Source organism: Streptodolium elevatio (assembly GCF_053592165.1).
Genome location: NZ_JBSFVE010000011.1, coordinates 242938 through 298804, shown reverse-complemented (window position 1 = coordinate 298804; position 55867 = coordinate 242938). Strand labels below are relative to the sequence as shown.

54 protein-coding genes and 1 riboswitch are annotated in these 55867 nt (G+C 72.6%); of the genes, 20 read left to right on the top strand and 34 right to left on the bottom strand.

The features are described 5' to 3' along the window. Nucleotides 1–187: 187 nt before the first annotated feature. Nucleotides 188–1099: a tyrosine-protein phosphatase gene (locus tag ACWD12_RS21920; protein WP_450100924.1), complete on the top strand. Its 912-nt coding sequence runs from the start codon at nt 188–190 to the stop codon at nt 1097–1099. A gap of 175 nt (nt 1100–1274) precedes the next feature. On the opposite strand, the gene ACWD12_RS21915 is transcribed toward ACWD12_RS21920, so the two are convergent. Then, the gene (locus tag ACWD12_RS21915) at nt 1275–1832 is read right to left on the bottom strand and encodes a DUF5709 domain-containing protein (protein ID WP_450100923.1); all 558 of its coding nucleotides are present in this window, start codon (nt 1830–1832) and stop codon (nt 1275–1277) included. A 94-nt stretch (nt 1833–1926) separates the two neighbouring features. Further along, nucleotides 1927–2400, bottom strand: a complete 474-nt coding sequence (locus ACWD12_RS21910; RefSeq protein ID WP_450100922.1) for a MarR family winged helix-turn-helix transcriptional regulator — start codon at nt 2398–2400, stop codon at nt 1927–1929. 162 nt (nt 2401–2562) lie between these two features. Between ACWD12_RS21910 and ACWD12_RS21905 the strand changes: the two genes are divergently transcribed. Further along, nucleotides 2563–3891: an MFS transporter gene (locus ACWD12_RS21905; RefSeq protein ID WP_450100921.1), complete on the top strand. Its 1329-nt coding sequence runs from the start codon at nt 2563–2565 to the stop codon at nt 3889–3891. Here ACWD12_RS21905 and ACWD12_RS21900 read toward each other — a convergent pair. Then, nucleotides 3835–5004, bottom strand: a complete 1170-nt coding sequence (locus ACWD12_RS21900; protein ID WP_450100920.1) for an alkaline phosphatase PhoX — start codon at nt 5002–5004, stop codon at nt 3835–3837. The two genes, ACWD12_RS21905 and ACWD12_RS21900, sit on opposite strands and share 57 nt — an antisense overlap. 226 nt (nt 5005–5230) lie before the next feature. On the opposite strand from ACWD12_RS21900, the gene ACWD12_RS21895 reads away from it, so the two are divergent. Next, a complete protein-coding gene (locus ACWD12_RS21895; protein ID WP_450100919.1) occupies nt 5231–6049 on the top strand; it encodes a hypothetical protein in 819 nt (272 codons plus the stop codon). A gap of 3 nt (nt 6050–6052) precedes the next feature. On the opposite strand, the gene ACWD12_RS21890 is transcribed toward ACWD12_RS21895, so the two are convergent. The 3 genes from ACWD12_RS21890 to ACWD12_RS21880 form a co-directional block, all read right to left on the bottom strand. Next, entirely contained in the window at nt 6053–6553 is a 501-nt protein-coding gene (locus ACWD12_RS21890; RefSeq protein WP_450100918.1) for a hypothetical protein, read from the bottom strand. 49 nt (nt 6554–6602) lie between these two features. After that, nucleotides 6603–7373 (bottom strand): SDR family NAD(P)-dependent oxidoreductase, encoded by a 771-nt coding sequence (locus ACWD12_RS21885; RefSeq protein WP_450100917.1) that lies wholly within the window; start codon nt 7371–7373, stop codon nt 6603–6605. 193 nt (nt 7374–7566) lie between these two features. Then, nucleotides 7567–8475, bottom strand: a complete 909-nt coding sequence (locus ACWD12_RS21880; RefSeq protein ID WP_450100916.1) for an intradiol ring-cleavage dioxygenase — start codon at nt 8473–8475, stop codon at nt 7567–7569. Nucleotides 8476–8888: 413 nt separating this feature from the next. On the opposite strand from ACWD12_RS21880, the gene ACWD12_RS21875 reads away from it, so the two are divergent. Together ACWD12_RS21875 and ACWD12_RS21870 are read left to right on the top strand one after the other, a co-directional pair. Beyond that, nucleotides 8889–9542, top strand: coding sequence for a response regulator transcription factor (locus tag ACWD12_RS21875; protein WP_450100939.1), 654 nt, complete (start codon nt 8889–8891; stop codon nt 9540–9542). 9 nt (nt 9543–9551) lie between these two features. Next, entirely contained in the window at nt 9552–10745 is a 1194-nt protein-coding gene (locus ACWD12_RS21870; protein WP_450100915.1) for a sensor histidine kinase, read from the top strand. 26 nt (nt 10746–10771) lie between these two features. Here the strand turns inward: ACWD12_RS21870 and ACWD12_RS21865 are convergent, their stop codons facing one another. Beyond that, nucleotides 10772–11737 (bottom strand): alpha/beta hydrolase, encoded by a 966-nt coding sequence (locus tag ACWD12_RS21865; RefSeq protein WP_450100914.1) that lies wholly within the window; start codon nt 11735–11737, stop codon nt 10772–10774. 117 nt (nt 11738–11854) lie between these two features. Continuing rightward, the gene (locus ACWD12_RS21860) at nt 11855–12328 is read right to left on the bottom strand and encodes a hypothetical protein (protein WP_450100913.1); all 474 of its coding nucleotides are present in this window, start codon (nt 12326–12328) and stop codon (nt 11855–11857) included. Nucleotides 12329–12667: 339 nt separating this feature from the next. Between ACWD12_RS21860 and ACWD12_RS21855 the strand changes: the two genes are divergently transcribed. Then, a complete protein-coding gene (locus ACWD12_RS21855) occupies nt 12668–13600 on the top strand; it encodes a sigma-70 family RNA polymerase sigma factor (RefSeq protein WP_358353798.1) in 933 nt (310 codons plus the stop codon). Next, nucleotides 13597–14067, top strand: coding sequence for an ATP-binding protein (locus ACWD12_RS21850; protein ID WP_450100912.1), 471 nt, complete (start codon nt 13597–13599; stop codon nt 14065–14067). The genes ACWD12_RS21855 and ACWD12_RS21850 overlap by 4 nt, the downstream gene beginning before the upstream one ends. Before the next feature lie 287 nt (nt 14068–14354). Here ACWD12_RS21850 and ACWD12_RS21845 read toward each other — a convergent pair whose 3' ends face one another. From ACWD12_RS21845 to ACWD12_RS21830, 4 genes are all read right to left on the bottom strand, one after another. After that, a complete protein-coding gene (locus ACWD12_RS21845; protein ID WP_450100911.1) occupies nt 14355–14909 on the bottom strand; it encodes a hypothetical protein in 555 nt (184 codons plus the stop codon). Nucleotides 14910–15284: 375 nt separating this feature from the next. Continuing rightward, nucleotides 15285–16346: a small ribosomal subunit Rsm22 family protein gene (locus ACWD12_RS21840; RefSeq protein ID WP_450100910.1), complete on the bottom strand. Its 1062-nt coding sequence runs from the start codon at nt 16344–16346 to the stop codon at nt 15285–15287. A 242-nt stretch (nt 16347–16588) separates the two neighbouring features. Further along, on the bottom strand, nt 16589–16756 hold the full coding sequence (locus ACWD12_RS21835; RefSeq protein ID WP_358353789.1) for a hypothetical protein: 168 nt from the start codon (nt 16754–16756) through the stop codon (nt 16589–16591). Nucleotides 16757–16871: 115 nt separating this feature from the next. After that, nucleotides 16872–17972: a calcium:proton antiporter gene (locus ACWD12_RS21830; RefSeq protein WP_450100909.1), complete on the bottom strand. Its 1101-nt coding sequence runs from the start codon at nt 17970–17972 to the stop codon at nt 16872–16874. A 162-nt stretch (nt 17973–18134) separates the two neighbouring features. Here ACWD12_RS21830 and ACWD12_RS21825 point away from each other — a divergent pair, with 162 nt between their 5' ends. Together ACWD12_RS21825 and ACWD12_RS21820 are read left to right on the top strand one after the other, a co-directional pair. Then, a complete protein-coding gene (locus ACWD12_RS21825) occupies nt 18135–18950 on the top strand; it encodes a carbohydrate ABC transporter permease (protein WP_450100908.1) in 816 nt (271 codons plus the stop codon). Between the two features lie 114 nt (nt 18951–19064). Then, nucleotides 19065–19466: a tyrosine-protein phosphatase gene (locus ACWD12_RS21820; protein WP_450100938.1), complete on the top strand. Its 402-nt coding sequence runs from the start codon at nt 19065–19067 to the stop codon at nt 19464–19466. A gap of 48 nt (nt 19467–19514) precedes the next feature. Here ACWD12_RS21820 and ACWD12_RS21815 read toward each other — a convergent pair whose 3' ends face one another. From ACWD12_RS21815 to ACWD12_RS21805, 3 genes are all read right to left on the bottom strand, one after another. Beyond that, on the bottom strand, nt 19515–20774 hold the full coding sequence (locus tag ACWD12_RS21815; protein WP_450100907.1) for a cytochrome P450: 1260 nt from the start codon (nt 20772–20774) through the stop codon (nt 19515–19517). Continuing rightward, on the bottom strand, nt 20771–21124 hold the full coding sequence (locus ACWD12_RS21810; protein WP_450100906.1) for a phosphopantetheine-binding protein: 354 nt from the start codon (nt 21122–21124) through the stop codon (nt 20771–20773). The genes ACWD12_RS21815 and ACWD12_RS21810 overlap by 4 nt, the downstream gene beginning before the upstream one ends. A gap of 295 nt (nt 21125–21419) precedes the next feature. Then, a complete protein-coding gene (locus ACWD12_RS21805) occupies nt 21420–22865 on the bottom strand; it encodes an amidohydrolase family protein (protein ID WP_450100905.1) in 1446 nt (481 codons plus the stop codon). A 258-nt stretch (nt 22866–23123) separates the two neighbouring features. On the opposite strand from ACWD12_RS21805, the gene ACWD12_RS21800 reads away from it, so the two are divergent. The 4 genes from ACWD12_RS21800 (at nt 23124) to ACWD12_RS21785 (ending at nt 28086) form a co-directional block, all read left to right on the top strand. Continuing rightward, a complete protein-coding gene (locus tag ACWD12_RS21800; protein WP_450100904.1) occupies nt 23124–24731 on the top strand; it encodes an ABC transporter substrate-binding protein in 1608 nt (535 codons plus the stop codon). A gap of 151 nt (nt 24732–24882) precedes the next feature. After that, on the top strand, nt 24883–25182 hold the full coding sequence (locus ACWD12_RS21795; RefSeq protein ID WP_450100903.1) for a DUF1876 domain-containing protein: 300 nt from the start codon (nt 24883–24885) through the stop codon (nt 25180–25182). 234 nt (nt 25183–25416) lie between these two features. Then, complete coding sequence (locus tag ACWD12_RS21790; protein WP_450100902.1) at nt 25417–26829, top strand: family 2B encapsulin nanocompartment shell protein; 1413 nt, start codon at nt 25417–25419, stop codon at nt 26827–26829. A 186-nt stretch (nt 26830–27015) separates the two neighbouring features. Next, nucleotides 27016–28086 (top strand): endo alpha-1,4 polygalactosaminidase, encoded by a 1071-nt coding sequence (locus ACWD12_RS21785; protein WP_450100901.1) that lies wholly within the window; start codon nt 27016–27018, stop codon nt 28084–28086. Between the two features lie 6 nt (nt 28087–28092). Here the strand turns inward: ACWD12_RS21785 and ACWD12_RS21780 are convergent, their stop codons facing one another. The 3 genes from ACWD12_RS21780 to ACWD12_RS21770 form a co-directional block, all read right to left on the bottom strand. Beyond that, the gene (locus tag ACWD12_RS21780) at nt 28093–29010 is read right to left on the bottom strand and encodes an SDR family oxidoreductase (protein WP_450100900.1); all 918 of its coding nucleotides are present in this window, start codon (nt 29008–29010) and stop codon (nt 28093–28095) included. A 71-nt stretch (nt 29011–29081) separates the two neighbouring features. Beyond that, nucleotides 29082–29912, bottom strand: a complete 831-nt coding sequence (locus tag ACWD12_RS21775) for an SDR family NAD(P)-dependent oxidoreductase (protein WP_450100899.1) — start codon at nt 29910–29912, stop codon at nt 29082–29084. Between the two features lie 90 nt (nt 29913–30002). Beyond that, nucleotides 30003–30962 carry an LLM class flavin-dependent oxidoreductase gene (locus ACWD12_RS21770; RefSeq protein ID WP_450100898.1) on the bottom strand — a complete coding sequence of 320 codons (960 nt, stop codon included), beginning with the start codon at nt 30960–30962 and terminating at the stop codon, nt 30003–30005. 196 nt (nt 30963–31158) lie between these two features. On the opposite strand from ACWD12_RS21770, the gene ACWD12_RS21765 reads away from it, so the two are divergent. Next, nucleotides 31159–31638 carry an NUDIX hydrolase gene (locus ACWD12_RS21765; RefSeq protein WP_358353757.1) on the top strand — a complete coding sequence of 160 codons (480 nt, stop codon included), beginning with the start codon at nt 31159–31161 and terminating at the stop codon, nt 31636–31638. A gap of 269 nt (nt 31639–31907) precedes the next feature. On the opposite strand, the gene ACWD12_RS21760 is transcribed toward ACWD12_RS21765, so the two are convergent. The 3 genes from ACWD12_RS21760 to ACWD12_RS21750 all read right to left on the bottom strand — a co-directional run bounded on the left by ACWD12_RS21760 (nt 31908) and on the right by ACWD12_RS21750 (nt 35514). Next, complete coding sequence (locus ACWD12_RS21760) at nt 31908–33251, bottom strand: nitric oxide synthase oxygenase (protein ID WP_450100897.1); 1344 nt, start codon at nt 33249–33251, stop codon at nt 31908–31910. A gap of 47 nt (nt 33252–33298) precedes the next feature. Further along, nucleotides 33299–34459 (bottom strand): globin domain-containing protein, encoded by a 1161-nt coding sequence (locus tag ACWD12_RS21755; RefSeq protein ID WP_358353754.1) that lies wholly within the window; start codon nt 34457–34459, stop codon nt 33299–33301. A gap of 227 nt (nt 34460–34686) precedes the next feature. Then, a complete protein-coding gene (locus ACWD12_RS21750) occupies nt 34687–35514 on the bottom strand; it encodes a siderophore-interacting protein (protein WP_450100896.1) in 828 nt (275 codons plus the stop codon). A 196-nt stretch (nt 35515–35710) separates the two neighbouring features. Between ACWD12_RS21750 and recQ the strand changes: the two genes are divergently transcribed. After that, nucleotides 35711–37639 (top strand): DNA helicase RecQ, encoded by a 1929-nt coding sequence (gene recQ, locus ACWD12_RS21745; RefSeq protein ID WP_450100895.1) that lies wholly within the window; start codon nt 35711–35713, stop codon nt 37637–37639. Between the two features lie 56 nt (nt 37640–37695). On the opposite strand, the gene ACWD12_RS21740 is transcribed toward recQ, so the two are convergent. Continuing rightward, nucleotides 37696–38250 (bottom strand): TetR/AcrR family transcriptional regulator, encoded by a 555-nt coding sequence (locus ACWD12_RS21740; protein WP_450100894.1) that lies wholly within the window; start codon nt 38248–38250, stop codon nt 37696–37698. Beyond that, on the bottom strand, nt 38243–38656 hold the full coding sequence (locus ACWD12_RS21735) for a hypothetical protein (RefSeq protein WP_450100893.1): 414 nt from the start codon (nt 38654–38656) through the stop codon (nt 38243–38245). Before ACWD12_RS21735 ends, ACWD12_RS21740 begins: the two co-directional genes overlap by 8 nt. A 188-nt stretch (nt 38657–38844) precedes the next feature. Between ACWD12_RS21735 and yidD the strand changes: the two genes are divergently transcribed. Both yidD and ACWD12_RS21725 read left to right on the top strand, forming a co-directional pair. Continuing rightward, complete coding sequence (yidD, locus tag ACWD12_RS21730; protein WP_450100892.1) at nt 38845–39375, top strand: membrane protein insertion efficiency factor YidD; 531 nt, start codon at nt 38845–38847, stop codon at nt 39373–39375. A gap of 492 nt (nt 39376–39867) precedes the next feature. Beyond that, entirely contained in the window at nt 39868–41316 is a 1449-nt protein-coding gene (locus tag ACWD12_RS21725; RefSeq protein ID WP_450100891.1) for a dihydrolipoyl dehydrogenase family protein, read from the top strand. Here ACWD12_RS21725 and ACWD12_RS21720 read toward each other — a convergent pair. The 4 genes from ACWD12_RS21720 to ACWD12_RS21705 all read right to left on the bottom strand — a co-directional run bounded on the left by ACWD12_RS21720 (nt 41273) and on the right by ACWD12_RS21705 (nt 45603). Next, the gene (locus tag ACWD12_RS21720; protein WP_450100890.1) at nt 41273–42832 is read right to left on the bottom strand and encodes an MFS transporter; all 1560 of its coding nucleotides are present in this window, start codon (nt 42830–42832) and stop codon (nt 41273–41275) included. The two genes, ACWD12_RS21725 and ACWD12_RS21720, sit on opposite strands and share 44 nt — an antisense overlap. A gap of 85 nt (nt 42833–42917) precedes the next feature. Continuing rightward, the gene (locus ACWD12_RS21715; protein ID WP_450100889.1) at nt 42918–44000 is read right to left on the bottom strand and encodes an NAD(P)/FAD-dependent oxidoreductase; all 1083 of its coding nucleotides are present in this window, start codon (nt 43998–44000) and stop codon (nt 42918–42920) included. Continuing rightward, a complete protein-coding gene (locus ACWD12_RS21710; RefSeq protein WP_450100888.1) occupies nt 43997–44521 on the bottom strand; it encodes an isoprenylcysteine carboxyl methyltransferase family protein in 525 nt (174 codons plus the stop codon). Before ACWD12_RS21710 ends, ACWD12_RS21715 begins: the two co-directional genes overlap by 4 nt. 26 nt (nt 44522–44547) lie before the next feature. After that, nucleotides 44548–45603: a type III polyketide synthase gene (locus ACWD12_RS21705; protein ID WP_450100937.1), complete on the bottom strand. Its 1056-nt coding sequence runs from the start codon at nt 45601–45603 to the stop codon at nt 44548–44550. A 356-nt stretch (nt 45604–45959) separates the two neighbouring features. On the opposite strand from ACWD12_RS21705, the gene ACWD12_RS21700 reads away from it, so the two are divergent. Continuing rightward, a complete protein-coding gene (locus ACWD12_RS21700; protein WP_450100887.1) occupies nt 45960–46958 on the top strand; it encodes a UbiA family prenyltransferase in 999 nt (332 codons plus the stop codon). A 120-nt stretch (nt 46959–47078) separates the two neighbouring features. Then, nucleotides 47079–47846: an SDR family oxidoreductase gene (locus ACWD12_RS21695; protein ID WP_450100886.1), complete on the top strand. Its 768-nt coding sequence runs from the start codon at nt 47079–47081 to the stop codon at nt 47844–47846. A gap of 138 nt (nt 47847–47984) precedes the next feature. Here the strand turns inward: ACWD12_RS21695 and ACWD12_RS21690 are convergent, their stop codons facing one another. Then, on the bottom strand, nt 47985–48479 hold the full coding sequence (locus ACWD12_RS21690; RefSeq protein WP_450100885.1) for a hypothetical protein: 495 nt from the start codon (nt 48477–48479) through the stop codon (nt 47985–47987). A 202-nt stretch (nt 48480–48681) separates the two neighbouring features. Next, a complete protein-coding gene (locus ACWD12_RS21685) occupies nt 48682–49680 on the bottom strand; it encodes an NlpC/P60 family protein (protein WP_450100884.1) in 999 nt (332 codons plus the stop codon). A 5-nt stretch (nt 49681–49685) separates the two neighbouring features. Beyond that, a riboswitch (cyclic di-AMP (ydaO/yuaA leader) is annotated at nt 49686–49875 on the bottom strand. Between the two features lie 412 nt (nt 49876–50287). Here ACWD12_RS21685 and ACWD12_RS21680 point away from each other — a divergent pair. Continuing rightward, nucleotides 50288–50659: a hypothetical protein gene (locus ACWD12_RS21680; RefSeq protein ID WP_450100883.1), complete on the top strand. Its 372-nt coding sequence runs from the start codon at nt 50288–50290 to the stop codon at nt 50657–50659. A gap of 28 nt (nt 50660–50687) precedes the next feature. Here the strand turns inward: ACWD12_RS21680 and ACWD12_RS21675 are convergent, their stop codons facing one another. The 5 genes from ACWD12_RS21675 to ACWD12_RS21655 form a co-directional block, all read right to left on the bottom strand. Continuing rightward, nucleotides 50688–51974 carry a hypothetical protein gene (locus ACWD12_RS21675; RefSeq protein ID WP_450100882.1) on the bottom strand — a complete coding sequence of 429 codons (1287 nt, stop codon included), beginning with the start codon at nt 51972–51974 and terminating at the stop codon, nt 50688–50690. Nucleotides 51975–52554: 580 nt separating this feature from the next. After that, on the bottom strand, nt 52555–54099 hold the full coding sequence (locus ACWD12_RS21670; RefSeq protein ID WP_450100881.1) for a phytoene desaturase family protein: 1545 nt from the start codon (nt 54097–54099) through the stop codon (nt 52555–52557). Nucleotides 54100–54132: 33 nt separating this feature from the next. Next, on the bottom strand, nt 54133–54912 hold the full coding sequence (locus tag ACWD12_RS21665) for an alpha/beta fold hydrolase (protein WP_450100880.1): 780 nt from the start codon (nt 54910–54912) through the stop codon (nt 54133–54135). A gap of 74 nt (nt 54913–54986) precedes the next feature. Further along, entirely contained in the window at nt 54987–55421 is a 435-nt protein-coding gene (locus ACWD12_RS21660; RefSeq protein WP_450100879.1) for an RNHCP domain-containing protein, read from the bottom strand. 12 nt (nt 55422–55433) lie between these two features. Then, nucleotides 55434–55769, bottom strand: a complete 336-nt coding sequence (locus ACWD12_RS21655; protein ID WP_435839219.1) for an RNHCP domain-containing protein — start codon at nt 55767–55769, stop codon at nt 55434–55436. Between the last annotated feature and the right edge of the window lie 98 nt (nt 55770–55867).

Below are 55867 nucleotides of genomic sequence, written 5' to 3'. Positions count from 1 at the left end.
GATGCCGCGCGGCGCGGTACCCGTGCATTTTCGGCATGCCCTCGGCGGCGCATGCCCCTTCCGCTTTCCATACGCATCCGTATGGTGAATCTCGTCCGGGGAGCGGAAGCACGACTTCCGGGTGTGGTGCAGCATGCCCGCGCTCGCCGGCGGACCAGGAGACCACCCTCGCAAGGAGTGGACGCACATGCGAATACGCGGATCCAGAACGGCAATCGCACTCGGTGTCGGCGCGGCCCTGCTGGGCGGCGGGATCGCCGCGGGGCCCGCCGCGTCGGCGGGGCAGTCGGCCGCCGCGCACGCCCCGCCCACCGCCCAGCGGCTCGTCCCCGTGGAGGGCACCGCGAACTTCCGCGACCTGGGCGGCTACCGGACGTACGACGGGGAGAAGACGCGCTCCGGCGTGCTGTACCGGTCCGAGGCACTCAACAAGGTGACGCCCAACGGCGTGGCGCAGATGGCCGCGCTCAAGCTGAAGGGCATCGTCGACTTCCGCACCGCGGCGGAGATCGCGGCGAACGGGCCCGACAAGTACCCGGCCGGCGTACCGAACACCAACCTGGCCGTCTCCGACGGCGGCCTGATGACCACGCTCTACGCCGTCATCACGTCCGGCGACCCGGTCAAGCAGGAGCAGATCCTCGGCAACGGCAGGGCCGCGCAGCTGGTGGTCGACATGTACCGCACGTTCGTCGACGACCCGGCCATCCGCGCGCAGTTCGCCGCGACGGCCAAGGGCGTGGCCAACGGCACCGTGTCGCTGTACCACTGCTCGGCGGGCAAGGACCGGGCCGGCTGGATGACCGCGATCCTGCTGACGGCCGTCGGTGTGCCGACCGGCACGGTCAACCAGGACTACCTGCTCAGCAACCAGTACCTCAAGCCGGGCAACGACGCACTCAAGCAGCAGCTGCTCGCGAGCGGCAGGATGCAGAACCCGTCGCTGCTCGACCCGCTGCTGGGTGTCGACCAGCGCTACCTGGACGCCGCACGGGCCGCGATCGACGCCCGGTACGGCTCGTTCGGCAAGTACCTGACCGACGGGCTGGGCCTCGACGTCCTCACGCTCGTCAAGTTGCGGCAGCGCCTGGTGACCTGAGGCCGGGGGCCGGAGGGTGCCCGGCGGCGTTCGCACCGCCGACGATCGCACCATCGGCCGCCCGGGGTTCGCACCGGGTTCGCACCGGGTTCGCACCGAACGGGAACAAACGAGGCCGCCCGGCGGCCGGGCTCCTCCACAGCCCCGGCGGCCGGGCGGCTGCTTTGCCGGTACGTCAGCGGCCGTCCGGGTCCGCGCGGTCGTCCGTGTCCCGGTCCGCATCCGCGCCCGAATCCGGCCCGGAGCCCGGATCCGTGTCCGCGTCCGGATCCGCGTCGGCTTCCGCGTCCGCGTCGAACTCCAGGCCCAGCTGCCCGTCGATGACGGGCTCGCGTTCGTGCAGGATGTGCACCGCGGCCTCCTCGGCGGACGCGGCACCGGAGTCGACGCCGACGTCGTCCGCGAACATCCCCTCGTCTTCGTCGACGAGGCGGCCGGACCGCGGCTCGGGCCCCTCGGCCCAGCGGTCGTCGATGTCGTCGATGTCCTCCGGCTCCAGCTCGGGTTCCTCCTCGTCCAGCAACTGGTCGAGGGATTCGCCGCGTTCGGCCTCCTCCGCGGTGGTGCCGAAGCGCTCGGCCGCCGACCAGCGGTCGGGGGGCTCGACCCCGACGTCCAGCGGGTCGGCACTCAGGTCGTCGGTGACCAGCGACTCGGAGGCGTCGAGGGTGGGGTCCTCGTACGGCTCGTCGTCAGGGCCGCGCCGGCCGGGCGGCTTGCCACTGCTGCTCATCGAATCGGGTTCCCTCCGTGTGCCGGAATCCCGATGATCACGTGCGGCGGCGCCGCGAGGCGGTGGTTGCGCCGAACGTGGGTGCGTCGCCGGATCAGGCCCGCGGGGCCGTGGCGGCGTGCTGCATGGCGCGCACGACCTCGACCAGCGGCCGCAGCTCGGGCGACTTCTCGGCGTGGGCCAGGGCCTCCTCGAGTGCCCGGTCGTTGGTCTCGCGCGCCCGGTCGAACAGCGCCCGGCCCGCGTCGGTGACGTTGGTGTAGATGCCGCGCCGGTCGGTCGGGCAGAGGTACCGCACCAGCAGGCCGCGCTCCTCCAGGCGCGTGACCAGCCGCGTCGTCGCGCTCTGGCTCAGGGCCACGGTGTCCGCGAGGCGCGTCATGCTCAGGTGGCCGCCATCCCCGTCGTGCTGCTCGCTCAGCACGACCAGCGCCGAATACTCCCGGACGCTCAACCCGTGCGCGCCCTGCAGCGCCTTCTCCAGGTGGGCGTCGATCCGGTCGTGGAGCAGCGAGAGGGCGCACCAGCCCTGGGCGAGGACGCGCCCGTCGATCTCCGGTCCACGCATACCGCACTCCCCTTCACAGCCGGCATCGCGCCGACTCTTGCCCGCCATGATACCCCACTGGCGCGATTAACCCGCTCTTGCATATATCCCGCGCATGCAAGTAACGTCGTCTGCAAGTAACCGCTACGCCGTGCCGTCCCCGGCCCCGACGAAAGCCCTCTCATGCCTCTTGCACTCCTGGCGCTGGCCATCGGCGCCTTCGGCATCGGAACGACCGAGTTCATCCCGATGGGCCTGCTGCCCGAGGTCGCCGACACCTACTCCGTCTCCATCCCGACCGCGGGCCACGTGCTCTCGGTGTACGCCCTCGGCGTCGTCGTGGGCGGCCCGCTGCTGGCGGTGCTCGGCATCCGGGTGCCGCGCAAGCGCATGCTGCTCTCGCTGATGGGCGTGTTCATCGCCGGCAACCTGCTCTCCGCCCTCGCGCCGGGCTTCGGCGTCATGCTCGCCGGCCGCGTGGTCGCCGCGTTCGCGCACGGGGCCTTCTTCGGCATCGGCGCCGTCGTCGCGGCTGACCTCGTGGCGCCGCGCAAGCGGGCCGCCGCAATCGCCACCATGTTCACCGGCCTGACCGCGGCCAACGTGGTCGGCGTACCGGCCGGCACCTGGCTCGGCCAGGCGTTCGGCTGGCGTACCACGTTCGCCGTCGTCGCGGGTCTCGGCGTGCTCGCGCTCGCGGGTATCGCCGCCCTGGTGCCCGCACATGCGGGCGCGGGCGTCGGCGGAGAGGCCGCCCGCGACACCCGTCTGCGCCCGGAGTTCGAGGCGCTGAGGAATGTCCAGGTGTGGCTGGCCATGGCGATGACCGTGCTCGGTTTCGGCGGGGTGTTCGCCGCCATCAGCTATATCGCGCCGATGATGACCGACGTCGCCGGCTATTCCGAAGGCTCCGTGACGTGGCTCCTGGTGCTGTTCGGCGTCGGCCTGTTCGCCGGGAACCTGGTCGGCGGACGTTTCGCGGACCGCGCCCTGATGCCGAGCTTGTACATCTCGCTGACCGGACTGGCCGCCTCTCTCGCCCTGTTCACCGCGACCGCGCACCACAAGGCCGCCGCGGCGGTGACCCTGATGCTGATCGGGGCCTTCGGCTTCGCGACCGTGCCGCCCCTGCAGAAGCGCGTCATGGACCAGGCCGCGGGCGCGCCGACGCTGGCCTCGTCGGGCAACATCGCGGCGTTCAACCTCGGCAACGCCCTGGCGACCTGGCTCGGCGGCGTGGTGATCGCCGGCGGCCTCGGCTACACCTCGCCGAACTGGGTCGGCGCCCTGATGGCACTGTCGGCGCTGGCGCTCGCCGTCCTGTCCGCCCGGTTGGAGCGGCGTTCCGGCCGCCGCACGGTGGAGCGGGCCGGACGCACCGTGGCGTCCGGGACGGGCGCGGGGCCTGTCGCGTCCGGGACGGGCGCGGGGCCCGCCCCGGACCCGGCCGATGTCTCAGGCGGCGTCCCGGAAGGGGCCCGTCACCTCGAAAGTCACGCCGGCCAGCGGTGAGTTCGAGGTGCCGCGCTGCGACGAGAAGTACAGCCGCCGGCCGTCCGGGCTGAACGCCGGTCCGGTGATCTCGGAGCCGTCGTGCCCGGTGACCTGGAGAAACGGCGCGACCGTCGCGTCCGCGGTGATGAGGCAGATCTGCATGTCGCCGCCGTCCTCGGCAACGAACAGGTCGCCGTTGGGGCGGCCGGTGATGTTGTCGACACCGGTGAGCGGGGCGGTCCCGGCGGGCACCAGGCCGTCGTCGTACGCGATGTCGAGCACGCTGGCCGCCGCGTCGTACACCCACACGCGGTTGTCGCCCTTGGTGGTGAACCACAGCCGCCCGTCGCGGTAGTGGGCGCCCTCGCCGCCGTCGAAGTGCCGCGCCTCCGCGACCTGGTTGCGGGTGCCAGCGAGCCAGTCGCCGGGGCGGGGCACGGGCCGCCAGGTGACCGGCCCGGTCACCGGCTCGGCGGGCGCGCACAGCACGTCCAGGCGGCCGCTCGACAGGTTGCCCCAGGTGTCCGGGGTGAACCGGTAGAGGCAGCCGTCGCCTTCGTCCTCGGTGAGGTAGATGACGCGGCGGTCGGGGTCGGCCGCGGCGGCCTCGTGCTTGAAGCGGCCCATGGCGGGGCGCGCACCGGCACCGTTGCGGCCGTACGGGTCGGTCTCCCACACCTGGCCGAACGGCACCTCCTCGCAGGAGAGCCACGTGCCCCACGGGGTGGCGCCGCCCGCGCAGTTCACGTTCGTGCCGCCGAGGATCGAGTACGCCCCGCGGATGCGCCCGTCGCCCGCGAAACGCAGCGCGGACACCCCGCCCACCAAAGGGAGTTCGGAGTTGGACACGTAGATCCAGCCGTCGCCGTCCGGGAAGCACGCGCCGCCGTCGGGCGCGCCGTGCCACAGGTGCAGCGTTCGGGTCACGAACCGGCCGCTGCGGGCGACGACGCGGGAGGTGAAGCCGGCCGGGAGCCGTACGCCGTTCGCGTCCGGGCCGAGCAGCGCCCCGTAGGGCCCGGCACCCGGTTGCGCGGGCGCGGCGCCCGCGACCGAGCTCCACAGCGATCCGCCGAGAGCGACGGTGCCCGCTCCGACGGCGGTGCCTCGCAGGAACGTACGCCGGTCCATGTTGTGCCCCCTTTGTCGCGGACGGTCTGGCCGTCGCCCAGAGTCTCTCGGTCCGCTGCCCGACGCTAGTGCTGTGCGATCGGTTTCGAGCGGCTGCCGGTGAACTCCGGACGACCATCCGGCTTACAGAGGCGCCCATTCGGGCGTCGCGGTCGCGAACGAGTGCTCGGCGCACGGCGGGTGGGATCGGTTTCCGTCCGGCCGCCGAGTCCGTACCATGCGGACGATGACGGGGGAATCGCAGTCCACGACCAATGGAAGCCTCGTATTGGCACTGGCCGCAGTGCTGTTCGCGGTCGCGTTCCTGCCCTTCCTCCTCGAGGACGACTCGGGGAGAGGCGGGACGGCGTTCACCGGCGGGGTCGGCACGGCCGGGCCGGGCGGCACGCCGCGGCTCCCGGACGCCACGGCCACGCGCCGTGCCGCTCCCCCCGCGGATGCCTCGGACCCGGACACCGAGGATCCGGACGCCGAGGACCCGTACACCGCGGCCCCCGACCCGACGTACCCGCGGCCGGTGGCCCCACCGGCGCCTGTACACGATCCCCGCCAGGAGGCCTTCGAGGCTGCCGCGCGGGTCGGGACGTGCCTCAACGCGTACCTGCTCGGCGACAGCGCCGGGACCTGGAACAGCGAGGTGCCGCGGCAGGTGCCGTGCGGCGCATGGGAGGCGTACGCACGGGTGGCCGGGGTCAACGGCACCTGCCCGACCGCCGACGCCGGGTACGCGCGCTGGGGCTACGGCAACGTCTCCCTGTGCCTGGAACGGCAGTTCAAGCAAGGGCAGTGCTTCCTGGTCAGCCGCGAAGGCGGCACGTCGAGCGATCCGCAGTACTCCGGCAACCTGTTCACCTGGGCCGACTGCGGCGCCCAGCGCATTCCGGTCGAGTACGACTCGATCCTCGTAATCACGAACGTGTACCGGGCGCCGAGCACGCTCACCGACTCGATGTGCCGGCGCGCGACGAACGACCGGACGCGCTACTGGTATTGGCTGGCCCGCAACAACTCGACGCTCATCTGCGCGACCTATCCGGCCCGTTGACGGCTACTCGCGGGTGACCGTGAACATCGCGCCGAACGAGAAGAGCAGCGCGAACAGCACCGGTGGGCCCGCGGAGAGCAGATACGAACCCGCCAGCGCGGCGATCGCGCAATAGGCGGCCGTGACAACGGAGATGGCCGTCTGGAGGTCGGTCGGCCCGTGATTGTTGCGCCGTACGACGACTGCGAAGAAGACCGCGGCCCACAGCGCCGCCCGCTCCTGGCCGAACGAGACGTCCTCCTGGATGTCCCAGAACGTGCGGTGGAACGAGCCGTCCCGCGCCGCCGCGACGGCGGATTCGAGGGCGGACTCGACGGTGTTCGGCACCGGGCGGCCCGCACGCACGTCGTCCATGTAGAACCGCAGATACTCGGACACCAGCAGCGTCGCCAGCCCCAGGGCGTGCAGGACCTTCGCGCCGGTGTCCCACGGCCCCAGGCGCGGTTTCCGCGCCTCGCCCGTACTTGCAGGTGCCCCGCCGTCCGCGCCCCCGTCTGCAGCCACGCAGACGATCGTACCGACGGCGGGGCCCCGCACCAGGGTTGACGACGTGTCAGCCGGCGGTCAGGCCGGTGTCGTTGTTGAGAATGGCGCCGTGCACGTTGCGCGCCTCGTCGGAGGCGACGTACGCGAACATCGAGGCGATGTCCTCCGGCTGCGCCATCGGGCGCGGCGTGGTCGAGCGGCCGACCATGTCCCAGTCGACATCGGCTGGCATCTGGTAGTTGGCGACGAGGTTCGTCTCGATGCCGCCCGGCGCGATCGCGTTAACGCGCAGCGGCGTCTTGATGAACTCCCAGGCCAGCGAACGCGTCAGCTGTACGACGGCGCCCTTGGACATCGTGTAGACGACGCTGTACGCGAGGCCCATGACGCCCGCGTTCGACGCGATGTTGACAATGTTGCCGGAGCGCTCCAGAAGGTGCGGGATCGCGGCCTGGCACATGAAGAAGTAGCCGTCGGTGTTGACGCCCATCATGCGGCGGTAGTCCGCCTCGGTCACCTCGAGCACGTGCTCGGCGCGCGCGATGCCCGCGACGTTGCCGAGCACGTCCAGGCCACCGAACTCGGCGACGCAGTCCGCCACCGCGGCGAAGCACTCGTCGCGCCTCGCGACGTCGGTGACGCGCGTCGCGACCTTGCCGGCCAGGCCGCCGGCCAGCTTGGCGGTCTCGGCCAGCGCGTCGGTGTTGATGTCCAGGGCGTAGACGTTCGCGCCCTCGGCCGCGAGGCGCAGCGTGGTCGCGCGGCCGACGCCCGATCCGGCTCCGGTGACGAGTGCGGTCTTGCCGTCGAACCGGCCGGGCACGTGGACTATCGACATGCGTTCACTCCAACGGATCAAGGCGAACCCGGGCACGGCTCGAACGACTGTGCCCCTGTGCTGACGGATCGTGCCACAGCCCGGCGCGACTCTCCAGACACGTGTGCGGAGCTCCCGGCCAGGGCGGGCACAGGCCGTGCGGACCGGGAGCGGGGCGGCGTCCGGAGTGCACCGGAAAGCGGGTCCGCCCGAGTCAGCCGCGGCCGCCGCCGCTGTCACCGCCGCCTCCCGGCGGGCCGCCACCCGGTCCGCCCGCGCCGCTGTTCTCCTTGGTGGTGTCGACGCCGAGGGTGAGCGTGCCCACGTATCCGGCCGACGGCGTGGCCGCCTGAACGGGCGTCACGGTCATGAGGCCGTCGGACGCACCTCCGCCGCCGTACACACTGTCGCCGTCGAGCTTGGTCGGCGTTCCGGAGTGCCGGTTGTACGGCGCGAGCGGGAACACCTCCCCCCCGAGGGAGTCGGGGAAGAAGAGCTGTCCCGTGAAGTTGACCTTGCCGCCTTCGTACGTGCCGTCCTGCTGCGCGCCACCGGTGTGCACCTTGACGTGGATGTGCATGACGCGCGGCGTGTACCAGCCGGGCACGATGGTGGTGAACTCCACCACGCCGTCGGCGCCCGCGACCTGGTAACCGCGCAGGTACGTCCGGTCGTTCGCGCTGCTGCCGTCCGTGTTCTCCGCGGGTACTCCGCCCCCGGGGCTCGCGGTGGTGAAGCCCGAGTAGTAGCCCCACGCGTCGCAGTGCCAGATCTCCACGGCCGCGCCGGCGACGGCCGCGCACGAGGCCGTCGTGTCCTGGACGGTCAGGCGCAGCCGGAGCGGGACGCCCTGCTTGCCCTCGGTGATGTCCTGGCGCACGAGTGCGTCGTCGAGGTGGTACGGCCCCTCTGTGGCGTTCGCGGTCAGCACGCACTGAGTGGTGGTGCCGGAACCGGACGCCTGCGGCGACGCCGAGGCGGACGGGGCCGCCCCCTCCTTGGCGCCGTTGTCGCCCGAGCCGTTGCCGGAGTCGTCCCCGCAGGCGGCGAGCGCCAGGCCGGCCGCCGCGGTGCCGGTCCCGACGACGAGGAACCTGCGCCGGGACATGTTGTTCGCTGTCATGCGCCGAGCTTCGCCGACGAGTGTGAAAAACCGGTGAGACGCGCCGGGCCCGCCCTCGGGCGGCCGAGCGCGGTCCCAGTGCGGTTCACAGGCGTGGCACGCGTCGGGATTCCTCACGATCTTCTTGTCCCGGCCGGGAATCCTGCCGTCAGGCGCCTCCGGGATCCTCGGCCCCGACGCGCCGACAGACCGCACGACCACGATCGCAGGAGCCGCCATGTACTCCCCCGGCGTCGCCCTCACCCCCCTCCCGCCGACACGGCATCTGCCGCGATTCCCGGGGCCGAGTGCGTCGTCCACTTCGGTGACGTCCGACCGGCCTTCGGGGCGGACGCGGGCGGCCGTACTTACCGTGCTGTAACGCGCGGAAGGAGACGATGGTCCCGAAGTCGGACGGCCTGGGGGTGGAGTACGTGCGCGTTCTCGTCGTGGAGGACCACCGCGAGTTGGCGGAGACACTGGCGTCCGGGCTGCGGCGGGCCGGGATGGCGGTCGACATTGCCGGTGACGGCGAGTCCGCGCTCGAACGCATCGCGGTCAACCGGTACGACGTGGTCGTCCTGGACCGCGACCTCCCCCGGGTACACGGCGACGACGTCTGCCGTACCCTCGTCGGACGCCGCTCCCCCGCAAGGGTGTTGATGCTCACCGCGGCCTCGACGATCGAGGACCGGGTGGACGGCCTTGAGGTGGGCGCGGACGACTACCTTCCCAAACCCTTCGCGTTCGCCGAACTGGTGGCCCGGATAAGGGCGTTGGGACGCCGGGCGCAACCTGACGTGCCGCCGGTTCTGGAGTTCGGCGACCTCGTGCTCGACGCGGGTCGGCGGCAGGCGCGGCGTGGCGGCCGGCAACTGGTCCTCAGTCCGAAGGAGTTCGCGGTCCTGGAGCTGCTCATGTCGGCCCGGGGCCGGGTCGTGTCGGCGGACGAGCTGCTGGAACGGGCGTGGGACGCGGCCACCGACCCGTTCACCAACACCGTGAAGGTGACGGTCAGCCGCCTGCGCCGCAAGTTGGGCGAGCCGCCGGTCATCGCAACCGTGGCCCAGGCCGGGTACCGGCTCTAGGGCGCCGGCGTGTGGACCATTCGCCTTCGTCTGACCGCGCTGTACGGGGCCCTGTTCCTCGCGGCGGGCGCGGTGCTGCTCGTCGTGACCTACGCCCTGGCGGCCGGTGCCCTGCCCTGGCAGGACGCGCGATCGCCCTTGGGCCCGCAGATACGTATCCGAGGGGTCCTGCCCGGCGACCCCGGCGACCCTTCGACCCCCGAGGAGTTGCTCGGCGAGAGCCTTGCCGAGCAGCGGGACCGGCAACTGGCGGACCTGCTCGCGGCGTCCGCGGTCGCGTTGGGCGTCATGGCCGTGCTGTCCATCGCGTTGGGCTGGCTGATGGCGGGGCGGGTCCTTCGCCCGCTGCACACCATGACGGTCACGGTGCGCTCGATCTCCGCGCGCGATCTGCACCGGCGCCTGGACGCCGGCGGGCCGCCGGACGAACTCAAGGAGCTGGCCGACACGTTCGACGGCCTGTTGGGCGACCTTCAGGGCGCGTTCGAGGCGCAGCGGCGGTTCGTCGCGAACGCCTCGCACGAGCTGCGGACGCCGTTGACCTACCAGCGCGCGGTGGTCGAGGTCGCTCTCGCCGACCCCGACGCATCCGTCGAGGACCTGCGGGCCACATGCGAGCGGGTGTTGGACGGGAGCCGGCGCCAGGAGCAGCTGATCGAGGCGCTGCTCACCCTGGCGCGCAGCGAGCGCGGCCTCGGCCGCCGTGCGGAGTTCGACCTCGCCGAGGTCGCCGAGCCGCTACTCGCCCGGTGCCGTGCGGAGGCGTCGGCCGGCGGTCGCCGGGTCGAGTCGGTGGCCGGCAGCCTGAACACCGCCCCAGTGCTGGGCGACGAGGCGCTGGTGGCACGGCTGGTCGCCAACCTGCTGGACAACGCCGTACGGCACAACGTGCCCGGCGGCCGCGTCGCGGTGGCGACGGGCGTCGAGAACGGCTGGTCCTTCGTCCGGGTCACCAACTCCGGCCCCGTGGTGCAGCCGGACCAAGTGGCCCTGCTCTTCGAACCGTTCCGCCGCCTGGACGAGGCGCGACTGAGCGATCGCGAGGGCCTCGGGGTCGGTCTGTCGATCGTCGCCGCGGTGGCCGCCGCGCACGGCGCCGCGCTGGGCGTCGTCCCGCGGCCCGAAGGGGGTCTGGACGTGCGGGTCGCGTTCGCCCCGAGCCCGGTCACACGCGCCGGGGTGCCGCACGCCGTCGTGGTCTGACGCGCGGCCCGCCGAGCGAGTCGCCGCTACGCGAACGCGCGCCGTACCGCCGCGTACATGTCCTCCCTCGCTCGCTCGGAGACCTCCGCGCCGGGCAGGAAGTTGGAGCCGTGGAAGGTGCCGGGGCGGTGGTGGAGTTCGACGGGTACGCCGGCCTGGAGCAGCCGCAGCGCGTACTCGATGCCCTCGTCGCGCAGTGGGTCGAACTCGTTCGCGGTGACGAACGCCGGGGGCAGGCCCGCCAGTTCGGTGGCCCGGCTCGGGGCGGCGTACGGCGGTACGTCGGCCTCGGCCGACCCGGCGAGGCCGCCGAGGTAGGCGCTCCAGGCGAGCCTGTCCTGCGGGCCGGTCCACAGCGGGGTGTCGGTGAACGCGTTCGCGGACACGGTGCCCACGTGATTGTCGATCATCGGGTTGTCCAGCAGTTGCAGCACCAACGCGGGGCCGCCCTTGTCCCGAACGTAGAGCGCCAGTGCCGCCGCGAGCCCCGCGCCCGCGCTCACCCCGCCCACCGCGATCCGCGACGCGTCGACACCCCAGCCGACCACCTCGGACGCGTGCTCGGCCACCCAAAGGAGCGCGGCGTGGGCATCCTCGAGACCCGCGGGATACGGGTCCTCCGGCGCCAACCGGTATTCCACGCTGACGACGACGCAGTCCGCCTCGACCGCGAGTGCGGCACAGGATCGGTCGGAACTCGCTATGTCGCCGAAGACGTATCCGCCGCCGTGGAACCACACCAGCACACCGCGCAGCGCCGGGTCGCGGTCGGGTGCGTAGACGCGTATCGGCACGTCCGGCCCGTCGGCCACGCCCGGGACGGTCCGGTCCGCGACCGTGACTCCGGGCAACGGTCCGGCCGTGGCGGCCAGTTGCGCCTGGCGTACCCGCTGCGCCTCGCGGAAGCCCACGGGATCGGCGACGTCCACCCTCGGCAACATCGGCAGCAGCGCGCGCAATTGCGGGTCGATGCGGTCTTCGGCGTGGCCCATGCGGTGGTCCTCCCAGGTGCGCGGCCGTACGCCGCGCGACGCTAACAGCGGAGTCCCACCGAATCCATGGCGGCGGACCGTGATCACGATCTCGCCGCCGGGCGGTGTTCCGGTCGCTCAGTGCCGCAGCGCCCGGCTCACCTGGGCGGTCACGTTCGCGGCCGGCTTGACGTGGCTGCGCGCGGTTCCGTCGCCTTGCTGCCCGGGTGCCACGTTGTCGATGTTCATCACGATCGTGTCCACCATGTCGCCGGACGCGTCGCGGAACTCGATCTGGATCAGGAAGTCGGCCTCCTTGTCGCCGGTGTTCGCCACGGTCACCGGTACGGAGAAGCGGCCGTCCGCGTCCTTGACGGTCTGGCCGACCTGGACCTGGTTCTTGGCGTCGACGCCGTTCTTGAAGTCGTCGAACTCGTCGCCCGCCCGGTTGAGCGCGCTCTCCACCGAGGAGACCGCGTCGCGTACGTCGTCGGGATTGCTGTCTTCGCCGCACGCCGTGGTGCCCAGCGCGAGCACCGCGGCGACCGAGAGCGCGCCCACGGACGTGCCCCACCGCCCGCGGCGTGTCCTGAGTTGAATCAGTCCGGTCATGCTCGCGCGCTACCCCGTACGCCCCGGACGAATCGCGCCCATACGCGGGAAAGGGCTGGTCGGCGGCGGATCGCCGATGGGTCGGCAGGGTCGGGTTTCTCCGCCGGAGAGTGGGTAAGGGCCCAGGAGTGGCCGGTGAGCGCCCGCAGAGGGGCCCGGCCGACAGGGCGGTATGTGCGCCGTCTGCCGAGGCACACATGTGCCCGGGGCAAGCCGCTCGCCTGAAGCAGCCGGGCACCCGCGGAGCCCTGACTCCCACGGGACCACTGTCAGGAGCGCGTGCCGAGCACGCGTGCTCCCGCGGTCCCGAGGGCCATCGACGTGCAAGGAGTCGATCCCGTGACCGATCCCGTGACCGTGCGGATTCGCGACGGCCGGACGTGGCCGCCTCGATTCAGCACCCAGGAACTGCGCGCGATGGGCAAGCAGGAGGCGCGCGCCCTCAGCGACGACCTGATCCGCGATCTGCGGGGTCTCGACCCGGAGTCCCCCCAGTACGGGGACGTGCGCGGAACGATCGTGCAACTGAACCTGCCGTTGGTCCGGTACATCGCGCGTGAGCACTCGCACAGGCGCGAACTGTACGACGACATCGTGCAGACCGGCATCATCGGCCTGATCAAGGCGGTCGACGCGTACGACCCGGACCGCGGCGTGGAGTTCGCGAGCTTCGCGCTGCCCACCATCTCGGGCGAGATCAAGCGCTTCTTCCGCGACACATCGTGGCCCGTGCACGTGGCGCGCGGTCTCCAGGAGCGGTTCCTCGCGGTGACGCGGGCGTCCGACCACCTGGAGCAGGAGATGGGCCGTGAGCCGACCACCAAGGAGATCGCGAAGCGGATCGGCGCCACCCCCGAGGAGGTGCAGGACGGGCGCGACGCGGGACGGGCGTACCTCGTCGACTCGCTCGACGCCGGCACCGGGGGCGAGCACGACGGCGACAGCGGGCCGCAGGGGCGTACGCCGCTGAGCGAGCGCCTCGGCTACGACGACCGCGAGCTCGACCTCGTGGACTTCCGGGAGTCGGTGAAGCCGCTGATGGGCGCGCTGGCGTACCGCGAGCGGCTGCTGCTGGAACTGCGGTTCTGGCACGGTCTGCCGCAGCGCGAGATCGCCGCGCACCTCGGGATCTCCCAAATGCACGTGTCGCGGCTGTTGGCCGCCACGCTCGCCTCGCTGCGTCGGCAGCTCGAAGGAGAGGCGCCGCAGGCGTCGTCCGAAGAGCCGCCCGGTGGTTCGTCTTCCGGTGGCGCGCGCGGAGCAGCGGCATGAGCACCACGCGGTCACACGGCATGCAAGGCTGGAGCACGACGGACGACGGGCACCGCGTACTCGTCGTCGACCTGGACGGAATGCCGGGCTCGGTCCGCGACGCGCGGCATGCCACCACGGAGTTCCTGGCGGGCGTACGCGTGGGCCGCCGACTCGACGCCGCGGACGCCGCGGTGACCGATGTGCTGTTGGTGGTCGCGGAGTTGGTGGCGAACGCCTGCCGGCACGCACCGGGTCCCTGCCGACTGACGGTCACCCTGACGAACGCGGCGGCGGAGATCGCCGTGCAGGACACCGCGCACGGGTACTTGCCGATCGCGGGGCGGCGCGGCAGGCCGACGGGCTACGGGCTGCTGATCGTCACGCGCCTGACCGGCGGAATCCATGTGCTGCCGGCGCCGGACGGGAAGATCGTACGGGCGACCGTGCCGCTGCCGGGGCGGTGGCCGAGACCGGTTCCGGTGTGACGGCCGGCCCTGACACCGATCCGCACCGGCCTCGGCTGCGCCGCAGTGCCCCGCATTGACTGGCCCGCATTGACTGGCGATGGACTGACCCGCGCTGCCCGATCGGGTTCCGCCCCCGATCAGGTCCGTCTGATCTGCTTCCATGGCCTGCTCGCGCATCTGCGCGCGGCTGCGTCCCGTCCCGCAGCCGCATGGTGAACGGCTGCGGGACGGGACGCAGTTGTAGTCGCTAGTCGATCCGAGTGCCCGGTGGGGTGGTGCCGCTTCGCACCGTCAGCGCCCGGTGATCAGTGCCGGATGAGGTGGCGGAACCGCTCCTTCATGTCGGCGGTACGCGACGGCTTGCCTTCGGTGGTGGTGGTATCGCCCTCGGCGGTCTTGCGGGCGGTACGCGCCCGGCTCGCCTCGGCCTTGCGTTCGGCCTTCTCCGCGGCGCGGGCCTGACGGGCCTCGACGCGGGCCTCGCGGGCCGCTTCCTTGGCCGCCCGGTCGGTCTCCGCGAGGCGCGAGGAAATCGCGTCGCGTTCGGCCTGCGTGCGGTTGAGCTGTGCGTTCGCCTCTCGCGCCTCCGCAGAGGCGTGCTTGGCCTGCGCCCGCGCCTCCCGGAGATCGGCCATGCGGTGCCGCGCGTGCACACCGCCCACGGTCGTCATCCAGACGGAGAACGCGAAGACCAAGGCGAGGGCTATTCCGGCCAGGAAGACCTGGAGGCTGCTCATGGTCGCGATGTCCTGGTCGAACAGCGTCACGGTGTAGTCCGGAGTCCCGGTGCGGTTCTCGGATATGAGCAGCAACGTGAAAGCGCCGGTCGCCATCAGGAGCAGGAGTCCCAGCAGCAACATGTCCGCAACCCTTCGGTTATGAGGTGGAGTTCGGGGCGTCGCCGCCCCGGTGCGTGGCCCCCCGTCTCTCTGTGCTGCGGCTGCCCCGGATCGGCGTCGGGTAACGCGAATGGCGCGAAGGGCCGTACGGGAAGCGGCCGAACGGGTGGTCTCGTGCCCGCCGCGGGCGCGCCGCGGCGTCGCCTGCCGAAATTCGGACGGTCCGGAAGGTACATCTGAAGCGTGTGTGGATGGGGTCACTCCGGGCCGTCGTGAAAGCGGCGGCCCGGAGCCTCACCATCCGCAACCGGGGACCGTCGGCGTGCGCGCCCGGCGGATCCGCTGCCCGGACGCCGCCACCCGAATGCCGCCGAAGTACGCCCAGGGGCAGGGGATTTACGCCGGGTCGCGGTCGCCCTTGCGGCGGTCGTCCTTGAGCGTTCCGGGCGGAACCTCGTCCCCCCAGTGCGCCTTGCGCGCCCAGCGGAACGCGTCCTTGTGGCTCTTCGCGACGACTGCCTCGCGCATCTCCGGCGCCTCGCAGACGGTGAGTCGGATGTGGCCGGGCCGGATCTGCGGGGCGCGCAGAACGCGGGCCGACGCGTGTGCCGGATTCTGGCGGGAGGCCGACAGGTAGGCGAACTTCTCGTCCTCGAAGCCCAGTTCGCCGCCCTTGACGACGCGGTGCACGCCGGACCTGGTCACGCGCGTGGCGAAGTGGCACCAGTCGTCGCCGGTCATCGGGCACGCCGCGTCGGAAGGGCAGGGGGCACTGATGGTGGCCCCGGCCGCGATCAGCCGGTCGCGCACGCGGCGCAACCGGGCGAAGCCCGCGGGGGTTCCGGGCTCGACGACGACGAGTTCGCCGCGGGTCAGGTCCCACCAGCGGTCCACGGTCTCGGCCAGGGTGTCGTCCGGGAGTTCGCCGAGCACGAAGGAGGCTACGACCAGGTCGGCCGGTTCGGCGGGAGGCGCGGAGACGGACGCGCGGTGCCAGGTTGCGGCGCGTACCGCGGCCGAGGCCGAGCGCGCGGCGAGCCGACGGCCCGCGTCGATCATGGCGGACGCCTGTTCCACGAGGGCCGCGCGGCGGAGCGACGGGAAGGCCTCGGCCGCGGCCCAGACCGCGGTGCCGGGCCCGGCGCCCAGGTCGAGCACGGAGGCCGGGTGCCAGTCGGGACGCCGGCGTACGACCGCGTCGAACACCGCCCGGTCGACCGCGAGCGTCGCCGGAAGCCGGGCCGCGAGGTAGGCGTGCACGTGGCGTTGCGTGAGGCGGGAGTCGTCGGGTGTCGCGCCGCCGCCGCGGTAGAGGTCGGACAGCTCCTGGTACGCCTGCGCGAGCCCGCGCGTGGCGTTGCCGATCTCCGCCGCGACGGCGGTGGCGAGGTCCGAGGTGGTGCCCGTGGTCTCTCCCGCCGGGTCTGCGGAACGGTGCGCCGGCGGTGCTGGGCTCATGGCCGCGACTTTATCAGCGGGGAGGGGGACGTTCGTTGCCCCGGCGCCGACCCGAGCACGACCGCGCCGACGCACCGGCACGAAGCCGGGCAGGACAACAGGTGCGAGACGCACGGCGTGGGCGCCGCCCTCCCCGACACGGCAGCGCGCACCCGCGGGGGGCGCGGGTGCGCGAGCCGGGCATTGCGGCCTACAGGCGACGCGCCGGGTGCATGCGCGCGGTTCGGCGGTCGATGAGCGGGTCAGCGGGAGACGCCTCCGCCCGCGCCGCGGCGGCCGGCGCCCGCACCGATGCGGATGCGGCCGAGGCGGGCGCCGATGCCCACGCCCCCGCCTCCTCGGGTGCGACGGCGGCGACGGCGCGGCGTGACGGCGCGCACGATGCTGCGGACTCGGGTTCCGATCGGCATGACTGCCTCTCGTCGGGCGCCGCGTCCGGTCGGGATGCGGCGCGTCGGATGAAGTCTCTTGCTCGCTGCCCCGGTTCCGGCCGGACATGCGCAATCCGCAGTCGGTTGACCCGGCTCAGGGGTTGATCGCCAGGACGATGTACGCGGCGAGCAGCGACAGGTGCACGCCGCCTTGCAGCGGTGTAGCGCGCCCCGGCACGACGGTCAGGATGCCCACCACCACGGTCAGCGCGAGCAGCACCATGTGGGTGCTGCCGAGTCCGAGCAGAAGGGGGCCGTCCAGCCAGATCGAGGCGACGGCGACGGCGGGAATGGTCAGTCCGATGCTCGCCATCGCCGACCCCAGGGCGAGGTTGAGGCTGGTCTGCACCCGGTCGCGCAGCGCGGCCCGGACGGCGGCGATGGACTCGGGCAGCAGGACCAGCAGGGCGATCACGACGCCGACCACGGCGTGCGGGAGGCCGGCCTTCTCGACGCCGGACTCGATCGTCGGCGAGACCACCTTCGCCAGCCCGACGACCGCGACCAGGGCGAGCCCGAGGAGGCCGAGGCTGGTCCACGCGTCGCGCGTGGTCGGCGGGTGCTCGTGCTCCTCCTCCTCGATCACGTGCCCTTCGGAGGTGACCGGCAGGAACTCCTCGCGGTGGCGCACGGTCTGGGTGGCCACGAAGAGGGCGTACAGCAGGGCGGACGCGATGGCGGCGAAGACGAGTTGGCCGGGGGAGAACTTTGGGCCGGGGCTGCTGGTGGTGAAGGTCGGGAGGACGAGGCTGAGTCCGGCGAGGGTGGCGACCGTGGCGAGGGCCGCGCCGGTGCCCTCCGGGTTGAACCGGGCGACGCCGCCGCGCAGTGCGCCGACCAGCAGGCTCAGTCCGAAGATGCCGTTGCAGGTGATCATCACCGCGGCGAAGACCGTGTCGCGGGCCAGTGAGGCGCTCTTGTCGCCGCCGTCGGCGCTCAGGGTCACGATCAGCGCGACCTCGATGACGGTGACGGAGATCGCGAGTACGAGTGACCCGTACGGTTCGCCCACCCGGTGTGCCACCACCTCGGCGTGGTGCACGGCGGCGAGCACCGCCCCCGCGAGCAGCGCGGCGGCCACCGCGACGACCCAGCCGGGCACGTCCCGCCCCCATGTGAGGACGAGCGCGACGAGGGCAAAGGCGGGTACCACCGTCGTTCGCTGGAACAGGACGGAGCGCGAGCGAGTCACCATGCCCGTTTGTTTCCCGTAAAAATCTTGCTCACGCGTTTAAACGGCCCATGCGGTGTATCTCACGCTGCAACTGTCACCCGAACGGCGTCTCGCGGACCGCCGAAACCGTCCCATCAGCGACGTTGCGACTATTAGTCATATAGCTAGCAGCGTTAGTTCAGTTTGTGGATCCGTGGCTTCACCCAATGTCCCGACGGACACGTCGTCCTCGGCGCGCTGAGCGTGGTGTGCGTGTTCCCGGTGTACTGGATGTACATCGTCGCGTTCCGCGAGCCCGGCACGGCCCTGGGGCAGTCGCTGCTGCCGTGGCCGGTGAGCCTGGAGAACGTGCGGCACGTGTGGGACGCGATCCCGATGGACCGCATGCTCGCCAACACGTTCCTGGTCGCGCTGCTCAGCGCGGTGGGCCAGACCCTCATCGCCCTGCTCGCGGCCTACGCGTTCGCCGCCTGGCGGTTCTTCGGACAGCGCGTGCTCTTCCTGCTGTTCGTCGGAACGTGGCTCGTGCCGTTCCAGGTCACCATGATCCCGAACTACGTGACGCTGTCGAAGCTGGGGCTGCTGAACACGCTGTCGGGCATCGTGGTGCCGACGCTCTGCTCGGCGATGGCCGTGCTGATGCTGCGTCAGCACCTTGCCGCGTTCCCGAAGGAACTCCTCGACGCGTCCCGCATGGACGGCCGTACGTCGTGGGGGACGCTGTGGCGCGTCGTGGTCCCCAACATGCGGCCCGCACTCGCGTCGCTGTTCATCCTGCTGTTCATCTCCGCCTGGAACGGGTACTTCTGGCCCACGATGGTCCTCCAGCGCTCCGACTCCGTCGTCCAGGTCGGCATCCGCGGCTTCATGGGCGCCGAGGGCAACAACTGGGGTGCCCTGATGGCCGCCTCGGGCCTGGCCTGCCTGCCCATCCTGCTGCTCTACGTGGTGCTCCAGCGCCACGTCATCGACGCCTTCGTCCGTTCGGGCCTCAAGTGACCGGCCCCGCTTCTCCGAGGAGCCACCGGGGCGGCCGGCGGCGAGTCGGCGGGCGCCGCACCGGCCTGGCCGTCGCCCTTCGGCGCGCGCGAGTTCGGCCTCTGGTACGCCACGATCGCCGCCCAGGGCGCCGGCCATCTCGCGGACCTGGTCCGGGCGTTCGCCCACCCGGCCGCATCCCCCGCCCTGGTGCACTGCACCGCGGGCAAGGACCGCACCGGCATCGTCGCGGCCTGCGTGCTCGACCTGCTCGGCGCCGACGAGGACACGATCGTCGCCGACTACACGCGCACGCAGCTTGCGCTCGACGCGATCCGCGCGCACACGACGGCGGTGCTGCCCGGTCTCGCGGGCCGAGCGGTACCCGCGGCGATCCTGAGCGCGGAGGAGGAGACGATACGCACCTTCCTCGCCGAAGTGGCCAGCGAGCACGGCGGGTTCGGTCCGCTCCTGGAGCGGCACGGCATCACCGACGCGGAGGTCGGGGCCCTGCCGGCACGGTTCCTCCAGCGCTGAGGCACCGCCCCCGGGGATCGCGGATCCCCGGGGGACGCGCCGAAGACGTCAGACGGGGGCACGGCGCAGGCGGCCCTGCACCGGGAGGCTCTTCACGCCCGCGAGGAAGACCGAGCGTATGCGCACCGGTTCGCCGACCACGTCGAGCTTGGCGTACGCGGCAAACAGCTCGGTGAAGAGCAGCCGCAGCGTGAGCCGGGCCATGTTCGCGCCGATGCAGTAGTGCGGACCGGCCCCGAAGGCCAGGTGCCGGTTGGGGCGCCGGGCGACGTCGAACACGTCGGGGTCGGTGAACACGCGGCGGTCGCGGTTGGCCGACGCGAGGAAGGCCACGACCGGCTGGCCTTCCGGGACGACGACGCCGGACAGCTCGACGGGGCGCCGCGTGGTGCGCATGAAGTAGCGCGCGGGTGTGGCCCACCGCAGGCTCTCCTCGATGCCGCTGTCGAGCAGGTCGGGCCGGGCGGCCCAGGCCGCGTACCCGCCGTTCTCCGCGAGGGCCATGACCGTGGCGACCGGGACCTGGGACAGCGTGACGGCGGCGCCGAGCAGCAGGCTGTAGCAGTTGGACACGATCGCGGCGGGCGGCATGCGCACGCCGTCGTGCCGCATGCCGAGCATGATCCCCACGAGGTCGTCGCGGGGATCGCGGGCCCGGGCGCGGACCAGGTCGGTGAAGTACGCGAACAACTCGCGGTGCGCGCGGCGCAGCGTCGCCGCGGGACCCTCCGGCAGCATGAGGTCGGGGTCGTCCTCGGCCGAGGCCGTCATCGCCAGCCGGGCCAGGTGCGGCCGGTCCGCCTCGGGGAGCCCGAGCAGCAGGCCGAGGACCACGAGCGGCAGGTCGCGCATGCCGGCGGCGAAGTCGAAGGGACCCCCGTCGAGGGGCAGCAGGGCGCGGATGCCCGCGCGTACCTCGCGTGTGTGGGCGTCCACCGACCTGACGCGCATGGCCTTGTGGAGGGGTGCGCGCAGGGCGTCGTGCCGGGGCGGATCGGTGGCCGCCATCTGGTGCCCGGCCGCCGGGTCGGGCCTGCCGATGAGGCTCAGCAGCGTGCCCCGCTCGGAGGTGAAGACCTCGTGGTCGCGCAGGATGCGGTCGACGTCCGCGTAGCGGGTGGCGGCCCAGAAGCCGAGGCCCGCGTCAGGACGCGGGCCGCCGGCCCCCTGGCCCCGGGCGGCGTGAGGGGCGCCGACAGGCTGCCAGTACACGGGGTCGTACGCGCGCAGCGCCCGCCACACGGCGTGTGGGTCGTGGTCGGCGTACAGACCGGGATCGGCCAGGTCGGGAACCGCGTGCCGGTTCATACCCCGGCCCCGGCGGATTTCAGGGCCTCCTCCACCGCCTCGGCCAGCGTCGCGACCGTGGGCGAGAGGAAGAGTGCGGCGGCCGAGATCTCGACGCCGAACTCCAGGTCGACGTCGAGTTGCACGCGGGCGGCGAGCATCGAGTCGCCGCCGAGTTCGAAGAAGTCGTCCTCGATGCCGACCGGGCCGAACCGCAGGGCCGACTCCCAGAGCCGGACGAGGCGTTCCTCGAGGCCGGTGCGCGGTGCCGCGTAGTCGGTGGTGATCCCCGCCTCGACGCGGGCCTCCTCGTCGGCCGCTCCCGGGTCGTGCGCCGCGCCAGGCCGTACGACGTGGTGGTTTTGTGCCATCCGTTCCCCCTGCGGTTGTCCACGTCACCTCACTCTCCCAGCGGGCCTCTGCGGGAGGATTGGATAAATCCGACATGCAAGCGGCCGCGCCCGGCCCGCGGCAGATGCCTTCGGCGGGGCCGCGGGCCGGGCGCCCCGGGGCCGGACAAGGACCGGACAGGAGCCGGACAGGAGGCGGACAGGAGGCGGTGCGGGGCGCCTCGGCCCGGCCGGCGCGGGCCGGACCGGGCCGGACCGGACCGGGCCGGACCAGACCGGCTCGGGCCCTGCGATTCGGCGGCGCGGCGAGCAACGGTCAGGCGTGGCCGAGGAGTTTCCGGGCGTACTGTTCGACGCGCGTGCCGTCGAAGAACCGCGGGTTCATGCCGCCGTGCAGGCGCACCGTGTTGTCGCACGCGAACTCGCGGAATTGCGCGGGGGTGAGGTGCCCGTGCTCGACCAGTTCGCGGGCCTCCCCGACGACTTCACGCATGTCGGTGACGTCCCAGTGGCCGATGTCGGAGCCCAGCAGCGGGCGCAGCACGGCGCCGCAGGGGTTGAGGGAGTCGGCGTACGCCCAGGCGATCGTGGGGTCGTCGGCCTCGCAGCCGAAGTAGAAGCGCTCGAACATGCGGGCGATGTCGGCGGGCGATGCGATGCCGCTGCCCCGGTAGTCGTCGAGGTCGGGCGGCGGGTTGTCGGCCTGCCCGCGCAGTCCCGCGGCCAGACCGGGGGCCGCGAAGTGCGTGCCGCCGTGCCGGGCGAACAGGTCGTCCCAGAGCGCGGCGTCGAGTCCGGCCGGGTCGAGTGCCGCGATGTTCGGGCCGCCGCGCTTCTCCCAGTGCCCGACGAGGTCGGCGAGGAGTTGTACGCCCCACGAGACGCCGCCTTCCAGGAAGGCGAAGTTCAGCGTCGGGAAGCGGTGGGCGACGCCGCCGATGACGAGGGCCTTGGCGAAGGCCTCCCCGCCGGCGGCGAAGGTGCCGATGTGGTTGTGCACGTAGCGGGTGGACGACTGGCGCAGGCCGATGCCCATGGTGGGGGTGTGCACGGTGACGGCGACGCCGAGTTCGACGCAGCGGCGCCAGAGCGGGTCGTAGTCGTGGACGCTGTCGAGTGCGAGGACGTCGTACCAGCGGGCACCCGCGGGGCCGCCGGGGACGGGGCGCGCGACGATGTTGTTGACGAGCACGGCCTTGAACCCCAGGCTGCCGACCGCGTGTTCGAGTTCGGCGATCGCCTCGTCGGGGGTGTGGGTGGGGACGACGGCGGCCGGGGTCATGCGGTCCTGGAGCCCGTCGGTGAGTTCGGCGAGGTAGGTGTTCACGCCGCGGCAGGCGCCGGCCCGGATCGCGTCGTCGGGGTGGCCGGAGGCGACGAGGCCGACGCTGGGGTAGAGGACCGCGAAGTCGAGCCCTATCTCGTCCATGCGCTCGTGCAGCAGGGCGGGCAGGAAGGCCGTCGCCCGGTCGAGGGTGTTGCCGGGCAGCGACCACCAGGGCGGGATCCAGGTGCCCGGGCGGCGTTGGTCGCCGGTCAGCTCGGCGAGGCGGCCGTCGGTGCTGCTGCGCGAGGCGTAGGTGGGCGACGAGCCGAGGAAGTGGTCGGCCGCGTCCGGTCCGGCGACCTTGCGGATCACCTCGGTGAGGACGGGAAGTGCCTCGACGATGTGGCCGTCGCCGTCCACGACGGGATGCGGTGTGCGGTCGGCCTGCGGTACGGCCGCGCGGGGCGTGTGACGTGCGGATTCAGGTGCGGGCATGGGCGCCAGTGTCGGCCGGGCGCGGTGAGAAGGGAAGCCGATTCCCGCACGATTAGCGAACGATTGTTTCGATTATTCGACCCTTCACAGTTTACCCGACGAAGCACTGTAGACATCTGACGCAGTGTCAGTTAGGCATTGCCCCTGCACTGCACGTGTCAACGGACGTGCGACGCCGGAATCGAAGCGGAATCGGATACTCCTGTTCCGTGGCGGGCCCGGACGTTCCGTACGACAGCTCCCGGAAGGACGTACGACATGGCCCCTGCGAACTCCCGCGGCCCACTCGGCCGCCGCCGCCGCGCACTCGTCGCCGCGGCGGCGGCGCTCACCGGCCTGTTCGCCGCCGCCTGCGGAGGAGGCGGCGGAAAGGGCAGCGACGGCGTCGACCCGGGCGTCACCGGCGCCGCGAAGTCCGGCGGCACCCTGGAGGTCATCTCGGTCACCGACATGGCCCGGGTCGACCCGTTCGGCGCCATCAGCAACTACTACACGGACAGCTCGCGGCTCAACGCGATGTACGACTCGCTCTTCTACAGCGAGCCCAAGACCGGCAAGCCCCTGCCGCAGATCGGCGAGAGCCTGGTCCCGGACCCGAGCGGCCAGGTCTGGACGCTGAAGATCAAGCCGAACGTGAAGTTCACCGACGACACGCCGTACGACGCGGCCGCGGTGAAGTGGACGTGGGACGAGCACAAGAACCCCGAGCGCCGCTCGCTGGTGGCCGGCTCGGCCGCCGCCATCGACAAGACCGAGGTCGTCGACCCGCTGACCCTCAAGATCACGCTCAAGGCGCCGAACGCCAACTTCGACCGCGTCGTGGCGTCGTCGCTGGCCTTCATCCCGTCGCCGACCGCGCTCCAGAAGGACCCCGCCGGCTTCGCGGCAAAGCCGGTCGGCGCCGGGCCGTTCGTGCTGTCGGAGTGGGCGCGGGACAGCAAGATGGTGTTCACCAAGAACCCCAAGTACTGGCAGGGCCCCGACAGGCCGGTGCTCGACAAGGTCGTCTTCAGCGTGATGAGCGACAGCACGCAGGCGCTCAACAGCGTCGCCACCGGGGGCAGCGACCTCAAGGTCTCGGCGAGCTCGACCGACGCCGCCAAGGCGCGTGACCTCGGGCTGGGCGTCTCCCAGGTGCCGGTGATCGTGGGCGAGGCCATCGTGTTCAACTCGTCCAAGCCGCCGTTCGACGACCCGCGCGCCCGCCGGGCCGTCGCGCTGGCGCTCGACCCGAACGAGATGAACAAGATCGCCTTCACCAACCAGGGCGTGCCCAGCTCCAGCCTGTTCCCCGCGGACAGCCCGCTGGTCAAGCCGGACGCGCCGAAGCTGCCGTCGGCGAACCGCGTCGAGGCGCAGAAGCTGCTCGACGAACTCGCGGCCGAGGGCAAGCCGCTGAAGTTCACGTACCTCGTGCCGCAGAACAACCAGGCGACGAAGACCGGCGAGTACGTCCAGACGCAGCTGAACGGCCTGAAGAACATCGAGGTCAAGACGCAGGCGATGGCGATCGTGTCGTACACGCAGGCGGTGCGCGTCAACCGGGCGTTCGAGGCCGCGCTGCACAACTGGACCGTCTCGGACGTCGAGCCGACCGTCTACGCCTATCTGCACAGCTCCAGCCCGACGAACTTCCTGGGCTACAAGAGCGCAGAGACGGACGCCGCGCTGGAGCAGGGCCGCAAGACGAACGACCCGGCGCTGCGGCAGGAGGCGTACACCGCGCTCATGGCCTCGGTGTCGAAGGACGTGCCGCTGTGGCCGTACCAGGAGGGCCGCATCACCGTGTTCCACAAGACCAGCGTGGCCGGGCTGCTGCTCAGCAACGACGGCGTGCTGCTCATGGACCGGCTCGGGCGGCGCTGACCAGCTGACTGGGCTGACCGGTCCGGTCCGGAAAACCCGACCCAGAAAATACAGAGAAAAGCGATAAAACGGGAGGTTCCCACCTCCGCTGTGGCGTCCGACAATGGAACGACCGGGGACGCGGACAGCCATCCGAGCGGAGGTGGGGACCATGCCCGCCATGAAGCACTGGACCGTGGACATCTACCTGACCGAGAAGACCGGCGTCGACGAGTTCGACGGCGGGATCTCGGTACGCACACACGCCGAGGCCCGGCTCGACACGGGCTCGGGCGACGCGCTGCGGGCCTGGGGCAACGCACGCAAGCACCCGGCCGACCGTGACGTTCCGCAGATCGGCGACGAGCTTGCCGCGGCCCGCGCGCTGTCCGACCTGGCGCACCGCATGCTGCACGCCGCGGCGGCGGACATCGAGGCCGCCACCGGGCAGTTCGCCTCGCCGCGCGTCTGAGGGCACACGCGGCGGGCCGCGTCGCGCGGGGCGCGCCACTTGCGGGCCCGCGCGCCGCTGCTGTGCGCCCGCACGCCGTTGATCATGGGCATGCCGCGGCCGTTACCTGGGAGCGCGGGCGTACGACCGGTTGGTCAGCGGGAGCTGCCTTCGCGGGCCGTCCCCGGGGCCTCGGCCCGGACCACGCCGTCGGGGCCCGCGCGTCGAACAGCGCACCGGCCGGAGGGGAAGCCGATGTCCATCGCAGCGGAGCCCGAGCAGACCGAAGAACAGGCCGCCCGACTGAGTCTCAGTACGGCGGCCGCGCGCAACCTTGCCACCACCACCAAGTCCGCACCGCAGATGCAGGGGATCAGCTCGCGCTGGCTGCTGCGGATGCTTCCCTGGGTCCAGGTCGACGGCGGTACCTACCGCGTCAACCGCCGTCTCACGTACGCCGTCGGGCGCGGCCGCGTCGCCTTCGTCCGCGAGGGCGCGGAGCTGCGCGTCGTCCCCCCGACCCTCGCCGAACTGCCCGCGCTGCGCGGCGTCGACGACGAGGACCTGCTCGCGGAACTCGCGTCGCGGTGCACGCAGCGCGAGTTCGCGCGCGGCGAGGTCATCGTGGAGGCCGGATCCGCGGTCGACGAGATCCTGCTCGTCGGGCACGGCAAGGTCGACCGGTTCCGGCCGGGCAAGTACGACCACGACAGCGCGGTCGGCTCCCTCGCGGAAGGCGACCACCTCGGCGACGAGGCACTGACCGACCCGGACGCCACCTGGGACTTCGGGGTGCGCGCCGCGACCGCCGGCACGCTGCTTGCCCTGCCCGCCGCGGCGTTCCGCGAACTGGCCGTCCGGTCAGAGGCGCTGGCGGCGGCGCTCGAACGCTTCCGCGCCGACGCGGGGCAGCCCGCCAACCACAAGGGCGAGGCCGACATCGCCCTCGCGTCCGGCCACGACGGCGAGCCGGACCTGCCGGGCACCTTCGTGGACTACGAACTGGCCCCGCGCGAGTACGAGCTGAGCGTCGCGCAGACCGTGCTGCGCGTGCACAGCCGGGTCGCCGACCTCTACAACCAGCCGATGAACCAGGTCGAGCAGCAGTTGAAGCTGACCATCGAGGCGCTGCGCGAGCGCCAGGAACACGAGGTGGTCAACAACCCGGACTTCGGACTGCTCCACAACGCCGACCCCAAGCAGCGCATCCAGACGCACTCCGGCCCTCCGACACCCGACGACATGGACGAGCTGCTCACGCGGCGGCGCGGCACCAAGCTCCTGATGGCGCACCCGCGGACCATCGCCGCGTTCGGGCGCGAGTGCAACCGGCGCGGGCTCTACCCGGACCACCTCGACGTGGCGGGCACGCGCGTGACGGCGTGGCGCGGCGTACCGCTGTTCCCCTGCGACAAGATCCCGATCGCCGACGGGCACACGTCGAGCGTGCTGGCCATGCGCACGGGTGCCGACGACCAGGGTGTGGTCGGGCTGCACCAGATCGGCATCCCGGACGAGTACGAGCCTGGGCTCAACGTGCGCTTCATGGGCATCAACCCGAAGGCGGTCGTGTCCTACCTGGTCAGTACCTACTTCTCGGTGGCCGTCCTGGTGCCGGACGCACTGGGGATCCTGGAGAACGTCGAGATCGCCCGCCCCCGCGCGTAGCCGCGTCGGCCGCGAGCCCACACGCAGGGGCCCACACGCGGGCCCGCGCACCGCGGTTCGTGGCCCTCGGACACCGGCCTAGCCGATCCTTCCCGGTCCGGCGGGCAGGCGGCGCAGGCCGCGCGGGACTCCGCGCATTCCGTACTGAACGCGGGGCGGCGCGGCGGCGACGGGTACCGTGGCCGCGTGGTGACCAGGCGTGGGGGACGAGGGGTACGAGGGCCGGTGGCGGTCGGTGCCGCTCTCGCGGTCTTACTGGTTGCGGGATGCGGTTCCGGGTCCGGCTCCGGCGCGGACGCCAGGGCGAGTGCCGCGGTTTCGGACGGCAGCGCGGCATCGCCGGAAGCGCCCGCACCCCTCTCCCCCGCAACTGGATCGGACGGCACCGCCTCGTCCACGTCCGCGCCCCCGGCGGTCCCGGCACCCGCCGCCTCCTCCACGACGGGCGCCCCGGGCGCTCCGGGTGCGGCCACCACGGCTCCCCCGCCGGCCCCGGCGCCGCCCGCGCCAGGTACCCCCGCCCCTCCCCCGGCAGCGCGCCCGGGCGCCGCTCCGGCCGCGAACACGCCGTTCGACTACCAGATCGGCGGCCCGTACCAGCCCAAGGCGGGCGTGGGCGTCGTGGTGCGCGACCGCGGGGCGGCACCGCTCGGCGGCGCGTACAACGTCTGCTACGTCAACACCTTCCAGGCCCAGCCGGACGCCACGGCGTGGTGGGAGAAGCAGCACCCCGACCTGCTGCTGCGCGACGGCGGTGCGGTGGTGATGGACGAGGACTGGGGCGAGGCGCTGCTCGACGTGTCGACCCCGGCCAAGCGCGACGCGCTGATCGCGGTGGTCGGGCCGTGGATCGACGACTGCGCGCGCCGCGGCTTCCAGGCGGTCGAGGCGGACAACCTCGACTCGTTCGGCCGCTCGCACGGCAAGCTGACGCTCGCGCACAACGCGGCGTTCGCGAAGCTGCTGGCGGCCCGCGCGCACACGGCCGGCCTGGCGTTCGCGCAGAAGAACACCGTGGAGATGGTCGGTCAACGGGCTTCCGTCGGCTTCGACTTCGTGGTGTCGGAGGAGTGCGCGAAGTACGACGAGTGCGGTGCCTTCGCCGCGGCCTACGACAACAAGGTCTTCGTCGTCGAGTACGCGCGTGCCGATTTCGACACCGCCTGCCGCGGCTTCGCGGGCCGGCTGTCGATCGTGCTGCGCGACCGCGACGTGACCGCACCCGGGCAGCCGGGCCACGTGTACGCGGCCTGCTGAACGGGCTCAGCGGTAGCCGTCGGTGTCGGCGGGCTTTCCGGGGTCCTGGACCTCGACCAGGTAGCGCCATGCGTCGGGGCGGCTGCCGTCGAGGTCGGTGAAGCCGTACTCGCGGGCCAACCGGCCGCTGGACAAGGACCGGCCGTTCCAGCGCGCGACCTCGGGGTCCGCGGCGAGCGCGGCGACCGCGCGGCCGACGTACGACGGCGTCTCGGAGATCGCGAAGTGCGGTGCGCGCTCGGTCGCGTCGCGCCAGTTCTCCTCGGTGACGCCGTACGCGTCGAGCATCATCTCGGAGCGCAGCCAGCCGGGCGTGAGTGCGACCGCGGTCGCGCCGCGCGGGCCGAGTTCGTGGCCCAGCGTGAAGGCCATCCGCAGCACGGCCGACTTCGCGATGTCGTAGAAGTAGGAGTTGCGGTAGTTGGCCCCGTTGTACTCGGCGGTGCCGTCGGTCATCTCCACCACCAGGCCGCCGGGCGTGCGGAGCATGAGCGGCAGGGCGAAGTGGCTGGTGATCGCGTGGGTGTCGAGCGCAAGGCGCCAGAGCCGCAGGCCGTCGTCGAGGTCGTGCTCCCACACCGGCTTGTCCCACGCGAACAGCCCCTCGCCGCCCCAGACGTCGTTGACCAGGATGTCGAGGCGGCCCTGCTCGGCGTCGATCCGCTCGACGAGCGCGCGGACCCGGTCGGGCTCCAGGTGGTCGGTGGGTACGGCGATGCCGTGCCCGCCCGCGGCGGTGACCAGGTCGGCGGTCTCCTCGACCGTCTCGGGCCGGTCGTACTCCGAGCGGTGTCCCCGCGTGCTGCGGCCGGTGGCGTACACCGTCGCCCCGGCCGCCCCGAGCTGCACCGCGGTGCCGCGCCCGGCGCCGCGCGTCGCCCCCGCGACGAGGGCGACCTTGCCGTCGAGGGGTTTCGCGGACATACCGGGACTCCTGGGGATCGTCGGACGCTACGCCGGACCGCTGCCCGGTTTCGCGGCGTCTCGAACCCCGGTCAGTTCTCCGACGTGCCGTGGATGCGCGCCAGGATCTGCGGGTTGGTGACGTGCACCGGGATGTTCTCGTCGTCGAACAGGCCGAGCCGCTGCAGCGCACCGCCTTCCACCGGCAGGACCGCGCCGGTGGTGTACGCGGCGAGGTCCGAGATCAGGAACAGCACCGCGCCCGCGACGTCGTCCGGGGTGCCCCGCCGGCCCAGCGGCACGCCGCGGCCGGCGACGGCGGGGTCCTGCGGGGCGCTGGTGGCCCGGGGCGTGGTGATCGAACCGGCCGCGACGGCGTTGACCCGGATGCCGTAGCGGCCCCATTCGAGGGCCAGCGTGCGCGTCAGCCCGAGCACGGCGGCCTTCGCCGTGCCGTAGCCGACGTGATACGGCGCGGCGACCACGCCGCCGGTGGAGGAGATCGTCACGATCGACCCGTCGCCGCCCTGCTCGACGATGCGCCGGGCGACCGCCTGGGACAGGAACATCACGTGGTGCAGGTTGAGGTCGAGCGCGGCGTCCCACTGCTCGCGGCCGAAGTCCAGGGCGGGGGCCCAGTGCGGGATCAGACTGCCGCCGACCACGTTCACCAGGCCGAACAGGGTGCCGGGGGCGGCGTCGACGACCGCCTGGACGCCTTCCGGCGTACCGATGTCGGCGTGTACCCGCACCAGTTCGCCCGGCAGCTCGATCGCGTCGAGGCGGTCCTGGTCGCGGTCGACCGCGACGACCACGGCGCCCGCCTCGGACACGGCCCGCGCGCAGGACGTGCCGATGCCGCCCCCGCCGGCTCCGGACACGATGACGGTACGGCCGTCCAGGCGCAGTCGGTCGGTGATCACAGGTTCTCCTCGGGCAGGTTCGGACAGTGCGGTCGGACGCGCGGCACACTGCGGTGCCGGCGTCCGATTCGGGGCCGGTGTGCGGTCGGGTCAGCTGCCCTGCGCGGCCCGCAGCCGCGGGAGCACCTCGGCGCCGAGCGCCCGGATCTGCTCCCGTGCGGCGTCGGCGGTGACCCCGGGCACCTGCACCCGGAGGTTCAGGCAGGTCGCTCCCGTGTCGCGCATCGTGGCGGCAAGCTCCTCCGCGAGGGCGGCGGGGTCGTCGTGGCAGACGAACCCGGTGTCGCGCCAATGGCGTTGGGCCGCCTCGGGCGTGTACGAGGCGTAGACGTCGCGCTGCCGTTCGAACGCCTCGCGCGGCGGGTCGCCCAGCCACACGCGGCGGATCAGCACGCGCGGGTGCTGCCCGCCGGCTTCCACGTAGCGCTCCGTCAGTTCCCGGATCCGCGCCGGGTCCGAGGCGCCGTCGTAGATGATCCCCGCGCCCGAGGCGGCCGCGCGGCGCACGGCAGGCGGGCTCATCGCGGTGCTGATGACCGGGATTGGAGCCTTCGCGCACGCGGCCAGCGCGCGGTCGCCCTCCAACTCCCCCAGCTCTTCGCCGCGCAGCATGCGCGCGAGACGGGGAAGGCCGTTCCGGAAGCGGGGCATGGCGTCGTCGCGCGGGACGTCCATGACGTTGAAGTCCAGGTCGAGCGCGCCGGGCGCGACGCCGACCCCGACGCGGCCGGGATGCCGTACGGCGAGCCACGCCACCTCTTCGGCGAGCATCGCGACCGGGCGCAGCGGCAGGAGCACCGGGCACGCGGCCGCCCAGCCGCGCGGCATGCGGTCGAGCATCCACCCGGCCACCTGCAGCGGATTGGGCAGGTAGCCCGCGAACCCGCCGTGGTGCTCGCTGGTCATGACGCCGTCGAACCCGGAGTCGGACGCCGCGGCCGCGTGCCCGAGGAGTTCGGCCGCCACGCCTGGCGCGTCGAGTTCGTTGTGCGGATAGATCCGCAGGGATATCGAGCCGTCCGCGAATGCCGCCGAGGATGCCGCTGCCACGCCGAAGCCTCCAGTCGCCGCCCCCGACGGAATTTGATCAAGCAACGGCCGGAGCGTAAACCGGTCATCTGTTGATGACAAGGCCCATCGCGCGACGCGACGGCAGGATGTGCGGGCCGCGGCTGCCACGGCAGGCCGTGCCCGTTCGCGCGCCGTACGCGCTTCCGCGGGCCTCGGAGGCAGTACCGTCGACGACGTGACCCGCGAGTTCCTGCCGCCCGAGCAGTGGTACGAAACCCTCCCCACCGTGTACGCCTCGGCCTGCGGCTTCATCACCGACGCCCGCGGCCGGGTGCTCCTGGTCAAGCCCAACTACCGCCCGTACTGGGCGCTCCCGGGCGGCCTGGTCGACGAAGGAGAGCTCCCGCACGAAGCGTGCGTCCGCGAGCTGCGCGAGGAGCTGGGCCTGACGCTCGGCGCGGGCGCCCTGCTGGCCGTCGACTGGGCCCCGGCGGAGGGGGTACGCCCGCGCCCGATGGTGAACTGGCTTTTCGACGCGGGGGAACTCGACGCGGACACGATCGCCCGGATCCGGCTCCAGGAAGACGAACTGGACGACTTCGCCCTGGTCGCTCCCGACGACGCCAAGGACTACCTGCCCGGTCACACGTCCCCGCGCGTGGCGGCCGCGCTCACCGCGCGGCGGGAGAACCGCACGGTCTACCTGCCGCGCTGACGTTCCCGGCGCGCGCCGAAGTCCCCCGTTGGCCCGAAGGCAGGCCCCGCGGCAGGGGGTAACTCTTGACGCGCGGGCGTGCGAGCTGTCCGTACCGCCCGTGTCAGGCGACGAGTGACGGGACTCGAACCCGCGCATCGCGAAGCGACGGCCTCCTGCGGGTGCGGCGGCGACAACCACCGCGCGTGCTCGGCCCGAACGCGCGCATCGGAGAGCGGCCGGGCACGGGCGGTTTGCCCGCGTCCGGCGGCACTCCTCTTCTACTGCGGCTACGGCTCGTTGCCCGGATCCTCCCCTCGCGCCCGGCGGATCGCGCCGGGGTCCAGGCGGAAGGCCGGGGTGAGGTCGGCCTCGTCGTAGTAGCGGTGGTACACCGGGGTGAGCCCGCCGGAGACCGGCGGGACGATCCAGCTCCAGTCCGCGGGGCACACGCGGCCCGCGTCCTCCTCTTTGCGCACATGCCGCAGGAATCGGGCCGATTCGGTGTGGTGGTCGGCGATCGTGGCGCCGGCGCTGTCGAACGAGTGCAGCACCGCGCGGTTGAGCTCGACGAGTGCGCGGTCACGCCACAGCGTGCGTTCGCTGGAGGTGTCGAGCCCGAGCAGGCGCCCGATCTCCGGCAGCACGTCGTACCGGTCGGCGTCGACGAGGTTGCGGGCGCCGATCTCGGTCTCCAGGTACCAGCCGTTGAACGGGGCCGCGCCGTACGAGATCCCGCCGATCTCCAGGCGCATGTTGGAGATCGCCGGGATGGCGTGCCACAGGAGGGCGAGTTCGCCGACGGAGGTGTACTCGGGGTGTTCGATGGGGACTTCGTGCACCGCGTCGGCGGGCAGTTCGAACCAGGTCACCGGGTCCTGGTCGGTCTCGACGAGGAGCGGCAGGACGTCGAAGCGCGTCCCGGGCCCCGCCCAGCCGAGCTTGCGGGCGAACTCGGTGATGCCCGTGTTGCGCCCGTCGCCCAGCCGGGTGCCGTCGTCGAGCTCGTATCCCGCGTACCGGATCAATTGCTCGTTCCAGATGCGGACCCGGCGCCCGGTGGGGCTGTCGGGGGCGAACACCGTGATGGTCGGCCGGATCCGGCCGCCCCGCCACGTGGTGCGCAGGTGCTCGAAGCATTCCGCGGCCACGCTCGAAGCGCGGTGCACATGGCGCCGGTCGCGGATGTGCAGGCTGTTCCAGTACAGGCGGCCGATGCAGCGCGCCGAGTTGCGCCACGCGACGCGTGCGCCCCAGGTCAGTTCGGCGTTGGTGTGGACGTAGGTCCCGGTCTCCTCCAGTTGGGTGCGGACCGCGTGCCAGCGCTGTTCCAGGCCCGGCGTGTCCGTCTCCTGGTGGTACTGCTCCACGAAGTCCCTGGCCTGCGCGTACTCGACAGGACTCGACGCGGGCCGGGGCGGGGGGACCGCGGCGGGCGGCGGGACGGTTGCCGGGGTTGCCGGGGTTGCCGGGGTCGCCGTCGCCGCCGGGGCCGCGGTGCCCGCCGCGGGCGGAACGGCAGGGGGTGGCACGGCAGGGGGTGGCACGGCGGCGGGCGGTACGGCGGGACGCGGCGGCGGGGACGGCTTCGGCGGTGCGGTGGTGGTCGGGTGGATGAGTTGGTCGGTCAACATGCTCCTCGTACGCGGTGCGGACGGCTTCGCGGCGGCGTGGCGGCCGGTCACACAAAGGCCCCTACTGCATGGGCATCGGCGGGGGGCGTGCCGAAGCCCGTGAGCACGGGGTCGTGGTGGATCTGCGCCTGCGGCAGGCCGAGGCGGCGCAGGACGCGGGCGCTGTCGAGGACCATTTCGGGCGGTCCGGACAGGTACGCGTCGCAGTCGTAGCGCGGCCCGTACTCGGCCAGCACGTCCGCGACACCGCCGCTGATACCGGCCAGGGCCATGTCGGCCAGGGCCGGCCGCACCGTCAGCCACGGGCTGCGCTGCGAAATGCGGAGCAGTTCGTCTAGGCCGTACAGGCCGCTGTGCTCGCTGGCCCCGTAGAAGAGGTCGACGAAGCGTTCGTGGCCCGCGAAGACGATCTCCTCGACGATCGCCTTGAGCGGCGCGAGTCCGGTGCCGCCGGCGACGCACAGCACGGGGTGCAGTGTGTGGTGGTCGAGGACCATTTCGCCCATGGCGGGCCCGAGTCTTATGCGGTCGCCGACGACGGCCTTGCGGACCAGCGCGTTGCTGACCCACCCGGCCGGCACGGCTCTTATGTGGAACGTGAGCAGGCCGTGGTCACCGGGCGCGTTGGCGATCGAGTACGGCCGCCAGACACGTGGCCACCAGGGCGTTTCGAGGGTCGTGTACTGCCCTGCCCGGTAGGGGAACGGGAGTTCGGGCCGTACGGTGACCACCGCGATGTCGTCGGCGGGCCTCTCGTGCCCGACGATCTCCGCGTTCCAGTGGGGTGGGTTGACCAGCGCGTCCGCCTCGGCCCCGCCGGTCATGAGTGCGGCGGCGGCGTTGTAGGCGCGGCCCCACGCGTCGGCGGTCGCCTGGTCCCACGCTTCGCCGCTGTACCGGGCGAGCGCGGCGAGCAGGCACTCGCCGACGAGGGCGTAGTGCTCGGAGACCACGTCGTACTTGCGGTGGTCGCGCCCGAGGCGGCCCAGGTAGCCGGCGAGCGCGTCGGCATTGTCCAGATCGCCGACGATGCGCACCAGCGCCTGGACCAGCCGGTCGCGCTGCGCGTCCATCGCCGGGGGGAACAGATCGCGCAGCGCGGGTTCGCGCAGGAAGAGCAGTGCGTAGAAGTGGGAGGTGAGTTCCGACGCCTTGGGGGAGACGACGGCGAGGTTTGCCCGGATGAGTTCTGCGTCTTGTGCGGCCAAGATCGCCCTATCGTTTGACACTCCGTCAACGTGGCGACGCGTCTTCGGCCCGTGGCGAGATCGTCGCTGTGAGCCAATGGCCAAATACGATGTGCGTTGATCGGGTGTGTCCGCAAGTCGAGCGACCGGTTCCGGTTCTACCGCGCCGGAAGTCTGCTAAGTGAGGAATTTGCCGGTTACGCGCGTCATCACAAACCCGTACGTATACGTATGGACAGGACGCGCGGCTACTTTGCCGAAGACTCGCGCTCAGCGGCCTTGTCAGCCTGGAAACCGTCCTCGTCGCGACCCCGGCGCCAATATCCGGAAACCGAGAGGTCTTCGCGCGCAACGCCCCGCTCCTCCAGCAGGTGCCGGCGCATCTCCTTCACGGTGTCGGCCTCGCCGTGCACGAACGCCTGGACGCGACCGGCCGGGAATTCCAGCTCGCGCAGGACCTCCGGCAGCGGTTTCGCGCCGTTCGACCGGTGCAGCCACGTGATGCGCGCATCGCCGGGCGTCGCCAACTCCTGCTCCTCCTCGGGCGACGCCACCTCGATGAGCGCCCGCACCGGCACGCCCTCGGGAACGCGCGCGAGCGACGCACCAATCGCCGGCAGCGCGCTCTCGTCGCCGACGAACAGGTGCCAGTCGGCGTCGGTGCCCGGCACGTACGCCCCACCGGGGCCGAGCAGCATCATCCGGTCCCCCGGCTTCGCGTTCGCCGCCCACGGCCCGGCGAGCCCCTCGTCGCCGTGGTAAACGAAGTCGATGCTCAGCTCGCGCGCCTGCGGGTCGATGTGCCGCACGGTGTACGTGCGCGTCACCGGCCAGTCCGCACGCGGCATTTCGGCCCGCACGGCCTGCATGTCCAGCGGCTCCGGGTAGGTCACCCCGGGCCGGAGGAACAGCACCTTGACGTACGCGTCGCTGAAGCCGTTGTCGACGAAGCCCGTGAAGCCGTCGCCGCCCGCGGTCACCCGCACCATGTGCGGGGTGATCCAGCGCGTCTCGCGCACGACGAGGTCGATCACGGAGCGGCGCTTGGGGGCGGGCGTGCTGGCCGGTGTGCTCATGGATGCTCCTCCACCGCCGTGCGGCGACGTCGGCGGTCGGACCCGCCGGTTGTCGGTTAGGCAAGCCTAACCAATCCCGATCGTCGCGGGAGGCCGGGCACCTGTTCGTACCCCCGGGCCGGTCAAACCCGGTCAAGACCGCGATGCTTCCCCGCACCCGGGCGTGGCGGTCGGACCGGCTCCCTAGAATGCCCGGATGAGCACGCTCGACGGCATCGACGACGCGCACGACGTACTGCGGAGGGTCTTCGGCTACGACTCCTTCCGCGGCGACCAGCGCGAGATCATCGACCACATCGTCGCGGGCGGCGACGCCCTCGTGCTCATGCCCACCGGCGGCGGCAAGTCGTTGTGCTACCAGATCCCCGCGCTCGTCCGGCGCGGCGTGGGCGTGGTGATCTCGCCGCTGATCGCGTTGATGCAGGACCAGGTCGACGCGCTGACCGCGCTCGGCGTACGCGCCGGATTCCTCAACTCGACGCAAATGCCGCACGAGCGACAGCAGGTCGAACGGGACTTCCTGTCCGGCGAGTTGGACCTGCTCTACCTGGCACCCGAACGGCTTCGCGTGGACGCCACGATGCGGCTGCTCGACCAGGGCACCGTCTCGCTGTTCGCGATCGACGAGGCGCACTGCGTCGCCCAGTGGGGCCACGACTTCCGGCCGGACTACCTGGCACTGTCGGAACTGCACGAGCGCTGGCCGGACGTCCCACGCGTCGCGCTGACCGCGACCGCGACCCCGGAGACGCACCGCGAGATCGCCGCGCGCCTGAAGCTGGACGAGGCGCGGCACTTCGTCGCGAGCTTCGACCGGCCCAACATCCAGTACCGCATCGAGCCGAAGCAGGAGCCGAGGCGGCAGTTGCTGCGCCTCCTGCGCGAGGAGCACCCGGACGACGCCGGGATCGTGTACTGCCTCTCGCGTGCGTCGGTCGACAAGACCGCGGAGTTCCTGGTGCAAAGCGGCGTCACCGCGCTGCCGTACCACGCGGGGCTCGACGGCCGCACGCGCGCCGACAACCAGGCGAGGTTCCTGCGCGAGGACGGCGTCGTGATGGTCGCGACGATCGCGTTCGGGATGGGCATCGACAAGCCCGACGTACGTTTCGTCGCACACCTGGACCTGCCCAAGTCGGTCGAGGGCTACTACCAGGAGACCGGCCGCGCGGGACGCGACGGACTGCCGTCTACGGCCTGGCTGGCCTACGGCCTCCAGGACGTCGTGCAATTGCGCAAGATGATCGACGACTCGGAGGGCGACGCGGCGCACCGCCGCCGCCAGGGCGCGCACGTCGACGCGATGCTCGCGCTGTGCGAGACCGTCGAGTGCCGCCGCGTGCAACTGCTCGCCTACTTCGGCGAAAAGGGCGGCCCCTGCGGCAACTGCGACACCTGCCTCAATCCCCCGGCCGCCTGGGACGGGACGATCGCCGCGCAGAAGGTGCTCTCCACGGTCTTCAGGCTGGCCCGCGAGCGCCGCCAGAAGTTCGGCGCCGGACAGATCATCGACATCCTGCGCGGCAAGAAGACCGCCAAGGTCATCCAGTTCGACCACGACACCCTGAGCGTATTCGGGGTCGGCGAGGACCTGGACGACAACGCCTGGCGCGGGGTGATCCGCCAACTCCTCGCCCAAGGACTGCTGACCGTCGAGGGCGACTACGGCACGCTGGTGCTGACCGACGCGAGCGGCGACGTCCTGGGGCGGCGGCGCGAGGTCATGCTGCGGCGGGAGCCGGAGCGGGCGGCACGTACGCGCTCGTCGGGCTCGTCGGGTTCCTCGGGGGGCGGCAAGGGCAAGAGCGCCAAGGCCGTCGTGGACCTGCCCGAGGAGGCGGTGCCGGTCTTCGAGCGGCTGCGCGCGTGGCGGGCGGCGACGGCGAAGGAGCAGGGCGTCCCGGCGTACGTCGTCTTCCACGACGCGACACTGCGGGAGATCGCCGCGAGCGCGCCGACGACCCTCGACGACCTGGCGGCCGTCGGTGGGGTCGGTGAGAACAAGCTCAACAAGTACGGGCAGCAGATCCTGGACACCTTGGCCGGTGAGGACGGCGGGGCCGGCGGCGGTGCGGACGGCGACGAAGGCGGGGACGGCAGGGGCGGTGAAGAGCAGCCGGGCTGATCGCGGGCCGCTCTCCCCCGCGACCCTCGCTACGACCGACCCGCGTGCCCGACGCCCTACGCCTTTGGGCGGCCCCGCCCGGAGGCACGCGCGCGGCCCGCGACCTGTGCGGCGAACGCGTCGCAGCCCGCGCGCCAGGCTCCTTCCAGGTCGGCCCCGGGCGGGAAGCGGCCGTCGAGTTCCAGCATGATCATCCCGTGCGCGAACGCCCAGGCCGCGCGGGCCAGGTCCGGATCGCCACCCACCACGCGCGTGATCGGTCCGGCGGCCCGGGCCTCCAGCCCTTCCGGCAGGGCCTCGCGCGGCAGCGGCTGATTGGTCGTCAGCCGGTACAGGTGCGGCCGATCCAGCGCGAAGCGCCGGTGGGCCAGTGCGATCGAGACGACGGTCGGGTCCTGGGCCTCGGCCGCCTCCAGCACGTCGGCGGCGGCCTCGAAGCCGACCGTCATGAGGGCGACCTCGACGGCGGCCTTGTCCGGGAAGTGTTTGTAGAGTGAGGGCGCCCGGATGCCGACGCGCTCGGCGATGCCGCGCATGGACATCGCCTCCCGCCCGTCGGACTCGAGGATCTCCAGCGCGGCATCGACGATCTGCTGTGCGCGTTCACCCATGGCGGACCGTCCGGGCGGTCGCGAGCCGGGCGACCGCGAGTCGCGCGACGGCGAGCCGGGCGACCGCGACTCGGGTGATCGCGATTCGGGTGAGCCAGCCGAGGCCCGCGGTGAACAGTGGGGGCCACACGACGGGCCCCACGGTGTAGCCGACCAGGATCGCGGTCGGCAGCCAGGCGTTGTGCGCGAGGGCGACGACCCGGCGGTGCCCGGCGGCGAACCGGCGTGCGGTGTCCGGGAGCAGGAAGAACAGGACGGCGGCGGCGGTGGTCGGGACGCCGTACTTCTGCGCCTCGAAGATCGCGAACGCGGCGAGGAAGAGCGTGAGTCCGCCCCATGCGCCGACGCGCATCCGGGCGGCTGCGCGGTGCGCCGCAGTCGGAGTGGTCAAGATGTCGGTGCTCATGATGATCCCCCTGGATCTGACGGACATCGCCCGCGGCTAACAGTGGTAGCCAACTGCTTCCACTCTAGGGCTAACGGCGTTAGCTGTCCAGTCTGCGACGCGCGCGAAACCGCGGGAGCCCGTACCGCGTGTTTGTCCGGGACGGATCCTGACCGCACCGGACCACCCGACGGACCGCTGGGAGCAGCATGAGCATGGGCAACCCGTTCGCCGACGGCGCGCAACCCGGGCCCGAGGAGGAAGAGCAGCAGAACCGCGACTGGTCGGACGCCGTCGAGGCCGCGAGCGACAGCGGTGGCGGAGACGGCGGAGGAGGAGATTCCGGCGGTGGCGGGGACGCCGGCGGCTCCGCGGACGGCGGAGGCGGCGACTCGTCCTGCGGCGACGGATGCGACTGCGGCGGATGCGACTGCGGGCTGCTGATCATGCGGCTGCAACTCCGGCTGCTCGCCATCGCGTTGGCCTGCCTGCTGCGGCCCGCGCGCGGTCGCGATGCCCGGCTGGACGCACGCATGCTGCGCGCGGTGCGCCGCTACCGCTCCGAGGTCAGCCCCACGCGCGCGCCGTGCTGCCGCTACACGCCGACGTGTTCCACGTACGCCGTCACCGCCCTTGAACGGCACGGCGCGGCCCGCGGCGGACTGCTGACATTCCGACGCCTGCGCCGCTGCCGCCCCGGCTACCGCGGCAAGCGCGGCCTCGACCCGGTCCCGGACTGACCCCGCGTCCGACGCGTCGCGCGTGTTCGACGTGTTCGACCCGGTGGCGAGACCTTCGCTGCTTCGGATGGTTGGCGGGCATCGTCGGCACCCTGGACCCGCGGCGGACGTTCCCGAGATATGGAAGGGTCGGGCAGGAGGGGAGCCGGGGCGCGCCACGAAATCCGAGCACGCCCCGCAAGCCAAGCAGACCGAGCACATGACCCCAGCCGAGCAAGCCACGCAGACCGCCGTGCGGCCGGTGCCCAGCCACGCGCCGATCTCCGAGACGGCGACCGTGGCGTGGTGATGGACGGCGCGCTTTTCCTACGTGGTGGCGAGTGCGGGGTCGCTTGAGGTGGTTGGTCGCGGGCTCGGCTGCATGACGGGGCTGCTAGACCTCCCGGCTGAAGCGCCGTGGGCTGCTCGCCCGCCTGACCGCGTCGCGCGCGGTTGGGGGTGGGTGTGTCACGTAGGGTCGCGGGGAGCAGGCGGCGACGGAGGGTGGTCACGATGAACTCGGGCGGGGACAACAGCGAGTCGGTGTATGACGTCATCGTGCTGGGCGCTGGGCCTGCCGGCGAGAACGTCGCCGACCGTGTGCGCGCGGCTGGGCTCACCTGCGCGATCGTGGAGAGCGAACTGGTCGGCGGCGAGTGCTCCTACTGGGCGTGCATGCCCAGCAAGGCGCTGCTGCGCCCGGTCCAGGCGCTTGCCGCGGCCCGCAGTGTGGGAGGCGCGGCCCAGGCGGTGACGGGTGGCCTCGACGTCGCCGCGGTGCTCGCCCGCCGCGACGGGTTCACCAGTAATTGGAAGGACGACGGCCAGGCCGAGTGGGTCGACGAGATCGGCGCCGATCTCGTACGCGGACACGGCCGCCTCGACGGCCCGCGCCGCGTCGTGGTGCGCGCCACCGACGGCGGCTCGCGCACGCTGACGGCGCGGCACGCCGTGGTCGTGGCGACTGGAAGCCGCGCCATGGTTCCGCCGCTTCCCGGCGTCGAGACTGCCCGGCCGTGGACCAGCCGGGAGGCGACCTCGGCGACGCAGGTGCCCGCCCGGCTCGCCGTCGTGGGCGGCGGGGTCGTGGGCGTGGAGATGGCGACCGCGTGGCAGGCACTCGGATCGCACGTCACCCTGCTGGTGCGCGGCTCCGCTCTGCTGGACCAAGTCGAGCCCTTTGCGGGTGAGTTGGTGGCCGAGGGCCTGACGGAGGCCGGCGTCGACGTGCGCCTCGGGGTCTCCGCGACGCAACTGCGCCGCCCCGACGGTGGCGGGCCGGTGACGGTGACGCTCGACGACGGCTCGCAACTGGAGGCCGATGAGATCCTGTTCGCCACCGGGCGCGCCCCGCGTACCGACGACATCGGCCTCGACAGCGTGGGCTTGGAGCCCGGGTCCTGGCTGGACGTCGACGAGATGTGCCGGGTCGCCGCCGTCGAGGACGGCTGGCTGTACGCGGTCGGCGACGTCAACCACCGTGCGCTGCTGACCCACCAGGGCAAGTACCAGGCCCGACTGACCGGGGACGCGATCGGGGTACGCGCCGCAGGGCGCGAGCCCGACACCCGCCCGTGGGGCGCCCACGCCGCCACGGCCGACCACGACGCGGTCCCCCAGGTGGTGTTCACCCATCCCGAGGTGGCCGCGGTCGGGCTGACCGCGCGTCAGGCCGCGGAGAAGGGCCTGCGCACCCGCGTCGTCGACTATGACCTCGGCTCGGTGGCCGGTGCGAGCCTGTACGCCGACGGCTACCGCGGCCGGGCCCGCATGGTCGTGGACCTCGACCGCGACTGCCTGGTCGGGGTGACGTTTGCGGGCCCCGGCGTCGGCGAACTGCTGCACTCCGCAACGGTCGCGGTGGCCGGGCAGGTTCCGGTGACCAGATTGTGGCACGCGGTGCCGGCGTACCCGACGGTCAGCGAGGTGTGGCTGCGTCTCCTGGAGACGTACCGGGGCTGACGTCTCCTGAAGGCGTTCCAGGGTTGTCGCCGCCTGAAGACGTCCCGGGGCTGACCGACTGGAGCGGCGGCGCGATGTCCTCCAGGGAGCGGCGTTCCGCGCGCACCGCGAGGAATCCGGCGATGATCCCCGCGATCGTCATCAGCGACGCGCCGATGCAGAACGCCAGGACCGTGTCCGACACATCGCCCTTCTCGGTGAGGTCCGAGAAGACCAGCGGGCCGGCGATCCCGCCCGCGGCGGTGCCGACCGCGTAGAACAGCGCGATCGCCGAGGCCCGGGCCTCCATCGGGAAGATCTCCGACACCGTCAGGTAGGCGCTGCTCGCACCGGTCGACGCGATGAACAGCACCACGCACCAACAGGCCGTCAGCGTCGTGGCGTTGAGGTGTCCTTGGCCGAACAGCCATGCGGTGACGAACAGGGCGAGCCCGCTGCCGACGTACGTCGACGTGATCATCACGCGCCGCCCCACGCTGTCGAAGAGCGGTCCCAGCAGCAGTGGCCCCATCAGGTTGCCCACCGCGATAACGGCGAAGTAGTAGCCGGTGCGGTCGCTCGGCACGTCGTAGAACGTCTCCAGGATGGAGCCGTAGCCGAAGGTGATGGCGTTGTAGAGGAACGCCTGTCCGATGAACAGCGCCAGGCCCAGCACCGAGCGCTTCGGGTAGTCGCGGACGAGCGTACGGCCGATCGCGGCAAGGCTCCGCGACTTGCTCGCGTCGATCGTCAGTTCGCCCTTGGGCTCCGGGAGTTCGAGGCGCTTGCCGGTGTGGTGCTCGACGATCTGCTTCTCCGCGTCGTCGACGAGGGCCGCGGCCTCGTCGGCTCTGCCGTGCATGCACAGCCAGCGCGGCGACTCCGGGACGTGCCTGCGGACCAGCAGGATCACGAACCCCAGGACGACGCCGAGGGCGAAGGTGAGGCGCCAGCCCACGTCGATCGGGAAGATGGCGGTGTTGAGCATGACGACCGAGAGCAGCGCGCCGCCCGCGGCACCGAGCCAGAAGGTGCCGTTCACGCCGAGGTCGACGCGCCCGCGATAGCGGGCGGGCATGAGTTCGTCGATAGCGGAGTTGATCGCGGCGTACTCGCCGCCGATGCCGAGCCCGGTGACGAACCGGAAGAAGAAGAACATCCACGCCTCGGTGGCCAGCGCGGTCATTGCGGTGCCCGCGAGGTACACGGCGAGGGTGACCATGAACAGCCGCTTGCGGCCGTAGCGGTCGGTGAGCCAGGCGAACACCAGCGCGCCGACGCACGCACCGGCCACGTACAGCGCCGCGGCGGGGCCGGTGACCTGCGCCGCCGTGATGTCGAGGCCGCTGCCCTCCTCGGAGAGCCGTCCCGCGACGTTGCCGACGACGGTGACCTCGAGGCCGTCGAGGATCCACACCGCGCCGAGGCCGATGAGGATCCGGGTGTGCCAAGCCGACCAGGGCAATCGGTCGAGCCGCGCGGGCACCTGCGTGGTGACCGTCGTCGCGCTTCCCGATTCGGTGTCCGTTCTCGACACGCTGCCTCCTCCGATCGCCGACCAGGCACGGTGGTTTGCGGAGGTGGCCTGGTTCACGGGATGTGTCCTGCGCGCTGCCCGAAGATCAGCCCCGGAAACCTCCGCGGCGGTGTGCCACGGCGTTGACGGCGGCCGGGAAAACCCCTGGGACGTACCGCGCGACGGGCACGATGAGCCGGGCCGCGGCCGGGGTCCGTCGGGCCCGGAGCAGGGCGCCGGTGAGCACGCGGTACCGGCGTGTCAGGCCCTGCCAGCGTCTTTCGTACGCGTCGGGCCGTCCGTCCGCGAGGCAAGCGACGAGCAGTTCGGCCCCCGCCAGCGCGAGCGCGACGCCCTCTCCGGTAATGGCGTCGATATATCCGGCAGCATCACCCGCAAGGAGTACTCGGCCCTTCCGGCGGTGCGTCGCGCGGCGGTGCAGCGGGCCCGCGCCGCGGACCGGCGTCACGGCTTCCGCGCCGGCGAGTCGGACGGCAAGCTCCGGGAAGCCGGCGAGCTGGCTGTCGTACGGCGCCCGCTCGCCGGTCAGCAGCGCGACGCCGACCAGGCCGGGGCCGACCGGGGTCACGTACGCCTCGGCCCGCGCTCCCCAGTGCACTTCCACGAACTCCGATGCGGGCGCGACCGCGTAGTGCCTGCGCAGGCCGTAGCGCGGGGGCCCGGGCGCGGGGGCGTCCAGCCCGAGTGCGCGGCGCAGCGGCGAGTGCAGCCCGTCGGCGGCCACCAGCCAGCGCGCCCGCAGGTCCGGTCCGTGCGCGGTGACGCCGGCCGGGTCCTGGTCGATCCCGGTGACCTTCGCGGGCAGCACCGCGATCCCCGCCTTGACCACGGCGTCGTGGAGCGCGTCGTGCAGGTCGGTGCGGCGTACGCCGAGTCCGGGACCGGCGCGGAAGCGTGCCTCGGCGTGCCGCGCTCCCGCTACGTAGCGGATCCCCGCGAACGGCATGCCGGGCGGGTGGACGCCGAGTGCGTGCAGCGCGGCCACGCCGCCCGGCATGAGGCCTTCGCCGCACGCCTTGTCCACGGGTGCGGTCCGCAGTTCGGCGACCGCGACGGTGAACCCGGCGCGGGAGGCGTGCAGGGCGGTGGCCAGGCCGGCCGGTCCGCCGCCCGCGACGAGGATGTCGACGTCGGCGGCGGCCCTGGCCGTGGGGTGCGCGCCGGTCACGCGGGGACCAGGTGGCGCAGTGCGGTGTCCTCGCAGCGGATGCGCACGGTCAGCAGGGCGGCGTTGGCGACGGTGAAGACGGCGGCGGTGGTCCAGGCGCTGTGCACGAGGGGCAGCGCGGCCCCTTCCACGGCGACGGCGACGTAGTTGGGGTGGCGCAGCAGGTTCGGGTACCGGTACGGCCCGCGCCGTACCGGCTCCGCGCCCGGCACCACGATGACGCGCGTGTTCCAGTACGGGCCGAGGCTGCGGATGCACCACCAGCGCAGCGCCTGCGACGCGACGACCAGGGCGAGCATGGGCCAGCCCAGGGCGGGCACGAACGGCCGGTCGGCGAGCACGGGTTCGAGCAGGCATCCGGCGAGCAGGCCGGTGTGCAGCACGACCATGACGGGGTAGTGCTCCCGTCCGTATTCGACGCCGCCGCGGGCGAGCGTCCATTTGGCGTTGCGCTTGGCGACGACGAGTTCGGCGAGGCGTTCCACGGCCACTGCCGCAACGAGCAGGGTGTACCAGAGCATCGGGGTCTCCTTTCGCGAGTCTGCGATCACCAGCGCAGCAGGACGAGTTCGGAGCAGAAGCCGGGGCCGAGGGCGAGCAGGACGCCCCATGTGCCGGGTGCCGGTCGGTGTGCGTCGCGCGTCTCCTGGAGGACGTGCAGCACGGACGCGGAGGACAGGTTGCCGACGGCGGCGAGCGAGCGCCAGGTGACGGCGAGGGCGTCGTCAGGCAGGCCGAGGGTCTCGGCGACGGCGTGCAGGACCTTGGGGCCGCCGGGGTGGCTCACCCAGGTTCCGACGTCGTCGACGGTCAGGCCGTGGTCGGCCAGGAAGCGGGTGGCGTCGTCGTGCAGATGGGTGCGTACGACCTCGGGGACTTCCGGGCTGAGCACGACGCGGAACCCGGTCGCGCCGATGTCCCAGCCCATGACGTGCTCGGTGTCGGGGTACAGCGCGCTGCGGGTGGCGACGACGTGGGGCCCTTCCGCCAGTCGGGCGCCCGGGTGTTGGTCGCCGAGCACGACGACCGCCGCCGCGCCGTCCCCGAAGAGCGCTCCGGCGACGAGGTTGGCGGGCGAGTCGTCGCCGTGTTGGACGGTCAGCGAGCACAGCTCGACGGCGAGCAGGACGGCGGCGTGGGTCGGGTGGCCGCGCAGGTAGTCGTGCACGCGCGCGATCCCGGCGGCACCGGCGACGCAGCCGAGGCCGAACAGCGGGACGCGCTTGACGTCGGGGCGCATGCCGAGCCGTACGGCGAGGCGGGCTTCGAGGGACGGTACGGCGAATCCGGTCACCGACGCGCACGCGATCAGGTCGACGTCGTCCGGTTCCAGTCCGGCCTGCTTGAGCGCGCGGGTGACGGCCTCTTCCCCGAGGGCGAGCGCGCCCGCGGTCCAGGCGTCGTTGGCGCGGCCGAAGTCGCCGAGGTCCGCGTACTCTTCGACGGGCAGCGCGAGGTGGCGGGTCTGGACCCCGGCGGCGGCGTGCAGGCGGCGCAGGACGGTACGGTCGGCGCCCGGTGCCAGGCACAGGTCGCCGACCAGGTCGGTGAGGCGGTGCTGCGGGTAGCGGTGTGCGGGCAGAGCGGTCTGGACGGCGGCGATCGTCGGTGCCGGCGCAGCCGCGAGCGTGGTCTCGAATGCGGTCTCGGTCTCGGTCTCGAGCGCGGTCCCGGTCTCGAGCGCGGTCCCGAGCGCGGTCCCGAGCGCGGTCTCGGACGCAGCCGCCACCGAGGCCTCGAACGCGATCCCGGGCGCGGCTTCGGGGGCCGCCTCGGGCGCGGTGCCGGCGGCGTGGCCCGCGCGGGCCTCCGGATCGGTCGGCAGCGCACGTGGTGGCGGCGCGGCGTGGTCTATGGCGACTGTTCCCACGCTGTGTTCCCGACATGTGCGGCACATCGGCGGGTCCTTCCCGTCGGGTCGAAACGCGAAAAGGGTGGCGGTTGAGTACCTTTGCGGCCATGCGCGAATACCCCTCCCCGGCCGTCCGACGCACGCCGCGCCGGGCGCGGGGCCTTCCGCGTCGGGTTTCGGCCGCGGTCGAGGCGGCGCTCGAGTACGGCGTCGGCGGCGTGCCGCGGTCTCCCGCGCCCGGCGCGCCCAGCGCGCGACCGGCCTCGGGCGTACGGCGCCTCGCCGCGAACTGCCGTGCGCTGGCCCGCGCGTGCCACCCGCTGCCGTCCGCGGCCGTGACCGCGATGGTGACGGCGGTCGCCGCGGGTGCGGGTCGGGGTGCCGCCGGGTCCGCGGGCGTCGGAGCCGCGGTGCTGGCCGGGCAACTTTCCGTCGGATGGTGCAACGACGCCGTCGACGCGCGGCGGGACGCGGTGGCGGGGCGGTCCGAGAAACCGGCGGCCACGGGCGAGTTGTCGCTGCGTGCGCTGGGCCTCGCGGCAGGTGCGGCGCTGGCGGCGTGCGTACCGCTGTCGCTGCTGGGCGGCCGGGAGGCGGCGGCCGCGCACCTGACGGGTGTGGTGTTCGGCGGCTGGGCGTACGACTTGGGCCTGAAGGGCACGGTGTTGTCGCCGCTCCCCTATGCCGTGGGGTTCGGCGTGCTGCCCGCCTTCGTCACCCTCGGGTTGCCCGGGGCGCCGTGGCCGGCGTGGTGGGCGGTGTCCGGGGCGGCGCTCCTGGGGGTCGGTGCGCATCTGGTGAACGTGCTGCCTGACCTGGACGCCGATCGGGCGACGGGCGTGCGCGGTCTCCCGCACCGCCTGGGTGCGGCCCGGGTGCGGCGCATCGCACCCGCCGTGCTGCTGACGGCCGTTGCCACCATGGCCCTCGGCCCGGCCGGCGCGGCGCGGCCGACCGACTGGGCGGTCCTGGCAGCGGCGGCGGCGACCGCGGGGCTGGGCATCGGTGTCCCGGACGCCGACTCGACCGTGCCCTTCCGCGCGGCGGTCGCCGTCGCGGGTCTGACCGTGCTGCTCCTGGTGATGCGCGCCGACACGCTGACCTGAGTGGCGGGGCGGCCGCGGCGGTACGCTCCCCGCCGACGCGGCCCGGCCCGACGGCATGACCTGTGATCACCGTGGGCAGGGCTTGGGAGACGTTGTCCGCACGTGACTCGGGGAGTTCCCATGCCGGAGGACCAGACACCGCAGGGCAGATCGCTGGAGGGCAAGACGGCCGTGGTGACCGGCGGTTCGCGCGGGATCGGCCGCGGGATCGTGGAACGCCTGTGCCGGGACGGCGCGCACGTGCTGTTCAATTACGCGACCAGCCACGCCGCCGCCGAGGACGTCGTGCGCTGCGTGGCCGAACACGGCGGCAAGGTGCGGGCGGTGCAGGTCGACCTGACCGAGCCGGACGCCGCGGACCGCCTGGTGCGCGAGGCCGAGGCCGAGTTCGGCGGCCTCGACATCCTGGTCAACAACGCCGCGACCGCGTTCGTCCCGACACCGCTGGCGGACCTCGACCCGGACCTGTTCGACAAGGTCCTGGCAACCGATATGCGGTCGGTGTTCCTGCTGCTCCAGTACGCCGCCCGGCAGATGCGCGACGGGGGCCGCATCATCACGATCTCGACGCTCAACACCGTGCGGTCGGCCCCCGGCATCGCGCCTTATGCGGCGAGCAAGGGCGCTATCGAGCAGCTGACGTACGTCGCCGCGCGCGAGCTCGGGATACGCGGCATCACCGCCAACGTGGTTTCCCCCGGCGCGACCGACACGGACCTGCTGCGCGGCACCAACCCGCCCGAGGCGCTGGAGATGGCCGCGCAGATGTCGCCGCTGGCACGGCTCGGCGAGCCGTCCGACGTCGCCGACGTGGTCGCGTTCCTCGCGGGGCACGACGCGCGGTGGCTCACGGGCCAGAACATCCGGGCGACCGGCGGCATCGGCTGACGCGCGGGGCCGTCGTCGTCGGCGCTCAGGCCACGGTCATCAGGACTTGCCGCTCAGGATTCCGGTGCGGCGGGTCTGGTGCTCAGGTTCCGGTGCCCAGGTTCTGGAGACGCGGACCTGGTGCTCAGGACCTGGTGCTCAGGACCTGCGGCGACGGCGGTGCCGGTAGCGGCTGACGCCGACCGCGACGGTCGCCACCAGCACGACGGCGAACACCGCGGCGAAGTACACGGGTGCCCCGCCGAACGTCACGGCGGCCAGCGCGGCGCAAACCGGCACGAGGAGCACCAGTCCGTGGTCGCGTACGGCCTCGCGGAAGCGGGTGCGCCGGGACCGGGCCCGCGGCGGCGCGTCGCCGTACGGCGAGGCGCCCGGCGGCCGTATCCGGCGCAGCCTCGTTCGGCGAGGGGGCCTTTCCCGGGGGTGCCCGACGGGCGGCGGCGCGCGGTCCGGCACGGTCCGGTCGGGCAGCGTCCCGACGGGCGGAGGTTCGCCGGCCGTGCGCTCGTCGACCGGAGGCACGGCACGCATCAGGTCGCTCATGCGGAGCACGAATTCCTCGTCGTCGAGGAGGTCGCGTTCGATGTCGCGCAGAATCAGGCGCTCGCGTCTGCTGAGTGCGGGCCCGGACATGATGGACACCTCCGTACCGCGCCGGGGTCTCTACTCGTCGCCTGCCCGGAGGCGGGCGCGAGAAACGCGGCAGACCCCTGCGGACACCCGCGCGGACGGCGGGTCCACGAGCTGAGAAGCGTGGACCGCCGTCCGCGCGGGGCCGGTCAGGGGTTGTGTCTCCGGCGGTCGGGCCGCCGGGTGTGCCACCGAGGGGGCGGGGTCACGCGGGGCGCGTGGCTCCGGCGATCGGCATCGAGTCGACGTCGACGATCTTGACGACGCTGCGCGAGTTCGGCGCGTGGATGATCTTGCCGTCGCCCAGGTACATGCCGACGTGGCTGATGCCCGAGTAGTAGAAGACCAGGTCACCGGGCTGCAGGTTGGAGACCGAGACCTTGTTGCCGGCCGCGAACTGCGCGTTGGTGACGCGCGGCAGCGACACGCCGGCCGCCTTCCACGCGGCCTGGACCAGGCCGGAGCAGTCGTACGCGTCCGGGCCCGCGGCGCCGTAGACGTACGGCTTGCCGAGCTGCGCCTTCGCGAACGCGATGGCGGTGGCGGCCTTGCCGGACGACGGTGCGGCGACGGTGCTGCCCGTCGACTGCTGCGTCGGCGTCTTGGGCGTGGTCGTGGTCTTGGCGGTGGTGCCCGAGGTGTCCTGGTTCGTGGACCGGGTCGGGGCCTTCGCGGGGGCGTCGACGGTCAGCTTCGACGACGAGCTCTGCGGCTTGGTGTTCGTCGAGGTCTTCGGCGCGGTCCTGGTGGACGTCTTCTCGGTGGTCGACGTGCTCGGGGCGCTCGGCGCGGCGGCCGGCCTCTGCGGCGCGGCGTCCTGCGTGACACCCGCGAGCTTGAGGACCTGGCCGATGTCGATCCAGTCGGCGCCGCGGGGCAGCTGGTCCCGGTTGATGTCGTACAGCGCCTGCCAGTTACCCGGGATGTCCTTCGCCTGGGCGATCTCCGAGAGGGTGTCGCCGGCGACCACGGTGTACGTGGCGAGCGGGGCGGGCGCGGCCGGGGCGGCGGCGGGTGCGGGTGCGGGGGTGACGGTGACGTCCGGTGCGGGGGCGGCCGCGTCGTCCGGCGCCGAGACCGGGGCGTTCCGCGGGAAGGTGGGGGCGGCGGGCGCGGCGTGGGCGGCGGTCGCGGTGAGCGTGGCGCCGAGGCCGGCTATACCGGCGGCGGCCACCAGGCAGCGAACGCTGTGGGCAGACAGCATGAAGTCGTTCCTCTCCTGCCGCCTGCGAGGTGAGCTGTCGGATTCGGACCGGAGCGGCCCGGCCGCGCGCTGCGCGGCTTCACCCCGAGCCGGACCCGGATGTCCGGGTACGGCATACCACCTGGTTCCCCCGCTCCCGTCCGGATGTCGTGCATCATCGCCGGGACCGGGGACGGGATTCGGCGTTCCGGTCGGCGGGCCACGCCTGGGCGGCGAAACCGGGGGTGACGCTAGACAGAACGTTCGTGCGACCACAACTCGCGAGGTGCGTTTCCGGACGGATAAAGGCCGCGTCAAGTCGCCGAAGCCGCATGACGGCCATTCCTGCCTGCGGGGATGACATGCGGATATGTCGCAGAGTGAGCGTGACGGTCCGCTTACCCAAAAAGTTTCGAAATCGTCTTGACGGCCCGGGATGGCAAATCACCATACGTTCCGTGTTGTCCATATTTGGGCAACAGAAGGGTTTGTCACTCCTTCGGATGCGCCGGGCTGCCACTCGCCGAAGTCGGCTCTAGCGTCGAAAGGAGTGCCGTCAAATCATGACGACTCATCTCCAAATAGACATTTCTCGACAGACGCTCTTGCCAGACACCTTGGAGGCCCGGTGACCGAGGCGACGCGCCGAAGCCTGATGTGGTTGTCCTCCCCCGCACTCGTCGCGCTCCCGGTCCGCGCGCTCACCCTGCTCCTCGCCTGGGGCCTCGGGCTCGGCGGCATGGCCATGCTGTGGGAGGGCGTGCCCGGTGGCGAGGGCGGGTCGGTGGTCTGGTTCGGCCTCGGGATCGTCGCCGCGGTCCTGGGCGGCGCACTGGGGTTGTCGCTGTTTCTGCCGGCCGCCCGCGACGAGACGTCCGCGCGAGCCGACCGCGCCTGGGGCGCGGCCGGACTCGTCACGACGGTGGTGTGCGCGTCCGGCGCCGTCGCCGTGCTGGCCTTCGACCAGCTCGCACGCTTCTGGGTCGGGCTGGGACTCTGACGCCCGGCCCGGGCACCGGAGCGGCCCGTCAGTACCAGCCGGGCCCGCCGCCGGGGGCACCGCCGTGGTTGCGAAGGGCCGCGGCGTTGCGCCGCTTCCAGCGCAGGTACGAGGTCAGGTATCCCAGGCTCCAGAACCCGCAGGTGAAGAGCACCCCGACCACGTGGGCCACATGCGGGAACGGGCGTACCCCGACGTAGCCGGGCTGGTACCCGGCCATGCCGCCGCCGCTGCCGCCGGTCGGCGCCGCCCATGACCCGGACGCCGCACGGGCCACCTGCCGCGGGAGCCAGCCGAGGAGACCGCCGCTCGCGAAGCCGGTCACCACCGCGGCCCGGGACGCCTGGCGCTGGGCCCTCTGCTGGGCCGCCTGCACCGCGTGCGCCGGTACGCGGGCGGGCCACGGCCCGCCGCGGAAGGTCACCCCGTACAGCTCGCGGACCCGCTTGGCCTCCCACACCGACAGGGCGGTGATGGTGACCGGCCCGCCGAGCGTCACGACGATGGCGACCACCGCGGGCACCCGGTTGTTGCCGGGAGACGCGAAGTCGACGGCGGCGACCGCCCAGGACAGCGTCGGCGCGAGCAGGCTGGGCATCAGCAGGTGCCCGTCGGCCGCCGCGAAGAGGTGCCGCGGGACCAGGAAGAAGGCGAAGATCGCGAAGAAGCCGGTCCAGATGAAGCCGGCCAGTCCCAGCAGCAGAAGAACCCACATGGCGGGGTGGTCCGGCTTGGCCTCGACGAGTCCGCTCGCGGCCACCGCCGCGAGGATGCCGCCCGCCCCGAGGAACCAGGCCATCGAGGTCATCGGATAGCGCATCGCCCGACGCGTCTCCCGGCGGACGTTGTCGTGCGAGAGCAGTACGAAGGCCAGCGCACAGAGCGGAACGGCGACCATCGCCACCACGACGGAGATCGTGACGTGCAGGATCGCCTCACTGAAGACCTTGTCGCCCTCGACGCTGTCGTACTTCACCGCGACCCACACGACCACCGCCATCCCGATCAGCGTGCGGATCAGGCCCAGCTGGTCGATGCGCGGGTCGGGCGGGGCCAGCCGGTTCTGCGGCTTCAGCGCACGCTGGGCCGCGCCCTTGGGGTTGATCAGGTACGCGAGCACCTTGCCGGCGACGGTGCCGAAGGTCCGGGGCGGCCTACCCTGCGGTCCGCCGGGACCGGGACCGGGCGGCGGTGCCGACGAGGGCGCGGACGGGTGCGGCGCGGGGTGCGGCGCGTACGCGCCCGGCTGGAAGGGGAATTGGCCCGTCGCCCCGGGAGGCTGAGCAGGCGGCCACGGCGGTGGAACGTGCGTCAAGGATCTGTCCTTCATCTCGCCGGGGGGTCAATTCCGCGCAGCAGTATGGCGGAACGCGATGAGACGACGACAGCTGGAGACCCCTCACACTCCAGGCGGCGCGAAACGCCCGGGAAAATACATGAATCGACAAGACAGCGAATCGGGCACGGTCACCGGGGGCGGGGAATTCGAAGTGGAGGAACCGGGGGAAGCCGAACCCGGGGGAAGGGGAACTCGGTCGGCCGAAGGGAACCTGGCGGCAAGGAGGATCGGGTCGAAGGGGAACCGGGCCCGGCCGCCCCCCACGGCGACCAGACCCGACTCCCTTCCCCTGACCGGCCCGTGACCGGTCCGCGCCCGGCCGGGGGCCCACACGTCGCCCGGCCGGCGCGCACGGCGGCGGACACCTCGACCACCGCGGTGGCCGCCGCGACCACCGCGAATCCGGCGCGGGGCAAATGCACTTCCGAGCCGTCGTCCGCGGTGCACCGATCCGCTGCCCCGCGCTCTCGACCGGAAACACGCGGCCGCGCCAAATGCGGGGACGTTCAGGGCCAGACGTTCAGGGCCAGGGGGCTTCAGGTCAGCGCCAGGGGCGTCAGGTGCGCGACAGCACGGCCATCGCGGCGTTGTGGCCGGGGATGCCGCTGACCCCGCCGCCGCGCCGAGCCCCGGCGCCCCCGAGGACGATGCGCTCGTACCGGGTCTCCACCCCCCAGGTCCCGGCCTGGTCCGTGTCCTCGGCGAACGGCCACGCGAGATCGCGGTGGAAGATGTGTCCGGCGGGCAGACCGAGTTCGGCCTGCAGGTCGACGGGCGTCCGCGCCTCGACGCACGGCCGCCCGTCCGGGGTGCGCAGCAGGCAGTCCTCGATCGGCTCGGCGAGCACGCTGTCCAGGGACGCGAGCGTCGCCTTGAGCGCGGCCGCGCGGGCACCGTCGTTGTCGGCGGCGAACAAACGCGCGGGCATGTGCAGGCCGAACAGTGTCAATGTGTGCACGCCCGCCGCGCGTTCCGCCGGGCCGAGGATCGTCGGGTCGGTCAAGGTGTGGCAGTAGACCTCGGCGGGCGGCAGCGACGGAATGCGGCCGGCCTCGGCCTCCGCATAGGCGGCGGCCAACTGCCGGTAGCCCTCGTTGATGTGGAAGGTCCCCGCGAAGGCGTCGGCCGGGTCGACGTGTGGATCGCGCAGCCTCGGCAGCCGGGCGAGCACCATGTTGACCTTGAGCTGCGAGCCCTCCGGGGATGGCCCTTCGGGAGTGCCGCCCAGCAGGCGTTCGAGCGTGTCCGGTGCCACCGCGGCGACGATGTGGCGTCCGGTGACGCGCAGTTCGGTGCCGTCGGCGACGTAGGTGACCTCGCCGTCCGGGCTGACCGAGGTGACGTCCGTGCCGGTGCGCAGGTCGGCGCCAGCACCGCGGGCGGCCTCGGCGAGGGTGCGTGTCACGGCTCCCATGCCGCCGACGGGGACGTCCCAGTCGCCCGTGCCGCCGCCGATGACGTGGTAGAGGAAGCAGCGGTTCTGGCGCATGAGCCGGTCGTCCATCGGGGCGAACGTGCCGATCAGGGCGTCGGTCGCCACGACCCCTCGGACGGTGTCGTCCTCGAAGGCGGCCTCCACGGCATCGGACAGTGGCGTCGCGAACACCGCCTCCCACACCCGCGGGTCGTCCACGATGCGGCGGAACTCGTCGGGCGGGCGCAGGGGTTCCGTCAGCGTCGGGAAGACCCGGGCGGCGAGGCGGGCCGTGGTCCGCCCCCACGCCTCCCACGCGTCGGCGTCCCGGCGACCGGCGACGCGCGTAAGGGCGGCGCGCGTACGCTCCGGGTCCTCCGCGTCGACGAGCAGGCCGTCGCCGCCGCGCGGCGTGTACGACCCGATCCGGCGCCGCCGCAGCACCAGCGGCAGCCCGAGGTCGTCGGCGATCTTCCGGGGGAACAGGCTGACCAGGTACGCGTACCGCGACAGCCGCACGTCGATCCCGTCGAACGGCCTGTCGGACACCGCCGCACCGCCGGTCTCGGCTCGGCGCTCCAGCACGGCCACCGAGCGCCCCGCCCGGGCGAGGTACGCGGCGGCGACGAGGCCGTTGTGTCCGCCGCCGACCACCACGACGTCGAAGTCGCCGCCTGAGCGGACCATGCGCGCCTCCCGGATCGTGGCCTGCGCCCGATGCTACGGCTCCGCGAAGAACTCGATGAGCACCGGACCCAGCGCGTCGAGCGATACCTCGTGCGTCTGGTCCGCGAGGGTCACGTTGCGGGCGCCCTCGATCGCCGCCGCGACGGCGAGCGCGGCGTCGTGCATGAACGCCATGCCCGCGGAGCCGTCCAGCAGCATCGCGGGCACCCGGATCCCGGCGAAGCGTTCGACCGGCACCGAGCCGTCGCCCATGACGGCGAAGTCCTGGACCAGTGTGGGCGCGACGGCGACCAGCGCGGGCCACGCCGGGGTCGTCCGCATCTCCGCGACCGCCTCGCGCGGCATGCCGGTCGCGCGGAGGAAGTGCTCGAGCGCCTCCTCCGCCCGGCCCTCGCGGATCAGGCCCGGCACCGGATCGGTGTGCCGCGTGTTCGCCTCGAGATCCGCCGCGGCGGTGAGGTACGGCGGTTCGTACGCCGCGACACGCGTGACCGGCAGGCCGGCCGCGGTCGCCTCCAGGGCGAGCGCGCCGCCGGAGGAGATCCCGTACAAGGCGGCGCTGCCGCCCGCTTCGGCGATCAGCGCCGCGATGTCCTCGATCTCCCGCCGCACCGCGTAGGGCGGCGCGTCGCCGCTCTCGCCGCGCCCGCGCCGGTCGTAGTTGAACACGGTGAAGTGCGGCGCGAGGAACGCGGCGAGGCCGCTGTGCACCTGGCGGTCGCACAGCGCCCCGCCGATGAGGATCACCGGGTCGCCGCGGCCGGTCCTGTCGTACCCGATGACCGTGCCGTCCTTCGAGATCGTCTTGCCCATCGTCGGGGGTCCCCTCGTACGAGATGTGCGGTCGGAAGTGCTGCACGAGTGCAGACCGCTGTGCGTCCGGAAACTCATCGGTCCCCGCGCGGCGATCGGCACACCGACCGCGCCCGGACGGAGAAGTGCGGCCCGGCCAGCGGCCGCACGGCCAGCCGCATCAGGGCCACGGGGTTGTCGTCCCCCGCGATGCGGTTGGCGCGGAGGGTGCCGCAGCCGCGGCATTGATGGACGAGCATCCACTCGCCGTCGTCGCGGACGCCGACGGTCAGCGCCGCCATCGGGGCGCGGCACACCGCGGACCGGTCGCCCGGCGTGCGTCCGTCGACGTGACGGCTCGCCAGGCAGTGCGGGCAGTGGTTGCGATGCGCCGTCCCCGGTGCGTGCAGCGGTACGTCGAGGCGGCAGCCGACACAGCGGAAGCTGTCGCCGCGTTCGCCGCCGGGCGGCCGAACGGCTCTGCGGCGCTTGGCGGTCCGCGTTCCCGGACTGGAGTTCCTGCGTGGCACGTTGTCATCCCCTCACAGGTCGCCGAAGGCGTCGAGGGGGAACGGCGGCTGGGCCAGCGGGCGTACCGCGGTACGCATCAGGAGCAGCTGGTTGTCGTCGTCCCGGACCCGGCTGGCCGTCAGTTCGCGGCATCCTGTGCAGCGGTGGATCAGCGTCCAGGCGCCATCGCGGGAGACCGCGATCGAGATGGGCGCCATCCGGCGGCCGCAGTCGCGGGCGGCACCGTGCCGTGCGTGCAGGCAACTGGGGCAGTGGGTGCGCGGTCCGCCGTCGGGGGCGGCGCCGCGGAGGGTCAGCCCGCAGTGCGGGCAGGCGAAGTCGTCGTGCACGGCGTTGTCGCTCGGCACGTCGGTGCGCACGAGGCGGTCCTCGCGCGTGGTGTTGTCGGACACCCGGTACTCCTGGCTGAGATGGTGCGGGGCAGCAGGAGCAGGCCGAGCGGGGC

Excerpts from the sequence above, each read along its gene's own strand:
- ACWD12_RS21920 (WP_450100924.1), top strand. The coding sequence starts at position 188 with ATGCGAATACGCGGATCCAGAACGGCAATCGCACTCGGTGTCGGCGCG.
- ACWD12_RS21915 (WP_450100923.1), bottom strand. The coding sequence starts at position 1,832 with ATGAGCAGCAGTGGCAAGCCGCCCGGCCGGCGCGGCCCTGACGACGAG.
- ACWD12_RS21910 (WP_450100922.1), bottom strand. The coding sequence starts at position 2,400 with ATGCGTGGACCGGAGATCGACGGGCGCGTCCTCGCCCAGGGCTGGTGC.
- ACWD12_RS21905 (WP_450100921.1), top strand. The coding sequence starts at position 2,563 with ATGCCTCTTGCACTCCTGGCGCTGGCCATCGGCGCCTTCGGCATCGGA.
- ACWD12_RS21900 (WP_450100920.1), bottom strand. The coding sequence starts at position 5,004 with ATGGACCGGCGTACGTTCCTGCGAGGCACCGCCGTCGGAGCGGGCACC.
- ACWD12_RS21895 (WP_450100919.1), top strand. The coding sequence starts at position 5,231 with ATGACGGGGGAATCGCAGTCCACGACCAATGGAAGCCTCGTATTGGCA.
- ACWD12_RS21885 (WP_450100917.1), bottom strand. The coding sequence starts at position 7,373 with ATGTCGATAGTCCACGTGCCCGGCCGGTTCGACGGCAAGACCGCACTC.
- ACWD12_RS21880 (WP_450100916.1), bottom strand. The coding sequence starts at position 8,475 with ATGACAGCGAACAACATGTCCCGGCGCAGGTTCCTCGTCGTCGGGACC.
- ACWD12_RS21865 (WP_450100914.1), bottom strand. The coding sequence starts at position 11,737 with ATGGGCCACGCCGAAGACCGCATCGACCCGCAATTGCGCGCGCTGCTG.
- ACWD12_RS21860 (WP_450100913.1), bottom strand. The coding sequence starts at position 12,328 with ATGACCGGACTGATTCAACTCAGGACACGCCGCGGGCGGTGGGGCACG.
- ACWD12_RS21850 (WP_450100912.1), top strand. The coding sequence starts at position 13,597 with ATGAGCACCACGCGGTCACACGGCATGCAAGGCTGGAGCACGACGGAC.
- ACWD12_RS21845 (WP_450100911.1), bottom strand. The coding sequence starts at position 14,909 with ATGTTGCTGCTGGGACTCCTGCTCCTGATGGCGACCGGCGCTTTCACG.
- ACWD12_RS21840 (WP_450100910.1), bottom strand. The coding sequence starts at position 16,346 with ATGAGCCCAGCACCGCCGGCGCACCGTTCCGCAGACCCGGCGGGAGAG.
- ACWD12_RS21835 (WP_358353789.1), bottom strand. The coding sequence starts at position 16,756 with ATGCCGATCGGAACCCGAGTCCGCAGCATCGTGCGCGCCGTCACGCCG.
- ACWD12_RS21830 (WP_450100909.1), bottom strand. The coding sequence starts at position 17,972 with ATGGTGACTCGCTCGCGCTCCGTCCTGTTCCAGCGAACGACGGTGGTA.
- ACWD12_RS21815 (WP_450100907.1), bottom strand. The coding sequence starts at position 20,774 with ATGAACCGGCACGCGGTTCCCGACCTGGCCGATCCCGGTCTGTACGCC.
- ACWD12_RS21810 (WP_450100906.1), bottom strand. The coding sequence starts at position 21,124 with ATGGCACAAAACCACCACGTCGTACGGCCTGGCGCGGCGCACGACCCG.
- ACWD12_RS21805 (WP_450100905.1), bottom strand. The coding sequence starts at position 22,865 with ATGCCCGCACCTGAATCCGCACGTCACACGCCCCGCGCGGCCGTACCG.
- ACWD12_RS21800 (WP_450100904.1), top strand. The coding sequence starts at position 23,124 with ATGGCCCCTGCGAACTCCCGCGGCCCACTCGGCCGCCGCCGCCGCGCA.
- ACWD12_RS21795 (WP_450100903.1), top strand. The coding sequence starts at position 24,883 with ATGCCCGCCATGAAGCACTGGACCGTGGACATCTACCTGACCGAGAAG.
- ACWD12_RS21790 (WP_450100902.1), top strand. The coding sequence starts at position 25,417 with ATGTCCATCGCAGCGGAGCCCGAGCAGACCGAAGAACAGGCCGCCCGA.
- ACWD12_RS21780 (WP_450100900.1), bottom strand. The coding sequence starts at position 29,010 with ATGTCCGCGAAACCCCTCGACGGCAAGGTCGCCCTCGTCGCGGGGGCG.
- ACWD12_RS21760 (WP_450100897.1), bottom strand. The coding sequence starts at position 33,251 with ATGTTGACCGACCAACTCATCCACCCGACCACCACCGCACCGCCGAAG.
- ACWD12_RS21750 (WP_450100896.1), bottom strand. The coding sequence starts at position 35,514 with ATGAGCACACCGGCCAGCACGCCCGCCCCCAAGCGCCGCTCCGTGATC.
- recQ (WP_450100895.1), top strand. The coding sequence starts at position 35,711 with ATGAGCACGCTCGACGGCATCGACGACGCGCACGACGTACTGCGGAGG.
- ACWD12_RS21740 (WP_450100894.1), bottom strand. The coding sequence starts at position 38,250 with ATGGGTGAACGCGCACAGCAGATCGTCGATGCCGCGCTGGAGATCCTC.
- ACWD12_RS21735 (WP_450100893.1), bottom strand. The coding sequence starts at position 38,656 with ATGAGCACCGACATCTTGACCACTCCGACTGCGGCGCACCGCGCAGCC.
- yidD (WP_450100892.1), top strand. The coding sequence starts at position 38,845 with ATGAGCATGGGCAACCCGTTCGCCGACGGCGCGCAACCCGGGCCCGAG.
- ACWD12_RS21725 (WP_450100891.1), top strand. The coding sequence starts at position 39,868 with ATGAACTCGGGCGGGGACAACAGCGAGTCGGTGTATGACGTCATCGTG.
- ACWD12_RS21710 (WP_450100888.1), bottom strand. The coding sequence starts at position 44,521 with ATGCTCTGGTACACCCTGCTCGTTGCGGCAGTGGCCGTGGAACGCCTC.
- ACWD12_RS21700 (WP_450100887.1), top strand. The coding sequence starts at position 45,960 with ATGCGCGAATACCCCTCCCCGGCCGTCCGACGCACGCCGCGCCGGGCG.
- ACWD12_RS21695 (WP_450100886.1), top strand. The coding sequence starts at position 47,079 with ATGCCGGAGGACCAGACACCGCAGGGCAGATCGCTGGAGGGCAAGACG.
- ACWD12_RS21690 (WP_450100885.1), bottom strand. The coding sequence starts at position 48,479 with ATGTCCGGGCCCGCACTCAGCAGACGCGAGCGCCTGATTCTGCGCGAC.
- ACWD12_RS21685 (WP_450100884.1), bottom strand. The coding sequence starts at position 49,680 with ATGCTGTCTGCCCACAGCGTTCGCTGCCTGGTGGCCGCCGCCGGTATA.
- ACWD12_RS21670 (WP_450100881.1), bottom strand. The coding sequence starts at position 54,099 with ATGGTCCGCTCAGGCGGCGACTTCGACGTCGTGGTGGTCGGCGGCGGA.
- ACWD12_RS21665 (WP_450100880.1), bottom strand. The coding sequence starts at position 54,912 with ATGGGCAAGACGATCTCGAAGGACGGCACGGTCATCGGGTACGACAGG.